The following is a 57,671-nucleotide window of genomic DNA, read 5'->3' on the forward strand; positions in this document are numbered from 1 at the left end:
ATGGCTTAACCTCATTCACTTGATTGGTATTGCCTAAAATAGAGGAGAATAAATTTTGACGTTCTTGATCATCTGATATACGACCTAAAAGATCATAGTCTAATTGATTATTGACATTTGGCTTATATGATGCACTTAACTTAGCAATAGCTTGGTTTGAAGCTTCTCTTCCTCTTGAGACTGTCGCTTCGTCTGGTGGTAAACTTTCAGATTCGTCAATTGGTGTTGTAGGGTCATCTTCGAGTTCGATGTAATCTATAAAACTATCTTCGCGTGTTCTTAATCGACTACTGTTATATATTACAAAGCCGCTTAAATCTAAAGCCTTGTTAGGTGAATAACTGAAGTTTGCCGTCGCTAATTTAGTGATAACTTCTTGCGAGTTTTGAATATTAGTAAGACCACCAAGCCCATTATCTCCAAGGTTTATATTGGTTCCGCTAGTACGGCTGGGTAATCTAAAGCCAAATCCACCACCAAAATTTCTTAAATCTCTATTGGTTAGAGCTACTTCACCTATATTATTCATGTCACCAATAATATTAACACTATATTTTGGACTGTAATAGAATAGCTTTGGCTGAACAAGGTACAATTCGTCATTTGGAGATGGTGCTGTACCAGCACCAGCAGTAACATCACCAAACCAAAAGTTTTCTTTACCTTCTTTTAATTTAATATTGATGGCAACATTATCTTGATTATTTTGCACACCTCTTAACTGTCCAACCTCTGCATAGTTTCTTAAAACTTGTACTTTGTCTACAGCATTGGAAGGAATATTTTTAGTCGCTAATTTAGTGTCACCATCAAAAAAATCTTTTCCATTTACCATCAATTTATTGACTGTTTTGCCTTCAACTTCAATTTGCCCGTCCTCATTAATTTCTACACCAGGCAGTTTCTCTAAGATGTCTTCTAGTTTTCGTTCTGAGCCATTTTTAAAAGAGTCAGCATTATAAATTAACGTATCACCTTTTATAGTAACTGGCATTTCGTAAGTTAACTCTACAGTATCTAATGAATTATCTGGTAGTAATTTAAAGTCTCTTGTAATATCTACTTCTTCAGTAGTAATTAGTGCTTCAGAAGTTTTTAAACCAATGTAACTTACTTGTAGTTTGTATTTTCCATTTTTGCCAAGAGATAATATGTATTTACCTTTATTATCTGTGATAGCATAAGACTCTAATGCATTTGTTTCTTGATTGATTGCGATTACATTAGCTAATTCTAACGGTTTACCAATACTATCTTTTACAACACCTTGCATTTTAATTTGAGCAAAAGAGTTGCCTGTTACTACTAAACATAGTAGTATTAATAATTTTTTCATCTTTTGATTATTTCTTGTTTGATTGGTTAATGAAATACGCTTTGTAAGCTTACTTTCATCAAATTAAAATAGATTTAATTTTTAGTTTCTTCTACCTCCACCGCGTCCTCCGCGATTTCTACCACCATACATTTCGCGCATTTCATTCATTTTTTTGGTGATAATCTCGTTGTATTCTGCCTGAGTAACGACATCTCCTTTTTCTGGCTTTTCAATAGCTTCCTTCTCTTCAGGATTCATTACAATTTTTGTGCACAAAATTGTAGTTCGGTCAGCATTTATTTCTAAGATTAATCCTGGTAATCCCCAATAATCATCTGGACCTTGATTAACAGGTATCTGCACTGTATACCAAGCAACAACTTCTATGGTTTTAGGCACTTCTACTTCACTCATAGGATCGACATCTTTACTAGCTTGGTCATCAGTTTTTGTGGAATCTTTAGCCTTCTTTCCTTCTTCTTTGTCAGAGTTGTCTCTATCTCTACCACGTCTTGGTCTCATACTTCTCCAATCGAATTCATCTACAGTTTTTGTTGCTGTTGCCTTAAAACAAGTGTATTGTCCAATCTGCTTGGTTTCAGTTCCCATTTTCCACTCTAAAGATTTCAATTCATCTTTGATTAAAAATTGCTTCCCAAAAAACTCTTGATCTTGGATGAGCTCTTTGCTTTGTACATTCTTATATTGAGGTCCACCTGTTAAACTAGACCCAAAACCACCAAAACCTCTTCCACTTCCTGGTGCTTCAAGTTTTTCATCTTCTTTATAAATAGATTCTGTTTTATTAAAAGTAAGTATGTACTCTTTTTCTAAGAAGCTTTTCATACGCGCTTCTATTTGTTTCTTTCTTTCTGGACTCATTTCGCGACCGCCAAAATCGTCTAAGTTCATAGTTGTCTTAGACATATAGTAGGCTTTGCCTTGAAAATCTTGCTGAGCAAATGAAATTGAACAAAGGCAAAATAATAGTAATGATGTTAGTTTTAAAAGTGGCTTTTTCATCTTAAATGGTTAATGTTGTTAGGCAAATGTAAGTTTATAATTTTAAGAGTTTCTTAAAAAAAAGTTACATAAATTGGTTAACAACAATATTAATATAAGCTTAGACTTATTTAGATGCTAAAGGTTAAATTTGCTTGCGTTAAACTTGTGTTAATTAATTAACCTCTTCTACGCCCACCACGATTATTTCTAAACTCTTTCATTTTCTCAATAATAGTTTTTTGATATTCCGCTTTGGTAACAACTTTCCCCTTTTCTGGAGCTTCAATTTCAATCGTTTCTTCAGGGTTTAATACTATTTTTGAACATAGCATAGTGGTATTATCCGCACTCACTTCTAATATCAATCCTGGAAGTCCCCAATATTCTAATGGTCCATGGCCTACTGGTATTTGAGGTGAATACCAAGCTTCAACCTCTGTCATTTTAATTTCAGAAGCTGTCGAATCGGTTTCTGTATTATTTCTTAATCTATCCCAAGAGAAATTATACCAAGTAAGTTCGTTTGTCGGTATAGAAGCTGTAGCTTTAAAACAGGTATAGTTTCCGATTTCTTTAGTTTCAGTTTCCATTTTCCATTGTATGTCTTGCAAATTATCTTTAACCAAGAATTGTTTACCGTAAAATTCTTGTTCTTGTATTTGAGAATTTGATTTTACATTTTTGTATTGTTCACCTGGAGTAAAATTCTTTCCCCAAGAGTCAGTTGCACCAGACATTGCGTCTAATTTCTCATCTTCATAGAATACAGACTCTTCTTTGTTAAAAGTTAAAACATATGTTTTTTCTAGTCTATTTTTTAGTCGTGCAGCAACTTGCTTTTTTTGTTCCTCACTTAATCTTGCTCCCCAATTACCAAGCTCCATTGTAGATTTAGAAAAATAATATGCTTTGCCCTGAAATTCTTGGACATTAGAATCTACAGTTTTACCTTCATATGTGATAAATGAAAGTAATATTGAGAAAGTCAATACGCTGGTTTTTAATAGGATGGATTTCATGATAATTAAGGTTTAAAATTTACTATGTTTAACAATATTATTAAATTATTAAACAAAAGTATTTTAGTTTATCAAAAAATTAACACTATCAATTTGCAACAAGGCAGCATAAAATAAAGTCTTACAGCCTTTAACCACCAATAGTTATTGAGATACCTTCTCCCTCTCTACCTTTTCTTGGTTTGAAACGCTCCATCATTTCTTTAGCCTTCTTATCCATGATTTCATCGTACTTTTCTTGATTGACTTCTTTACCTTTTGTTGGTTTTTCAATCACTACCTTATCCTCAGGATTTAATACAATCTTGCTACAAATCACAGTAAGTTTACCATCATGTACTTCTAAGATTAGACCTGGTAAACCATGATACATTGCAGGACCATTGTTTACTGGGATTTGAGGTGTGTACCAAGCCGTTACTACACGTGTTTCCATCTCTGGCTCTTTTTCTTCCTCTTTTTCATCCTCAGCATCACTAGAAAATCCTGAATCATCAAAAACTTCTACTTGTTTTGTATATGTAGCTTTGTAACATTGATACTCACCTATATACTTAGTGTCTGCTTCAAGTTTCCAATCAATTTTTTCAATATCATCTTTGACTAAGAAAATTTTTCCCATAGTGTCTTTTTGATCTACGTAGCGTTGATCTTTAGTATTTTTATATAACACATCAGATCCACCTCCACCTCCTACCATGACTACTTGAAATTCTCCGCCCATGGCTGCTTGTGGTTTATCTAAAGCAACATCTTCTTTATATAAAGATGCTTCTTTACTAAAAGTTAATTGAAAGGTTTTTTGAAACTGTTTTTTCATCATCTCCATCATTCTGGCATGCATTTCAGAATTCATCTGTGTGCTATCCATTTTAATATCAACACTTCTTTGTGTCTTGTAAGTCGCTACACCTTGAAAATCTTGTGCATTAACAGTTGTTAAGGTAACTGTTAATGCTAAGATTACTACTCTAATAATTGTTGTCATTTGATTGAATTTTAAATTAAAATATTTTCTTTTAATAGCCATATTTAGCTTTTGTTAAACTGTCCTTTTTTTCTTGTAACCATATGGGAGGTAAACCTATTGATATTCTATTTTCATTAACTTTTTCTAGATTGGTAATCATATTAGAATAACTACCATCTGGTTTAGTATAAGTTCCATTAACTTGTGGCTCGCCATTATATAAATAATACTGATCAATTACAGGTCCCAAAACACTTGGTGAACATTCTCCTTTTTTTATATACTCTTTCAATTTAGGTATAAAATAATTTACTCTAATAGAGTCTGATGTATGCAATAAAATGCCATCTATAGATACTGGTGTCTTGTCGATGTTAAAACCACCAATAACTTTTTCATTAGGATACCCGAAGTCATCAAAAATTTCAATGAGTCGTTTAGTATTGTAATCATCAATTTCTTCTTGTTTTGCTTTCATTTCATCACTTTTCATAAAGCCAGCTTGTGCTCTGTATTTTTGATCATTAGCTTTCATTTCTGCAATTTCTTGCCTTAAGTCTAAATTTAAACTAGATAGATACTCTTTTCTTAAAGTGTCATAGTTAGCAATTAACTCTTTACCTCCTTCGGAAGCAAATACGTTATCGAAATTTGAATTCCTTTGCATACTCTCTAATGTAGAACCATTAGCAATTTTCTTTTTCATAAAAACTAATGCCAAATCGTCTTTTTTCAAAATAGCACATGTTTCAGCAAAATTAGAAATCTCATAATACATTTGGGTGTTAATGGGCACACAAGAGTAAAAAGCAGACTGATACAATTCAAAAGCTTTTTCATAATTCTCGGTCATATATTCCAAATCCGCTTTGTAAATGTTTTGATAATAATCATCTATATAATTCTGCTCGTTAACTTTTTCCTTTTGTAGAAAAGAGTTTAAAATAACTAAAAGTATAATTGTAAAATGCTTCATAAGTTTAATATTTTTATTGATTGATTTCACAAATATCAAACATCATTTTCAATTCTAAAGTTAACCAACGTTAACGTGTGTTAAGCGATTAGTTTTAATACAATTTTACATCTACATTTGAAACATGAATGATAAATTATACAGATATATATTATACATTATTATCTCTGTTATTCTTATAACAATAGGAATTCAAGTTTATTGGAACTATAAAAATTACCAAACCAATAAGCAGCAATTAATTAGAGATGTGCAGATAAGTCTTGATAAAGCTGTAGATGATTATTATGCCAGTTTAGCTAAAGAAACTTCTTTTGCCTTTACAACTAGTGATTCTGTACCACAGCATTTGTTTAAAAACGATTCTAGCACATCGTCTTATATAAAATCTTTTGAGAGGAGCTTTGATTCCTTAGATTTTGTTGATATTAAAAATATTGAAGGAGTGCGAGTAGTTAAAGGTTTATCATCTGATTCTTTGCGAATTAATTTAACTCAAGATTCATTAAACTTTCATAATATTGAATTGTTAACCACAAAGGTTTTTATTTCATTAAGAAACGATTCTTTAGATGTTAGAAAAGTGAACAAACTACTTTATGACGATTTAAAAAGAAAGGGTCTAGACCTTGACCATCATTTAGCCTATTACCATTCTATGCCAGATGAAAATTCGAAACTTTACAAGATGAGGAGTAATCCTAGATTTAGTAAAATTTTTAAAGAGAAGAAATTTAACATTTATGTAAAGTCAAAATCAACGTTTCTTCCAACAGGAAGCCTCCTCAAATTAGGGTTCTCCAATGAAACTCAAAATATACTAAAACGCAGTATTGTTGGTATTCTAACCTCGATACTATTAGTACTAGCTGTTATAAGTTGTTTATTCTATTTACTAAAAATTATTAAACATCAGAAGCAATTAGCCGAAGTAAAAAACGATCTTATCAGCAACATTACACACGAGTTTAAAACACCAATTGCAACAATAGGTGTTGCCTTAGAAAGTATTAATAGCTTTAACGCAATAGAAGATAAAGAGAAGACAAAAAAGTATATTAATATGTCTTCAGAACAGTTGGGTAAACTTAACATTATGGTTGAGAAATTACTAGAAACAGCAACTTTAGATAGTGATAATTTAGAGTTGAATAAAGAGTCGGTTGATGTTGTAGAATTATTAAATTCTTTAGTTAATCGTTATAAAATTCAGTTTCCAGAAAAGGAATTCAACACGAGTTTTAAGGTTGAAAGTTTATTAGCTAATATTGATGTATTTCATTTTGAGAATGCAATAAATAACATTTTAGATAATGCGGTTAAGTATGGAGGGCAAATAATCTCTATTGATTTAATTCCTAAAGCTTATATGTTTGATACATTAATTTCTGATAATGGCAATTCATTATCCAAAGCGAATAAAGAACGAATTTTCGAAAAATTTTATCGCGTACCAAAAGGTAATACACACGATGTAAAAGGTTTTGGTATAGGGTTATATTATACTAAAACTATTGTAGAAAAACACCATGGTTCTATAACTTTAGATTTAAATAAAAATCTTACGACATTTAAAATTACACTTCCAAATGGCAGATAGTATAAAATTATTATTAGCTGAAGATGAAGCGGCTTTAGGACAAATTATAAAAGAAAGTCTCGAAACTCGAGATTTTGAGGTTGTACTTTGCGATAATGGTGAAAAAGCCTTTGAAGCTTACAAATCTGAGTCTCCAGAAATTTTAGTGCTAGACGTAATGATGCCAAAAAAAGATGGCTTCACTTTGGCAAAAGAGATCAGAACTATTGATGATGCTGTTCCTATAATATTTTTAACTGCAAAATCACAAACGGCTGATGTGGTTGAGGGATTCTCAATAGGAGGAAATGACTATCTTAAAAAGCCTTTTAGTATGGAAGAGCTTATTGTTAGAATTCATAATCTTATAAGCAGAACCAAAGTTCAGAAAACATCTAAAGTTTTAGAATTGGGTAATTATACATTCAATTTTCCTAAGCAACAATTACAATTTAAAAATGAAGAGCCTTCACAATTAACACATCGTGAGGCACACTTACTATTTCATCTTATAAAAAATAGAAATGAAGTTTTAGATCGTTCTCTTATACTAAATAAACTATGGGGAACAGATGACTTTTTCTCAGCCAGAAGTATGGATGTGTTTATTACTAAGCTACGCAAAAGGCTAAAAAAGGATGAGAATATTCAGATTATTAATGTTCGTGGATTTGGGTATAAGTTGACGGTTTAGACAAGTTAATTTTTTAAAATCAAAAATTACTTTTTACATAAACTGGATCAATTTTTGTACTTTTCTGAATCCTATGCAAAAGCTATTTTATATAATTTTCTTTTTAAGCTTTACATGCCTTGCCCAAGAACAAATAAAAGCAAGTATTGTAGATTCAACAAAGTTAAAAGCTGAAAGTGTTTTTGGTATTGATACTTTTGGAACACTCTATTATACAACTGAAGACAACTCTTTTCATAAAAGAACAAAAGATACCACAATTACTTATACTAATTTTCAACTAGGTGAAATCACTTCAGCAAATACCTTTAATCCGTTAAAAATAAATCTCTTTTATCAAGATTTTAATACGGTTGTAATTTTAGATAATCGATTGGCAGAAATCTATAAAATTGACTTTAACATTATTCAGCCATATAAAAACGTCTCTCATGTTTCAACGGGTTTTGATAATACGATATGGGTTTTTAATCAAGATTTGCAACAGCTAGAATTATATGACTACAAAACTAATAAAGTAAGATTGAAAACAGTACCAGTGCAGTCTAGCGTTATTGACTTAAAGAGTGATTACAACAATTGCTATATGCTAACAGAAAACTATTTATACATTTATAGTTATTTCGGAAGCCTAATTGCAAAATATAAAAACAAAGGTTATGATAAATTGGCTTTTAGTAAAGGTCATTTGGTATTGAAAATGGAAAATCAACTCTATATATTACCAAAAAATGCTTCTGATATTGAACTCGTAGAACATCCAAAAATGTTAATAAATCAGTTTTTGGTAACCAATGAAACCTTGTATATTTACGACGATGAAACTCTACGTCAATACCAATTAAAAATAGAATAAATTATGCATGTTGCTGTTGCAGGAAATATAGGGGCTGGTAAGACTACGCTCACAAAATTACTAGCTAAACATTTTAAATGGGAAGCGCAATTAGAAGACGTAGTTGACAATCCTTATTTAGATGATTTTTATAATCAGATGGAACGTTGGAGCTTCAATTTGCAGGTTTATTTTTTAAACAGTAGATTTCGTCAGGTCAATCAGATACATAGTAGCGGAAAAGATATTATTCAAGATAGAACCATATATGAAGATGCACATATTTTTGCTCCCAACCTTCATGCTATGGGTTTAATGACTAATCGTGATTTTGAGAATTATTCTTCGCTTTTTGAGCTTATGGAATCTTTTGTAAAAGGTCCAGACTTATTAATTTACTTACGAAGCTCTATTCCGAACCTAGTCGCGCAGATTCACAAACGTGGGCGTGATTATGAGAACACAATCAGTATTGATTATCTTAGTAGATTGAACGAGCGCTATGAAGCATGGATTACTAAATATGATAAAGGAAATCTATTAATTATCGATGTAGATAATTTAGATTTTGTTGCCAACCCTGAAGATCTAGGTGGTATTATCAATAGAATTGATGCTCAGATTAATGGGTTGTTTTAATTATTGAATAAAACCATGTTCTCGGGCATGATCAATAGCTTGTGAACTACTCTCTACCATTAAAACTTCTGTGGTTTTATAGTTTTCAATAAGTCCTCTAACCCGTAACATTTTCTTTTTGTGTTTTACACTACGTAGATAAATTGCCAAAATACGATCAGGAAATTCTTCAGCTATTTCCATGTAAATATCTGGATCGTGTTCGCCGCTGTCTCCAATTAAAATAAAATGTAAATCTGGATATGTTTTTAAAAGATTTAGAATTTCTTTTTGTTTTTGTGGCTTATCGTTTTGAGATTTTTTCTTCAAAAAATTACTCATACTTCTTAATAGAATGGGACCTTTAGGAAACTTGTTTTGTTTTAGAAACAATTCTAAATAACGATATAAATTCCATGGACTGTGGCTTACATAAAAAATAGGATTAGCATTCTTACCAGATTTACCTCTGTGAAGCATATGATAAAATTCGGCAGCACCTTCTAAAGGGCTTCTGTTTTTAGCATGCTTAAAGATGGAATTATAAATCACTTTCCATTTTAATGTAGACACTACTCCTGTATGTAAAATAGTATCATCTATATCGCTTGCTACGCCAAACTGTGCATTAGTTGATGGGATTAATATTTCACCTGGAAAACGATTTTCATTCTGTATAGTCCTCTTTATGTTTACATCATTATAGGACAACTCAAAGGAGAGCCAGCCTTCTTCATTAGTTAATGCTTCTAAATTTTTTAGATTGCCTTCAACTTTATAATAGCCATTATTATCTGTAACACCCTTTAAAATTTTGTTGTTAGGTAACTTAATATTAATACCAACGTTTTTAATTTCATCGGTTTCAAAACGTTTCCATGTGTTTATAATAAGATGCCATATGTTTTGAGATTCTAAGTCTATAGATTCATCTTCTAAGGCTCTTCCACGAGCATAAAAATGAGAATCTGTGCCATAACCTTGAAAAGCAATAATCTGTAAAGGATCTTTTTTAAACCAGCTCAAACTTAGATTTTAATTAGAATTTTCAAGATACTAAAATCTATAGTTATCAATAGTATTTTGAAAGATCAAATATTCCAAAATTGTTAAATATTTCATTAAATTTTAGATGTATGACAATTTCAAGGAAATACCGATTAAAGATTTATTATTTTAGTACCAATATCTAAATATTATCCTAATTCAAACCAACCGTATTATGAATTCGAAGATTCACAACCGCTTAAGTTTTAAATACACTTTAATTAAAAAAGTATTATATACACTAATTATCGTATTCGTTTTTAATTTTAGTGGAGCTCAAAATGAAGAAAGCAATGCAACTCCATCACCCAATTATAGAGCTGCAGCGAAATATTCTCCAACTAATTTGGGCAAACTAATACATTCAACTTCTGTAAGACCACATTGGTTAAAAAATGGAAATCGATTTTGGTATCAATATAAAACCACTGAAGGTTCTAAGTATTATATTGTTGATGCAGATAATCGAAGTAAAAAAGAACTTTTTGATAACGAAAAAATGGCACGTTGGTTAACAGAAATGACCAAAGATCCTTATGATGCAAAGCATTTACCTCGTTTCGATTTTAAATTTGTAAAAAACGAAACTGCTATTCAATTTTATGTCACTTCAACGGAAAAAGTAGAAGAGGAAAAGGATGAAGAGAGTGAAGAAGATACTAAAGAAATAGATTCAACAGAGACTAAGAAAAAGAAAAAAGCTAAGCCAAAGATGGTAAATAAGGTTTATCATTTTGAGTATCGTTTGGGTAGTAACACGCTCACACTTTTAGATAATAAAAAGAAAGACAAAGAGGATTGGAAAAAATGGGCCAATATTGCCCCAGACAGCTCTATAGTTCTATTTTCTAAGCACTACAATTTGTATTGGATGGATAAGGAAAATTTTCTTAAAGCAGTAAAAAATGAAAAGGATACAACTATAGTTGAAAATAAATGGACTAAAGATGGTGAACTCTATTATTCATACGGTGGAGGTAGTGGAAGAGGCGAAACCAATGAATCCATGAAAGAGGATAAAGACAAACGCAAACGTGTGTTTGGAATTTGGTCGCATGATTCTAAAAAGTTTGTATTTCAAAGAACAGATTCGAGACATATTGGTGACCTTTGGGTAATAAATACTACTGCAAGTAAGCGTCCTACTTTAGAAACTTATAAATATCATATGCCGGGTGAAGACGAGTATTATAAAACAGAACTTCATGTTTTTGATATCCCTTCCAAGAGCAGTATTCAGGTAAAGCTCGATTCGATAAAGCAGCAGAGTGTCTGGGTATATAGAGAACCGTTAAAAAAATCGAGTTATGATGATGACTTTAAACCTTCATTGCTGCTATCTAAAAAGGGTAAAATCTACTATAGCACTATAAGTAGAGATCGCAAAAAAATGGATATCTGCGTAGCTGATATTGATACAGGAGAAACTAAAGTTTTAATTGAAGAGCGTTTTAATACATACATAGAGTCACGTCCTTTAGTGCTCTTGAATAATGAAACCGAAATGCTACACTGGGCAGAACGTTCTGGTTGGGCACATTATTATTTGTATGATACCGAGGGTAAGTTGAAAAACCAGATAACAAAAGGTTCTTACCACGTGGAAACTGCTATTGGTGTCGATGAAAAATCGAGAACGCTATATTTTTCAGCTCATGGAATTCCGAAAGATCAAGATCCATATTATGAGCATGTCTATAAAATTAACCTTAATGGTGCTGGTCTTAAAGCCCTTAATCCAAGTGAGTTTAATACAAGAACAGACATGGCAGATTCTAATGGTTTTTTTGTGAATAATTATTCAAGAGTAAATACTGTACCAAAATCTGAATTAAGAAACAGTTCTGGTAATGTTGTAATGCAATTGGAAGAAGCAGACCTATCGCAACTCTTTGCTACTGGTTATAAATTTCCTGAACCATTTAAGATGAAAGCAGATGATGGTATTACGGATATTTACGGAGTAATGTACAAGCCATTTCAAATGGATTCTACAAAAAGATATCCATTATTAGAATATGTATATCCAGGTCCTCAGACGGAAGCTGTCAACAAATCCTTTTCTGTACGTATGGATCGCTTAGATAGAATGGCACAAGTTGGTTTTATTGTCGTTACAATGGGAAATCGTGGTGGACATCCAGACCGATCAAAATGGTATCATAATTATGGTTATGGAAATCTTAGAGATTATGGTTTAGCTGATAAAAGACATGTTGCAGAACAATTAGCCGATAAATATGATTTTATTGATATTGATAAAGTGGGTATTTATGGCCATTCAGGTGGAGGTTTTATGTCAACAGCTGCAATGTTGGTTTATCCGGATTTTTTTAAAGTTGCGGTTTCTTCAGCTGGTAATCATGACAATAACATCTATAATAGCTGGTGGAGCGAAACGCACCATGGTGTACAAGAAGAGATTGACGATGATGGAAACGTAAAATATAAATACATGATTGACAACAATCAATCTTTGGCTAAAAACCTAAAAGGAAAACTGATGCTTATTACAGGAGATGTAGATAATAATGTACATCCAGGTGGTACTATTAGAATGGCAAATGAATTGATTAAAGCTAACAAACGTTTTGATTTTATGCTAATGCCAGGTCAGCGCCATGGTTTTGGCAATATGACTGAATACTCATTTTGGCTTAGAGCAGATCACTTTAGTAAACATTTTTTAGGTGTTGAAGCTTCTAGTGTAGATATTATTGAAATGAATAGAGACAAGCCAAAAGCGAAATCTTAATTACAAATTAAATGTATAAAAAAACCACGCTTATTAGCGTGGTTTTTGTTTTTATTTTGACCATTATTTATATTCCAAAGGCAGTTTTCACCTTATCAACATAATCTAATTTTTCCCATGTAAATAATTCTACATCAACTGATATCGGTTCTCCATTTAGTTGATTAAAATTTTTGGTAACAACTTCATTATCTCTTCCCATATGTCCATAAGCAGCAGTTTCACTATACATTGGTTGACGTAATTTTAAACGCTCTTCGATAGCAGCTGGTCGCATATCAAAAAGTGTTTCTACTTTTTTTGCGATTTCACCATCGGTTAGATTAAATGGACAAGTGCCATAAGTATCAACAAATATGCCCATAGGTTCTACAACACCAATAGCATAAGACACTTGCACTAATACTTCTTCACACAATCCTGCTGCAACTAAATTTTTAGCTATATGTCTTGTAGCATAGGCTGCACTTCGATCTACTTTACTAGGATCTTTACCAGAAAATGCGCCACCACCATGTGCACCTTTTCCTCCGTAGGTATCAACAATAATTTTTCTTCCTGTTAAACCTGTATCTCCATGTGGTCCACCAATAACAAATTTCCCTGTTGGGTTAATATGATATGTAATAGAATCATTAAATAAGTGTTGTATTGCTTCTGGTAATTTAGCAACAACCCGTGGGATTAAAATTTCAACAATATCTTTTCTGATTTTGCTTAACATAGCATCGTCAGAATCGAATTCATCGTGCTGAGTAGAAACTACAATGGCATCAATACGTTGAGGTGTATTGTCATCACCATATTCAATAGTTACTTGGCTTTTAGAATCTGGACGCAAATAGGTAATCTCTTTATTTTCACGACGTAGATCAGCCAATTCTTTTAAAATCCTATGAGATAAGTCTAAAGCCAAAGGCATAAAATTTTCTGTTTCGCTTGTAGCATATCCAAACATCATTCCTTGGTCACCTGCCCCTTGTTCTTCTTTAGAAGCTCTATCAACTCCACGATTTATGTCTTCAGACTGCTCGTGGATTGCGGAAAAAACACCACAAGAATTACCATCAAACATATATTCGCTTTTAGTATAACCAATCTTGTTTATAGTATCTCTTGCAATTTTTTGTACATCTAGATAAGTAGTAGATTTTACTTCACCAGCAAGAACAACTTGTCCTGTAGTTACTAAAGTTTCACAAGCCACTTTAGACTCAGGGTCAAAGGCTAAAAAATTATCAATTAGAGCGTCACTAATCTGGTCCGCTACTTTGTCTGGATGACCTTCAGAAACACTTTCTGAAGTAAATAAATATGACATAATTCCTATTTTAGGTATAGTTAGTATGAAAAAATTTGAGATTGCTTGGTCGCTAGAGAAGTACAAAACTTACTGCTTTAGCATTTTTTATTGAGGTTGCAATCAGACAAATTTTTCCTCTTAAATCTGTGCAAAAGTACAGATTAAAATTAAAACTGAAAACCAAAATGTAATAAGAAAGTTTTTAAATTAAATATGGTGCTTTAATAGTCTTCCTATTTATTCTAAAAAGTCTTAGTTTTACGTTATGCTTTCAAAGAAAACAAAATACGGAATAAAAGCCTTAGTCTATTTGGCTAGGCAAGAAGATCGTGTTCCTGTTCAAATTTCTGTTATTTCTAAATCAGAAAATATATCTCGAAAATTTTTGGAAAGTATATTATTGACCTTAAGAAAAAATGGCATTTTAGGATCTAAAAAGGGAAAAGGAGGAGGTTATTACCTATTAAAAGACCCAAAAGATATTCCGATGACTACAATAATGCGGCTTCTTGAAGGTCCGATAGCAATGGTACCATGTGTAAGCCTCAATTTCTATGAAAAGTGTGATGATTGTCCAGATGAAAATGCTTGCGCTGTACATAATGTAATGCTGAAGGTACGTGATAATACTTTAGAGATATTCAGAAATACAACATTAGCGGATTTATCTGATTAACAGATTCGCAAAAATACCTTATTACTTTTATGAAATTAGTACTAAATAATTATAAAAGAAGTTTTATGTTTGCATTATCCTACTAAATCGATAGGAATAAAGGATTAATAAAATAATAATATATTATGGATAATGTCATTCAGACAGATTTAAGCTTAGCAAAAGAAGAACAGACCTTCACTGAGCCTCAAGAAAATATAAAAAGAAGTATTGTTAAGACAATAAGCTGGCGAGTCGTTGGGACTTTAGCGACAGTCACGATTTCGTATCTAATTACTGGTACAATGGCTTTAGCTTTCTCAATTGGAGGTATAGAATTAGTATCTAAAATGGCACTCTACTTTTTTCACGAACGCACTTGGAATAACATAAAATGGGGAAAATGATACATATAGACATCGACGATTGGAATAAAAAATTGAAATATAAAACGCCTATTGAAATTGCAGAATGGGCATTAAAATTGTCAGACAATTATATTGTAACCACAAGTTTTGGTATTTACTCTTCGGTTTTATTGAGTACAATGTCAAAACTAGATAATGATATACGAGTTGTTTGGTGTGATACTTTATACAATCAACCAAGTACTTACGAGCATGCGTCTCGTTTAATAAGAAAGTATAATCTTAATATTCTTAAATACCAATCTTTATATACTAAGGAGGAAATTGACGCAACAATTGGATTACCGAGTTTAGAGGACGATAATCATGCAATTTTTTCTGAAGCTGTAAAACTTGAGCCTTTTAGACGCGCTTTAAAGGAGCAAAATCCAGACGTTTGGTTTACTAATATTAGAGTAAGACAAACCGAATATCGTAACAAGAAAGATATTTTGAGCTTCAGTAAGGATGGAATACTTAAGGTTAGCCCTTTTTATTATTGGAGTGATACAGATTTAGATGCTTATATAGCAGAAAATCAATTAATAAAAAACGGATACTATTTCGACCCTATTAAGGCTTTGCTTAATAGAGAATGTGGAATACACTTCCAATAATCAGAACAGATGCAAAGTTTTAGAACAGAATTAGAAAATCCTGTAGTCGAAAATGATATTTTGGAATTAGCAGACAAAATTGAGCTTTTTCATAATGGAAAAATAGACGGAGAAAAATTTCGAAGTCTGCGATTGGCCAGAGGTGTTTATGGACAACGTCAAGAGGGTGTTCAGATGATACGTATTAAGCTGCCTTATGGTAAAGTATTGAGTCATCAATTACGTCGAATTGCTGAGGTTTCAGATGAATATTCAAGAAGTCGATTGCATATTACTACGCGTCAAGATATTCAGATTCATTATGTGGATTTAAATAGAACACCAGAGCTTTGGGCAGAATTAGAGCGCGATAATGTGACACTTAGAGAAGCATGTGGAAACACAGTACGAAACGTTACTGCCAGTGAAACTGCTGGAATTGATATTAACGAACCTTTCGATGTTTCACCCTACGCAGATGCATTGTTCAAATACTTTTTGAGGAATGCCATTTGTCAAGAAATGGGTAGGAAATTTAAAGTCTCTTTTTCAGCCTCTGACGAAGATACGGGTTTGTCTTATATGCATGATTTAGGTTTTATTGCAAAGATTGAAAACGGAATAAAAGGCTTTAAAGTAATGTTAGGTGGTGGCTTAGGGTCGCAATCTAGACATGCAGATGTGTTTTACGATTTCTTACCATCTGATAAAATAATCCCTTTAATGGAAGGGGTTTTAAGAGTTTTTGATCGTTATGGAGAGCGAAAAAGCAGAGCCAAAGCAAGATTAAAATTCTTAATAAAAGATATCGGTTTAGAAGCTTTTAAAGATTTAGTTGAAGACGAACAAAATGCCATAGAACACAAAACCGTAATAATTGACGAAACTAATTATACGGCTTCAAAACCTGTTTCTATTGAAGCACCAAAAGTAAAAGTCAAAGATACTGAAGCTTATGATCTGTGGAAATCAACAAATGTAATTCCCCAAAAACAAGAGGGTTATTTCGCTATCGGAATTAAAGTTCTGCTCGGTGATTTCTATACAGATAAGGCACGTTTGTTAGCTGATTTAGTTGAGCAATATGCAGCAGGAGAAATTCGATTGAGTCTGCGTCAAAATATTTTAATCCCTTTTGTTAAGGAAGATTTGTTACCATTTTTCTACACTGAATTAGAAAAATTAGGTTTTGTTGAAGCGGGTTATAACAAAGCTGTCGATATCACAGCTTGTCCAGGAACAGATACATGTAATTTAGGAATTTCGAGTAGTACTGGTATTGCAGAAGAATTAGAACGCGTCATTAAAGCCGAGTATCCTCAATATTTAAAAAATGAAGATTTAGTTATAAAAATTAGCGGCTGTATGAATGCTTGTGGACAACATAATATGGCAAATATTGGTTTTCAAGGCATGTCCATACGCACTAAAGATAAATTGATTGCACCAGCATTACAAGTGCTTTTAGGTGGAGGAAATTTAGGAAACGGAAACGCCTATTTTGCAGATAAGGTGGTTAAAATACCTAGTCGACGAGGTCCGGAAGCCTTACGTAGAGTGTTAAATGATTACGAAGCGAATGCAAACGGAAAATTATTTGTAGACTACTACAAAGAAAAAGGCGAAAAGTATTTCTACCAATTACTTACAGATTTATCAAATATAGACAACCTCACTCAAGAAGATTTTATTGATTGGGGAACCGAAGAACAATACGTAAAAGCGATAGGAATTGGAGAATGCGCTGGAGTGGTAATTGATTTAATCGCAACGCTGTTCTTAGAAAGTGACGAAAAGATTTATGAAGCTAAAGACGCATTTCAAAATAAAGTGTATTCAGGAGCCATTTATGAAGCTTATCGTTCTATGGTAAATTCTGCCAAGGCTATTTTACTTTCAGAAAACATAAAAACAAATACCCAAGCAGGCATCATCAAACAATTTGATGAACTTTTTGTAGACACTAAAAGAATTGATTTAGGAACCTCTTTTTCTGATATTATTTATCAGATAAAAGTTTTTCCACCAACAGAAGATTTTGCAATTAATTATATAAAAGCAGCAGAGCAATTTTTAGGAAGTGTTAAGGCTTTTAGAGAAGAACAAGTAGTGGTAAAAAGTTAGAATTATGACACCAAGATTAACAGTAGTCGGAGCAGGCCCAGGAGATGCAGATTTAATTACATTAAAGGCGATTAAGGCCATAAAATCTGCGGATGTGATTTTATTTGATGCTCTCGTAAATGAAGAATTATTGCAATATGCCTCACGTAAAGCAGAAAAGATTTTTGTTGGTAAACGAAAAGGTTGTTATGCCTATCAGCAAAGTCAGATTAATGATTTAATTGTTGAGCGTGCCTTAAGATGTGGTCATGTGGTAAGACTAAAAGGAGGTGACCCGTTTATTTTTGGTCGTGGAGCAGAAGAACTTGAGTATGCTAAAGATTATGCCATTGAGGTGGCAGTTGTTCCTGGAATCTCATCTGCTGCTGCTGTACCAGCATATCAAGGTATACCATTAACCAAGCGTAATGCTTCAGAGAGTTTTTGGGTCATAACTGGAACAACAAAATCGCATAAAATATCTAGAGATATTGCCTTAGCTGCAAAATCTACAGCAACAGTTGTGATTTTAATGGGAATGAGCAAGCTGTCAGAAATTGTTCAAATTTTTGAAAACGAAGGAAAATCGGAAACTGCTGTAGCTGTCATTCAAAATGGCACTAGAATAAACGAAAAAGTAGGTGTCGGAACAATAAATACCATTGAAGAAATCGTTGAGAAAAAAGAATTGTCTAATCCAGCCATTATCATTATTGGAGAAGTTGTTAATCAGCGTGTAGATTTAACTGATATCTATACAAAAGCAGATTTAGCATTGTTAAATTCAAGAAAAGAAATCGCTTAATTATGGAAAGAAATAATCTATATCCAATCTTTCTAAAAGCAAAAAACCTTGATATTTTAATCTTAGGAGGTGGTTATGTTGCTGAAGAAAAATTGACCTTTCTTTTAAAATCGAGTCCAGATGCAAATGTGACTATGGTATCGCCTATGTTTAGAGAAGGTACCATTAAAATTGCAAATACTGGAAATGTAAAACGCATTGAAGATGTCTATAAAATTGACTATTTAAAAGACCATCATATAGTCATTGCAACAACAGATCAACCAGAAGTTAATATAAAAATATACGACGATTGTAGAGCGCAAAGCAAATTGGTAAATGTGGCAGATAATCCGCCATATTGCGATTTTTATATGGGAGGTATCGTCACAAAAGGCAATGTAAAAGTCGCCATTTCTACTAATGGAAAATCGCCAACAACGGCCAAGCGTTTGCGACAATATTTTGAAGATGTGATCCCAGAAAACATAGATGATTTGGTAAAGAATCTAAATATTTATAGAAAAACAATAAAAGGAGACTTTGAACAAAAAGTCGAAAAATTAAATGAATTCACTAAAGGTTTAGTGGAAAAAATATAAAACGATGATTAAGACAGATATACTTATTATAGGAGCAGGACCAACAGGGTTATTTACTGTTTTTGAAGCTGGATTGCTAAAATTAAAGTGTCATTTAATAGACGCATTGCCTCAACCCGGAGGTCAATGTTCGGAGTTGTATCCTAAAAAACCGATATACGATATTCCTGGTTTTCCTGAAATATTAGCTGGAGATTTAACATCGAATTTATTAGAACAAGGTAAGCAGTTTCAACCAGGATTTACTTTAGGAGAACGCGCAGAAACTATAGATAAACAAGATGATGGAAGCTTTGTTGTAACTACAAATAAAGGCACACAGCACCATGCGCCAATTATAGCTATTGCTGGTGGTTTAGGAAGTTTTGAACCAAGAAAACCTAAATTAGAAAACATTGAAAATTACGAAGATAAAGGCGTTGCCTATTTTATTAAAGATCCTGAAGTCTATCGCGATAAAAAGGTAGTAATTGCTGGTGGAGGAGATTCTGCATTAGATTGGAGTATTTTTCTCGCTGATGTGGCATCAGAAGTAACCTTAGTGCATAGACGAAATGAGTTTAGAGGTGCTTTAGATTCTGTAGAACAAGTTCAAGAACTGAAACTACTCAATAAAATTAATTTAATTACACCAGCGGAAATTATTGCCTTACATGGAGAGCATAAAATTGAAGGTGTTTCGGTTACTAAAGACGGAGAAACTCAAGTGATTGAGACAGATGCCTTTATTCCACTCTTTGGATTATCGCCAAAATTAGGACCAATCGGAGATTGGGGACTTGAGATAGAAAAGAATGCCATAAAAGTAGATACGCTAGACTACCAAACCAATATTCCAGGTATATATGCTATTGGAGATGTAAATACGTACGAAGGAAAATTAAAATTAATTCTTTGTGGTTTTCATGAGGCTACATTAATGTGTCAGTCTGCATATAAGCGATTAAATCCTGGCAAGAAGTTTGTTTTAAAATACACCACTGTTAGCGGTATAAATGGCTTTGATGGTACACGTAAAGAATCACCAAAAGCAGTTGTAAAAGCTATTGTATAATGCAAGATGTTATCATACATATCACAGACCGAGAAGGCGAAAAACACACTGTTTTAGCACCAACTGACATGGCAATGAACTTAATGGAGGTTGTACGTTCTTATGAGTTAGCACCAGAAGGTACAATAGGAGTCTGTGGTGGTATGGCAATGTGTGCCTCATGTCAATGCTATGTAAATTCTGAACATGAATTAAATACTATGGAAGATGAAGAAGATGCCATGTTAGCCGAAGCCTTTAATGTTAAATCTAATAGCAGATTAAGTTGTCAAATTCCAATTACTGAAATATTACACGAGCTGGAAATAGAATTAGCTCCTTAGGATTAATATTTCTTAATTATTATATTTTTGTCTACAACCATTTCTATAATGGAAAACTAGTATTTCTTAATATAAGTGTTGAGCATACCATCATACGGATGAGGTGATTTAATGAAGGAAAGTTTGCTAGTTTATTAACGACAATATAACTATGGAAGCAGCATTACAGATACCTCTTAGATTTAAAGAACAAGTCGAAGTCTTAGCACAACAATTATTTTATTGCGTTTTGGAGTCTCCTGAGAATCAAATAAAGCAATTGGAAGTAATAAAAGGTTCTTTTTTCAAAGTTTCTGAAGGTTTAGAGTGCGGACTATGTAATACCAAATGGAAAGCATTTAAAACCGAGATAAAAACCTTAAGATCGCTTTTATATTTAGATGCTAAGGCAGCTTATGACAATGATCCTGCTGCCAAGAGTATTAAAGAAGTGTACCTGGCTTATCCAGGATTTTATGCAATTACGATGTATCGATTAAGTCACATTTTATGGAAGCTCAATATTCCTGTTTTACCAAGAATGATAAGTGAATATGCACATAGCGTGACTGGCACAGATATACATCCTGGAGCAAAAATAGGAGAATCCTTTTTTATAGATCATGCTACAGGAGTTGTTATTGGTGAGACATCAATTATTGGTAATAATGTTATTATATATCAAGGTGTAACACTAGGAGGAATTAAGGTGGAAAAAGTATTGAAAGATGTAAAAAGGCATCCAACGATTTTAGATAATGTAACCATCTATGCTAATGCAACTATTCTTGGTGGCGACGTTATTATCGGTGAGAATAGTATAATAGGTGCTAATGTTTGGATTACACAATCCATTCCAAAAAATTCTATTGTAACTTATAAATCTGATATTAAAATATCCAACTTGTAAAGGCATGAGCATATTAAACCAAATAGGGAATACACCTCTTGTAGAGGTTGTGAATTTAGTAAACAAACCTCACGTGCAACTTTTTCTAAAACTAGAAGGAAACAATCCTGGTGGAAGTGTTAAGGACAGACCTGCTTATAATATGATTTCTGAAGCCGTTAAGCGAGGAGATATAAAAAAAGGGGATTGTTTGGTAGAAGCAACAAGCGGTAATACAGGAATCGCTTTAGCATATGTAGCTCAGTTATTTGGTTTAAATATGACATTGGTAATGCCTGAAAATTCTACAGAAGAGCGTGTAAAAACAATGCGAGCATATGGAGCTGAAGTTATTTTAACCTCTGCAGATTCTGGTATTGAAGGTTCAAGAGATTTAGCATTTAAAATGAGAGATGAAGACGACTATACGTTATTAAACCAGTTTGAAAATAATGATAATTGGAAAGCGCATTACAAAACGACAGGTCCAGAGATATGGAGAGATACAGATGGTAAGATTACACATTTTGTCTCTGCAATGGGAACAACGGGCACTATAATGGGAACATCGTCATTTTTAAAAGAAAAGAATCAAAAGATTCAAATTATAGGAGCTCAACCTGAGGATGGTTCACGAATTCCTGGAATTAGAAAATGGTCACCAGATTATGTGCCAGGCATTTTTAATCGTTCCAAAGTAGATCAAATTATAGAAGTGAGCGAATTAGAAGCCACTCAGATGACGCGACGATTAGCAAAAGAGGAAGGCGTTTTTGCAGGTATGAGCAGTGGTGGTTCTGTTTCAACTGCTCTAAAACTCATAGAAACTATTGATAAAGGTGTAGTTGTTGCTATAGTTTGTGACAGAGGTGACCGCTATTTATCCTCTTCATTATATGATGTTTTATAAGTTATATTGTAAAGCAAATACACTTTATTATTTTACTTTTGCGAGTAACCATCTATCAATGAAGTACTGGCTTACTTTTTTAGTTTCCTTAATTGGATTGTTGTCTTTTTCGCAAGAAGAGCAACTATCCAACACTTATTTGGACCTGAATTATTTCTCTGGGAATATTGCACTTCACAATAACGATATTCTTCATCTTATTACTGGTCATCCAGAAGGTTTAATTTTTAGTTGGAATAAAAAAACGTTTGGAAACGACCCTTGGGAACAACGTTTTAATTATCCAGATTACGGCGCGTCTTTTGTATATCAAAATTTAAAAAATGATGTGCTTGGTAATAATTATGGTTTGTACGCACATTATAATTTTTACTTTTTTAAGCGTAACCTAATGCTGAGAATTGCTCAAGGTTTAGCATACAACACGAACCCTTACGATAAAATTGAAAACCCAAAGAATGTGGCTTTTGGTTCTCATTTGTTAAGTTCAACTTATCTAATGTTGAATTATAAAAAGGAGCAACTATTTAATCGTTTTGGTTTACAGGTTGGTTTATCTTTAATTCATTATTCTAATGCCAATGTAAAAGCACCAAATACAAGTGTAAATACGATTGCTTTGAATGCAGGATTGACTTATAATCTCGATAATGAAAACCCTGAGTTTATTGATAATTTGAATGATGAAAAATTTACTGAACCTATAAAATATAATTTTGCATTTAGAACAGGGATTAACCAAAGTGATGTCATTGGAAGTGGTCAATTTCCATTTTATATTCTTTCAACTTATGCTGATAAACGATTAAGTCATATAAGTGCTGTACAATTTGGAGCAGAAATCTTTTTCTCAAACTTTTTAAAAGAATTGATTTATTATCAGTCCGTCTCATTTCCTGAAGAAAATGTAAGTGGAAATGAAGATTATAAGCGTGTTGGATTATTTGTAGGCCATGAGTTATTTATTAATAAAATGTCTATTGAAACACAGTTAGGCTATTATGTTTATTATCCTTTTGATTTTGAAGGCAAAACTTATATTAGAATTGGCTTAAAACGGTATTTTGGGAACACATTTTTTGGTGCTATGACCTTAAAATCACATGGAGCTAAAGCAGAAGCTGTTGAATTTGGAATTGGAGTAAGATTATGAAAAAACTAGTTTACATATTCGTAGTACTACTTTTTGCTTGTAATAGCGAAGACGCAAACGATTGTTTTCAAACCTCAGGTGAGATTATTCAACAAGAAATGGATGTTTCGAGTTTCGAACGCATTTTTGTTAATAGAGATATAGAGCTAATAATTAAAGAGGCGCCTAACTACAAGGTCACTATTGAAACCGGAGAAAATTTGATTAATGACGTTAAAGTTGAGGTTATTGGTGATAGATTAATATTAACTGATAACAACACTTGTAATTATGTTAGAGACTATGGAATCACTAAAATATATGTTGATACTCCAAATCTTACAGAAATAAAGACATCATCTCAATATGAAGTATCATCTGATGGAATTTTGAGTTTTGAAAGCTTAGATTTGATCTCTGAAGATTTTAACGAAGATGTTGAGTTTACAGTAGGTGATTTTAGATTAACTGTTGCTTGTGAAAATATAAACATAGCGTCAAATAATATTTCATTTTTTTATTTAGAGGGAACAGTTACTAATTTATTTATCGGTTTCTATGCAGGTTCTGGTCGTTTTGAAGGTGAAAACTTAGTGGCTCAGAATGTAAATATCTATCATCGCGGTAGTAATGATATGGTTGTGAATCCACAACAATCTTTGTCAGGAGAACTAAGAGGAACAGGGAATTTAATTTCAGTTAATCAGCCACCACTTGTAGATGTTGAGCAGATTTATATTGGTCAATTAATTTTTGAGTAGGTTAAAAGCTTGTTTCGCAATTTCTAATTCTTCATTAGTTGGTATTACCAATATTTTTACTTTAGAATCTTTGCTGTTAATGGCTCTAATCGTTTTCAGGCTTTTGTTGTTTTTTTCTGTGTCTAATTTTATTCCTAAAAAGTCTAAATCTTTACAAACAGATTCTCTCATATAGTTTGAGTTTTCACCAATACCTGCTGTAAAAACAATAGCGTCTAAACCATTTAAAATAGCAGCATAGCTTCCTATATATTTTTTAATACGATACGTATTCATAGTAAGGGCTAATTGGCATGCTTTATCTCCTGCATTCGCTTTGGCTTGTATATCTCTTAAATCACTATAACCAGTTAATCCAAGCATTCCACTTTTCTTTTGTAATATGGTGTTTATCTCTCTTAAGCTTAATTTAAATTTTTCAGCTAAATGGAAAATTATAGTTGGATCAATATCACCTGAGCGCGTTCCCATTATTAATCCTGTAATCGGAGAAAATCCTAAAGAATGATCAATACTTTTGCCGTTTTTTATAGCAGACATACTACAACCATTGCCTAAGTGAATTGTAATTATTTTAGACTCTTTTTTACCTAAAAACTCAATGGTTTTTTCACTTACATATTTATGGCTTGTACCATGAAAACCATAGAGACGTATATCGTGCTCATCTGAGTATTCTTTTGGTATAGCATATTTATAGGCATATTCTGGTATAGTTTGATGAAAAGCTGTATCAAAAACAGCAACTTGTTTTGCATTTTTAAAAATAGATTCTGCAACTTTAATTCCTTCTAAATTAGCAGGATTATGCAATGGAGCTAAAGATGATAATACTTTTATTTTAGCTTTAACATCTGGGGTTATTTCGGTTGTATCGTTAAAGTAATTTCCACCATGCACTACTCTGTGACCAACAATATCAATTTCTTCAGCAGATTTTAAGATTCCAGTCTTTTTATTTAATAATTGTTTTACTAATAATTGTAACCCATCGTTATGATTAGCGATAGGAGTAATCACTTCAATTGAAGTCTCTTCTGTTTTGAATATAAATTTAGCATCATCAGAACCTAAGCGTTCGATTAAACCAGAACACAAAACAGTTTCATTAGGCATTAAGAATAATTGAAATTTTAAAGAAGAACTTCCCGTATTAAGGACTAATATTTGTTGCATGGTCTAAAAATCTTGGGCTTGTATCGCAGTTATGATTACTGTGCTATAGATATCATCTGTGGTACAGCCTCTACTCAAATCATTTACAGGTTTATTCAATCCTTGTAGCATTGGACCAATTGCTAAAGCACCAGTTTCTCTTTGTACAGCTTTATAAGTGTTATTGCCTGTGTTTAAGTCTGGGAAGATCAGAACACTTGCTTGTCCTGCAACTTCAGAATTTGGCAATTTACTTTTTCCGATGCGCATATCTACGGCAGCATCGTATTGTATAGGACCTTCAATTTTAATATGTGGAGCCTTTTTCATTACTATTTCGGTAGCTTCCCTTACTCTATCTACATCTTCGCCTTTTCCTGAGGCACCAGATGAATAGGATAACATTGCTACTTTAGGTTCTATACCGAAATCTTGAGCGGTTTTGGCAGACGATATCGCTATTTCTGCTAATTCTTCAGCATTAGGATTAGGATTTATAGCACAATCTCCAAATATGGATATTCTATCGTCTAAGCACATAAAAAATACAGAGGACACTATTTTTACTCCGGGTTTTGTTTTTATAAATTGTAATGCAGGACGCAATGTATGTGCTGTAGTATGAATAGCTCCAGAGACCATACCATCTGCATGACCTTTATAAATCATCATTGTAGCAAAGTAAGAGACATCGGACATCATATCCTTTGCCATATCTAAATTTACATTTTTATGCTTTCGTAATTCATAGAATGTGTCTACATAATCTTCAAAATGCTCAGATTTTTGTGGTGATACAATGTTAACCTTCGAGGTGTCTAATGGAATATCAAACTTTTTAATCCTTTCTAATATTTTGTCTTCATCTCCGATTAAAGTTAAATCCACGACATGGGCATCAATTAATCTTGCTGAAGCTCTTAGAATACGCTCATCATAACCTTCTGGGAGTACAATATGTTTCTTGTCTTTCAAAGCTTTTTGCAATAAATTATATTGAAACATTCTTGGTGTAAACCCTTCAGACTCAAAGGTGATTAAGTCATTAGATAGTTTGTCAGTATCTACAAATTTTTCGAATGTCGCTATAGAAGTTTCTATTTTTTCAGTGTTTTCGGCATAAATTTTAGATTTAATTTTACCAATAGCGTTTGCTACACCAAAAGTACCTTCTTTAACACTAATTATTGGTGCTATGCTAGAGAGCCCTTCAATAAGTTTTAATATTGATTTTTCTGGTATTAATCCACCTGTAAGTACTATGCCTGAGATTTTCGGGTAGTTTTTTGAAATATTAGCTTGTAGCGCACCCAATATAATGTCTGCTCGATCACCTGGTGTTATTACCAAGGTATTATCTTTGAGGTGAGTTAAATAATTTCGTAATTGCATAGCGCCAACACCAAAGTGCTCAGATTCGTTATTTAGCATGTCTTCTCCAAAAAGAATTGTTCCATCTAATGCTTTAGAAATTTCCTTAATGGTAGGAGACGATAAACTCTTTATTGTTGGTATAACAGCTACGTTGGTATTTTCTTTAATACGTCCTATTAAAAGTGCTTTTAATGTTTTGACGTCATCGGGATTATTTTTATTGACAATTATTGAGAGCACTTTAACTTCTTCTTTAAAAGTATTGTAAGCTAATTGAGTATTATCTACAATAATATCAAGTGGTTTTTTATAGCCGTTGGCCACTATAATTACAGGAAGGCCAAGGTTTTTGGAAATAAGGATATTAATATCTAATTCTAAATTGGTGTTTTCATTAGAAAAGTCTGTACCTTCTACAAGGATAATATCAAAGCGATCTTCTAAATACTTGTATTTCTTTATGATCTCATCTATTACTTTTCCAGCCTTACCGTTGTTGTATAAATCCAGTACCTCGCTTCTGGTAAAAGCAAATGTTTTTTTATAATTTATGTCTAATTCAAAATAAGATAGAACAGTATTGATATGGTTATCTAAATCACCATTTTTATCATCTTCTATAATTGGTCTGAAATAACCAACCTTTGCTGTTTTACCTAAAAGCATGCGCATCAGCCCTAAAACCACAACAGATTTACCACTGTTTGGTTCCATGGTAGCTACATAAATTCCTTTGCTCATTTTACCTGTAATTTTGTTATAAAGATATGCTATTGCTTATTATTAGATAGTATATCTACCGTCATTTGATTTACTAAAATATGGTGTAAATTTAATATAGCTATGCTTTTTTAAAGGTGATATTTGTCATGGTTTAAGCGAAATAACAAAACTGGTTAACCAATTACTTGTGCTATTTACTTGTTAGGTCTCTAAACAAACTCTCTAAACTCGCATTTTTCTGATTTAATTGAAGAATTTTTAATTCATTATCATGTGCAAAATCAAATACATGAGATCTCATATCTTCTTTTGTAGAGAATGTAATTTCATAGATAAAATCGTGCGTATTTTTTACTGAAGTTACTTTTGGTAGTTTTAATAAAAAAGTGTCTTCAACTCGGTAATCAAATTCTACAACAACTATTTGTTCTTGCCCTTCTCTCAGGTCCTTTAAATATTTGTCAGCAACGATTTCACCTTTATTAATAATAATAACACGATCGCACATAGCTTCTACTTCTTGCATAATGTGAGTAGATAGAAAAACTGTTTTTTCTTTGCCTATATTTTTAATGAGATTCCTAATATCTACCAATTGGTTTGGGTCGAGACCTGTTGTAGGTTCGTCTAAAATCAATACTTCAGGATTATGTAATAACGCATTTGCTAAACCAACACGTTGTCTGTAGCCTTTAGATAATTGACTTATTTTTTTATGTGCTTCTGGTGTTAAGCCAGTTAATTCAATAACCTCTGCAATTCTAGATTTAGAAGTGCTATAGACATTCGCATTAAAATTTAAATATTCCTTAACGTACAAATCTGTATAAAGCGGATTGTGTTCTGGTAAGTAGCCAACACTACTTTGCACACTTTTTTTATCAGAAGTTACATTAAAGCCATTTACGTTTGCAGAACCCTCAGAAGCTTCAATGTATGTAGTAAGGATTTTCATCATAGTCGATTTTCCAGCACCATTTGGGCCAAGAAATCCAACAATTTCTGCATCATTTACTTTAAAAGAAACATCGTTAAGTGCTTTCTGGTCTTTATATAGTTTCGTAATGTTCTGGACTTCAATAGACATAAAGAAATAAATTTATTCAAAAATACTAGTTTGCCTAAAAACAATTGACAATTTTTTAATCAATCTCTATAATAATCAGAATTTTGTATCATAATTATTGCTAATTCTCTAAAACTTCATAGATATCAATAAAAAAAGCGATGTTCACATTTTGATTTGTAAAAATTATAATTACATTAGCCACATATTAATAACAATGAACATATCTAAAACATATTATAACTGGTTTTACTTCTTTTTTAGCTAAAGGAACGAGACTAAGTATGTTTTATTTAAAATATAATTTATAAAGTCTCGATTTAATCGAGACTTTTTTCATTTTTATCTATCTAGTAGTTCTGAACTTGTTTCAGGATTTAAAAAAATAAAATTTGAATAAACCAATAGCAATACAAGGAATTAAAGGATCGTTTCATCACGAAGTCGCTCAGTTGTTTTTTAGTGCAAATACAGATGTGGTTGAATGCATGACTTTTGACGGTACTGTAGATAGTCTTCTAAAAGGGGATTCAGATTATATTGTAATGGCTTTAGAGAATTCTATTGCAGGTTCAATAATTCCTAATTATGCCTTAATAGATAGGCATAATCTGAGTATTGTTGGCGAGCACTATTTAGATATTCAGCATAACTTTTTGGCATTAAATGGGCAAACTATTGCAGATATAAAAGAAGTACACTCACACCCGATGGCTTTATTGCAATGTAAAGTCTTTTTTAAAGATTATCCTCATATAAAATTGGTAGAAGCTAAAGATACTGCAGATGTTGCTAAGCAAATTTCAGATAAAGGTATAAAAGGTATTGCGGCAATAGCTAGTAAAAATGCGGCAGAGTTATATGGGTTAGAAATATTAGCAGAAAGTATTCAAACTATAAAGCATAACGAAACACGCTTTGTGATTGTAAAGCTTCAGAATTTTGAAACTGATAAAAAAGGACTAAATAAGGCTTCTATAAAATTTGAATTAGATCATAAACGAGGTAGTTTAGCTACTATACTTAATGTTATGAGTGATTGTAAGCTCAACCTTACTAAGATACAGTCTTTGCCAAAAATTGAAACCCCTTGGAAGTATGCTTTTTTTGTAGATGTTACTTTCGAAGATTATAAATATTATGAAAAAGCCTCATCAATTATGGAAATAATGGCAGAGAATTTTAAAGTACTAGGCGAATATAAAAATGCAAGACTATGATTGAAGTTGCTAAGCGTTTAAAAAATGTTGAAGAATACTACTTTTCTAAAAAGTTGAGAGAAGTTGCGCTTTTAAAATCCCAAGGAAAGCCAATTATCAATTTAGGTATTGGAAGTCCGGATTTAGCTCCACCTTTTAAAGCCTCTGTTTCGCTTCAAGATAGTTTATTAGACGAAGGTGCTCATAAATATCAAAGCTATCAAGGTTTGCCAGAATTACGAGAGGAAATTTCAAACTTTTATAAGAAACAATATAGGGTAGATGTTAGCCCTCAAACTGAAGTGTTGCCTCTATTGGGAAGTAAAGAAGGAATTATGCACATTTCTATGGCATTTTTAAATAAAGGAGATAAAGTGTTAGTACCTAATCCTGGTTATCCTACATATTCTTCAGTAACTAAGTTACTAGAAGCAAAACCCATTTATTACGATTTAAAAGAAGACCATAATTGGTTGCCAAATTTTAGTGCTTTAGAACGATTAGATTTAAGTCGTGTAAAGATTATGTGGATTAATTATCCTCATATGCCAACAGGTAGCAATGCAGATAATAAGTTTTATGATAAGGTTATTGCATTTGGAAAACGACATAATATTTTAATTGTCAATGACAATCCTTACAGTTTTATTCTCAATGAAAAACCAATTAGTATTCTGAGATATAAAGATGCTAAAGAGGTGTGTTTAGAATTAAATTCTTTAAGCAAAACATTTAATATGGCTGGTTGGCGTGTTGGGATGCTAGTAGGTAATTATGATTTGGTAAATGCAGTATTGAGGGTGAAAAGTAATATGGATTCAGGCATGTTTTATGGTATACAAAAAGGAGCTATTGAAGCTCTGAGATGCTCAGATATGTGGTTTCAAAGTTTAAATAGTGTGTACCAAACACGACGACAATTAGTTTGGAAATTAGCTGATAGTCTTAAATGTGTATATGACAAATATGCAACAGGATTATTTGTTTGGGCAAAATTACCGCCAAATATTAAATCAGAAGAATTCACGGATTTAGTATTGAAAGAACATTCAATTTTTATAACACCAGGAACCGTCTTTGGAAGCAATGGAGAAGGTTATGTCCGCTTTTCATTGTGTGCTTCTGAAGACATTATAAAAGAAGCAATAGCAAGAGTATAGTTAGTATGAATAATATTTTTATCATAGGAGTAGGATTAATTGGCGGAAGCTTCGCTTTAGATATTAAGAAATTATATCCACAAAGTAATGTCTTTGGTATTGATAAGAACGAAACGCATTTAGATGAAGCTATAAACCTTAAAGTTATTGACAAAAAAGCAAATTTTGAAGATTTGAAACTTGCAGATATTGTCATAGTTGCCATTCCTGTGGATGCTACATTAACTGTTTTGCCAAAAGTCTTAGATTATGTTTCTGATAATGCCATTGTTTTTGATGCTGGTTCTACCAAAGAGGATATTTGTCTTAAAGTGAAAAATCATCCCAAACGCAGAAATTATTTGGCTGCTCATCCTATAGCTGGTACAGAATATTCGGGTCCAAAAGCTGCGATTCATAATTTGTACAAAAACAAAACGAACATTATTTGCGAGGTAGAAGAAACGGCATTCAAGCTTCAAGAAAAAGCATTAAAATTATTTGCAGAATTAGGAATGCGAATTCGATATATGAATCCTAAGGCGCACGATAAGCATATTGCTTACGTTTCGCACTTATCACACATTAGTTCATTTATGTTGGGTAAAACGGTAATCGAAAAAGAGAAAAACGAACGCGATATTTTTGATATGGCAGGTAGTGGATTTGAGAGTACTGTGCGTTTGGCAAAAAGTTCGCCTGCTATGTGGACACCAATTTTTGAGCAGAATAAGACCAATGTTATAGAGACTTTAGATGAGTATATCAATAATCTAAAACATTTCAAAAAGCTCATGGAAGATGGAGATTTTGAAGCGGTTTATAACGAAATGGAAACAACAAATCATATAAAAGATATATTAAACGGAATACAATAGATAATAAGATTAATAAGCAAAAATGGAGAATAACAAAGAAATGAGAACATGGTTGGATGATATGAAACTAGATCATCCTTTAGTAATCGCAGGACCATGTAGCGCAGAAACTGAGGAACAAGTATTAAAAATAGCCCACCAGCTAAAAGATACAGATGTTAATTATTACCGAGCAGGTATTTGGAAGCCAAGAACGCGACCAGGAAACTTTGAAGGTGTTGGTGCATTAGGTTTAAAATGGTTACAAAAAGTAAAAGAAGAAACGGGTTTAAAAACGGCTACAGAAGTTGCAAATAGAAACCATGTAGAATTGGCTTTAGAGCACGATATAGATTTATTATGGATTGGAGCGCGTTCTACTGTTAGCCCTTTTATAATGCAAGATTTAGCTGATGCTTTAGAAGGAACCGATAAAATAGTGCTGGTTAAAAATCCAGTAAATCCAGATTTAGCTTTGTGGTTAGGTGGTATTGAAAGATTACATACTGCAGGAATTAAAAAGTTAGGTGCTATACATAGAGGGTTTTCTACTTATGAGAAATCTAAATATAGAAATATACCAGAATGGCAACTAGCAATTGAATTTCAAAATAAATTTCCGGACTTACCATTAATTAACGACCCATCTCATATTACAGGTAGAAGAGACATGATTTTAGATGTGTCTCAAACAGCTCTAGATCTAAATTTTGATGGTTTAATGATAGAAACGCATCACGATCCTGATAACGCTTGGAGTGATGCAGCACAGCAAGTTACACCAAACACATTGGTTAGAATTATGGAAGATCTAAGAATAAGAAAAGAAACAGATCCTGAAGCAGCATACAATACTGAACTTAACAACTTAAGAGCTCAAATAGATGTTGTAGACAACCAAGTTATCGATTTACTTGGAAAACGTATGAAGGTTGCAGATGGTATCGGTAAACTTAAGAAACAAAAAAATGTTCAAGTCTTGCAAAGCAAGCGTTGGAACGAGATTTTAGGTAAAATGGTTTTAGAAGGCGAAGAAAGAGGATTGAGTGAAGAATTTATTTTACGCATGTTTAAAGCGATTCACCAAGAATCGATTAATCATCAGGAAAAGATTATTAATCATTAAAAATTAGTAATAAAAAAAAAAGGCTCGCAATTGCGAGCCTTTTTTAATTTTTAAAAATTCATAATGAGTTTAGATATTTTTAAAGTATATTTCAGTCACATATCGAATTCCTTGAGACTAATTAAATAAAAATGCTATTTTTGGATTGAAGTGCTATTAATCTCTATATGCTAAAAAATTACGTTGCCCCTATTTTATTCTTGTTATGCTTTTGTTTTTCTCATTCACAAAAAACTTCAGACAATCAATATTTACCAAAGGATATTGAAGCTTTAGAGGATTACTTAGAACAAATTAATTCAGACTATATAAAAAGAATAGATGGCTCTCATGCTTCTAAGATTAGAAAGATCTTCAAGAATAGAGATGAAAAAGTCCTAGAATCAATAAATGATAGTGTTTATATTTTCAATGATGACATAAATATTTATATAGATAGTATACTTTCGAATATATATAAGGCTAATCCACAAATTGATAATACAAATTATAAGTTTTTTGTAAATACATCTTTCATTCCAAATGCATCATGTTATGGAGATGGTATGTTTGAGATTTATTTGGGTTTGTTTTCAACTTTGAGTTCAGATGACGAGGTAGCTTTTGTCATTTGTCATGAAATAGCACACAAATTATTAGATCACCCTTTAGATAACGTCACAAATGTTATTTCAACAATAAATTCTAAAGAAACGAAGAAGAAAGTCAGGGAAATAAAAAGGCAAAAGTATGGACAGACAAGAGCAGCACTTTCTGTAATTGATGAGCTTAGCATAGATATTTTAGACCATTCTAAAGAAACTGAAGCACAAGCTGATTCACTCGGATTTGTCTTATTTTCAAAGACCATATACAATAAATATAAAGCACTTAGTGCTCTGTCTAAACTTCAAAGAGATGATGATATGCTACTAAGTCATAATATAAGAGTTGATAGTATTTTTAATTTTGAAACTTACCCATTTAAACCATTTTGGTTGAAAGAAACCGTTTCTATTTTTGATACAGATGAGAAAATTAATGAATTTAGTCTAGATTCAGATACCCTAAAAACGCATCCAGAAATTGAATTTAGAATAGAAAAACTAAAATCAGATTTTAGTATTATTAGTACAGATAGTTCAGGGCAAGAAAATAATATGAGACTACTTATAAATTTGGCAAATTTAAAAATGATTGAAAGTGCCATTGACAAAAAGAATTTAGATATTGCAATTTATCAGTTGGTAGAATTATTTCACAATAAACGGATAGGTTCAGAGTACTATCATATTACAATGGCTAGTGTTTTGAAGCAAATTTATAATGCCAAAAAAAATCACGAATTAGGTAAGTATATACCTCCTAAAAGTAAATTTTCAGACGAAAAGCAGCTTAATAAAATACGTCTTTTTCTACATAATCTAGAATTAGGAGAAACGAAGAAAATGGGATTAGCATTTTGCAAGGCCAATAAAGATGATTTAATGGCTGAAGATAATGGTACAGAAATTTTCAAATTTTTTAAATCAATTAATCAATAATACATTAACATGAAGAAACTATCGGTAATACTACTTACAACTATTTTTTGTTTAAGTGCTTTTGCACAGCAAAAATCACTTGACGAAATCACATCATTTAGAATAAAGAATTCAGGATCCTTTATGGATAAGAATAATGACGTAGACGGTTATTATTTTTATTATGAAGTTGATAAATTGAAGAAAGGGAAGCGTGAGTATGCAATTAAAATGCTAGATAATAATCTTAATGATATTGCAACAAAATCTTATATAGATGATAAGAATACCATATTAGCTCAGAGTAAATTTAATAATCAAGCATTGATGTTTGCTATGATTAATATTAAAGAAAAGTTCTATAAACTCGTCACTTTTGATAAATCTGGAAATCAAGGTAAGGATATAAAAATTGACGTCTCTAAGAAAGATGTACGTTGGTTAAGTATGATGATGAAAAGCGGTAATTTTAATTTGCTTTTTCCGGTAGATGATAATGGATTTTTGTTCAATTATACTAAGAACAACAAAAAAATGGGTTACGGTTTAAAATATGTATCTACAAATGGAGGTGAATCTTGGGATTACAACTCTCCAGAAGATGCAAATCAGCTTATGTTTCTTAACCCTATTGAGGCTAACGAAAAAGTTGTCGTGGCAATAGAAAGCTCAAAGAAATCTGCACTTAGCAATACAGTAAATATGAAGATTGTAGTTTTAGATATTAACACAGGCAAGAAGCTATTTGAGAAAGATTACAATAGAGATGATAATCCCAGATTGATTACTAATGCTTTTCTTACAGAAGAGAAAAATCTTGTCTTATTGGGTGAATATTTTAAGAAAGGAAAAAATATTGTTAAAGATAAAAGTGAAGGTTTATTCGCTCAAGTAGTTGATATGTCAGGTAATTTAATTTCAGATGTAAAAGCAGATTGGGAAAATACAATTAACAAATTGATGCCAGCAGATTCTAACGGAAAAAAGAAAAAAAGTACTTATGTATATTTTCATGATGTGATTCGTACACAAAATGGATCTTATTATGCCATAGGTGAAAAATATAGAAAAACTGTGAGTTTAAAAGGTACTTTACTTACGGGTCGCATAGGTAGTGGTATGACACAATTAACAATTACGGATGCTGTATTTTTTGAGTTTGATAAAAGTTTCAACCTCAAAGAGATTCATAAAATTGAGAAAGGTAAATCTAGAGCACCAAATTTAGCTGATTTTGGTAGTCCTCAACTTAATGCACATGCGTTGAAGACTTTTGGAGCTTTTGACTATGAATACACTCAAATTGATAAAGATAGAGATCGCTTTTACGCTATGTTTATAGATTATGAAAGACTGAAAGGTGAGAAGAATAAACTAGCATTTAAGGCAGTCATGTATAATGATGGAGAACTATCTCAGGATAAAATTTATTTAGAACAGTCAAAAGGTAGAGTTAGTTTTAGAGTGCTTCCTGCAAAATTAGGTCATGTTATGATTGTAGAATATAATAAGAAGGAAAAAACCTTAGATATACATTTAGAGAAATTAAATATCTAATCGAAATTATTAAATTCAATTAAAGACTGTCTAATGGCAGTCTTTTTTTGTTCCATTAAACAATAATAGTCATCTTTGTAATAATGACAGGAACAGTATATAAATCTACAGGTAGTTGGTACACCGTTAAAACTCTGAACGGTAAGTTCTATGAGTGCAGAATTAAAGGTCGTTTTAGATTAGAAGGTATAAAAAGCACCAATCCTATTGCAGTAGGTGATAAAGTGGAGTTTGAATTAGAAACAAAAAATAATACAGAAACAGGTGTTATTAACCGTATTGAAGAACGTAAAAATTATATCGTTAGAAAATCGGTTAACCTTTCCAAGCAAACACATATTATCGCTTCTAATATTGATCAACTTTTTTTATTGATTACCATTAATAATCCACCAACACTTACCAGTTTTATAGATCGTTTTTTAGTGACCGCAGAAGCGTATTCTATAAAAACAATTTTGTTGTTCAATAAGATTGATACTTATGATGAAGAAACCTTGCTAGAGGTAAAATACTTGGCAAGTATTTATAGAGCTATTGGATACGAATGTATTAACATATCAGCCACTACAGGCGAAAACATAGACAAAGTAAAAGCCTTAATGGTTGGTAAAGTAAGTATGTTTGCAGGTCATTCTGGAGTAGGAAAATCTACTTTAGTAAATGCTATTGAACCTTCTTTAGATTTAAAGACAAAAGCTATTTCAGAACAACACATGCAAGGGCAACATACAACGACCTTCGCAGAAATGTTTGATTTAAGTTTCGATGCTAAAATTATTGATACGCCAGGTATAAAAGGATTTGGAGTTGTCGATATGGAGCGAGAAGAGGTTGGTGATTATTTCCCAGAGTTTTTTGCTCTAAAACAAGATTGTAAATTCAATAATTGTTTGCATTTAAAAGAGCCAAAATGTGCTGTAAAAGAAGCGCTAGAAAAAGATGAGGTGTCTTATTCTAGATATCGAAGTTATATGCAAATTTTAGAAGGTGAAGATGAACATTATAGAACTGATAATTGGGATAGTGAATGAAAAGAATAATTCCATATATTTTAGGAATGTTTTTAGTTTCATGTGGTATGGATGAGCCTTATTTTATGTCAGTAGATATTACAAATTGTGATATACACATAATAAATGAAAGTTTCATGGAGCTATCTCCAGAAGCATTACAGTTAGAGATTTATCTAAAAACAAAAGACTTAGATTCTTTACAACGGTCTAAATTTTTTGTAAAATTGAGTATAGCTCCTAAGGCTAGAATGGAAGATGTATCTCTTGTTCAAAGAGAATTTCAAAAAGCAAATATTTTGAAAATTAAATATTATGAGATTGGAAATGTAACTTGTGGAGGATTCTAAAACATGAAAATAGTTATTCAAAGAGTTGCTGAATCAAGTGTTACAATTGAAGACCATAGAGTTGCAGAAATTGGTAAAGGCCTTCTTGTTTTACTTGGTATTGTAAATGAAGATACTCAAGAAGACATCGATTGGTTATGTAATAAAATTGCCAATCTTCGTATTTTTCCTGATGAACATGGTGTGATGAATAAGTCCATAATAGATTCTGAAGGTGATATAATTTTGGTAAGCCAATTCACGCTTCACGCCAGTACCAAAAAAGGAAATCGTCCAAGTTATATCAAAGCGTCAAAACCAGATGTTGCGATTCCTTTATATGAAAACTTCAAGAAAACACTTCAAAATACCCTTGGCAAGACTATACAAACAGGCGAATTTGGAGCTGATATGAAAGTGCAATTGATTAATGATGGGCCAGTGACCATTATTATAGATTCAAAAAGTAGAGATTAATGGCATCACTATTTGGACATGGATTGGTAGCTTTTACAACTTCAAAAGTTATAGATTCAAAGTCCAATAAATTGCTTTTATTTTTAGCTATAGGTTCAGCAATATTGCCAGATTTAGATGTTTTGACTTTTAAGTTTGGCATTTCATATTCTCACCCTTTCGGTCACAGAGGCTTTACACATTCAATTTTATTTGCTGTACTCTGGAGTATGCTTCTAACATTCATTTTTGGTAAGACCAGAAAATTGATTTTTGCAATTATATTGTTTTTATCAACCCTTTCTCATGGAATTTTAGATGCGATGACCTCTGGCGGTAAAGGTGTTGGCTTTTTTATTCCTTTTGATAATTCTAGATATTTCTTTCCATTTCGGGAAATCAAAGTCTCACCAATTGGCGTTGAAGCATTCTTTTCAGAATGGGGACTTAATGTTATTCTGAGTGAGCTAAAATATATTGCAATGCCTTGTTTTATAATTTTAGCAGTTTTGTTATTGGTCAGAAAATCAAATTATAAGCATTGAAAATCTAATAAAATCGCCGATAATCGAAAAAATATCAAGTGTAAGAAATTTATGATATAAATCATATAAAGAATTTAATTAAGTTTTTATATTGTACGTCCTAACTTTATAATAACGCTTAATGCTTAAATTAAAATCAACAGTTTCCCTTTTTTTATTGTTCATTTCTTTAATCAACTACTCACAGACAGAAGATGCTTACACTGCTTTGCTTGTGCCATTAGAACTCAAGACTAAAGCTAATGCCGTTGTACGATATGAGAAAAAAACGGTAGAAATACTAAGTAGTGACGAGATAAAAGTGACTAAGAAACGCATTACAACTGTATTCAATGAATACGGAAATAGGCATATCAACGCCGTTGAATTTTATGATGATAATAGTACTATAGAAGAAATAGAAGCACACATATATAATGACTTTGGTGAAGAAATAAAAAAGATTAAAGAGAGAGATTTTGTAGATGCTAGTGCAGTTAGCGATTTCTCTATATATGACGATAATCGTATAAAGTACCTAAACTATATTCCACTTAAATATCCTTATACAGTTGAGTATACTTCTGAAGTTGTGTATGAAAACACTGCTTTTTTTCCGAATTGGCAACCTATTGATGATTATTATGTGAGTGTTCAGCATGCAGAATATGAAATTTTGAATACGGCTGAAGTTGAATTGAAGTTAAAAAAAGAAAATTTCGATAATTATAACATCCAAGAGATTTCCGAAAATCATTTCATTGCAGAAAATATTCACGGTGTCAAGTATGAAGCCTATACACCAGAGTTAAAAACATTTGTACCACGTTACAAAGTTGCTCTAAAGGCCTTCAAAATGATCGATGTACAAGGTGTTAATAATAATTGGAGTGATTTCGGTAAATGGATGTATGATAAATTATTAACTGGTACGGACGAAATTCCGGAATCTACCAAAAATCATGTAAGACAACTTACCGCTGGTGTTGATGACAAAATAGAGCGTGCTAAATTGATTTACAAGTATATGCAAGATAAGACCAGATATATCAGTATACAGGTTGGTATAGGAGGTTGGAAACCAATGTTGGCAAACGATGTTGATAAATTGGGTTATGCAGATTGTAAAGGACTAACTAACTATACAAAAGCATTACTAGAAGCAGTAGATGTTCCATCGTATTATACGGTTGTATATGGAGGTCGAGGTTTAAGAGATATAGATAGTGAGTTTTCTTCAATAGAAGGAAATCATGTGATTCTTTGTGTTCCTAATGCAGATGAAAATATATTTTTAGAGTGTACGAGCCAAACAAATCCTTTTGGCTTTACTGCAGGTTTTACAGACGATAGAGATGTGTTATTGGTAAAACCAGAAGGTGGTGAAATAGTGCACACAAAAATTTATGAAGCTGATGACAGCGTACAAAAGACTTTAGCATATATAGCAATGGATAATTCTGGTAGTATAATAGCTGATGTTGATATTACTACTACAGGTTATCAATATAGTATTCATGAAGGAATTGAAAACGATACGGAAAGAGATCAGCAGTTACACTACAAAGACTATTGGGATTATATCAACAATATTACTATAGATAATATCAGTATTGAAAATGATAAAGATAATATAGTTTACAAAGAAAAGGTAAAACTCTCTTCTACTAATTACGCTTCTAAAAGTGGTACTAGGCTTATATTTCAACCTAATATGTTCAATAAGGTGACCAATATTCCGCCACGTTATACAGAACGGAAATTAGAGTTTACAATTAATCGCTCCTTTAAAGATGAAGATGAATTTATAATTCAACTACCAGAAGGTTTTGAAGTGGAGGCAATGACGGAAACTAAAGAACTTAAAACTAAATTCGGGATTTATAGATTTCAAATGGAAAAACTTGAAGGGAACAAATTAAAATACGTTAGAACTTACATCCTCAATAAAGGAAACTACGAAAAAGAGGACTATAAGGCTTTTAGAAGCTTTAGAAAACAAATTGTAAAGCACGACAAAAGTAAAATTGTTTTAACCAAGTCGTTGTAAGCCTTTATTATACAAATCAAATATTATCAATAACCAATAAATTATGAAACACCTATTATTAATCATTACTCTTTTTCTGAGTTGTAAAACCATTAACAGTCAAAATTATGAATTCGGAAAAGTATCTAAAGCAGAACTTGAAGAAAAATACCACCCAATAGATTCATCATCATCAGCAGCAATATTATATAGAAATGAAAGAGTAAGTTTCTATTATTCTTCAAGTGAAGGTTTTATGCAACAGCGCGAAATCCATGAGCGAATTAAGATATACAATAAAGATGGTTTTGATTGGGCAACTAAGAAAGAATATTTATATCAAGGTAGATCAAACAAAGAATCTCTTTCTGGATTAAAAGGGGTTTCATACAACCTTGTGGATGGTAAAATTGAAAAGGTTAAATTAAAAAGTGACGGTAAATTTGTAGAAGATTATAGTGAATTTACAAAAGTAAACTCTTTCACACTACCAAACGTAAAGGAAGGTACTGTCATCGAATATAAGTACAAAATTACGTCGTCTAGATATAGTATAGACGATATTATTTTTCAATATAGTATTCCAGTTAATAAGTTAGATGTCAAAATAGCCACACCAGAATATTATATTTATAGTAAGCAGCCTAATCTTGCGGCTAGTTATATGCCTAAAGTAAATGAGACTATAAAAAATATATCCAATCCTTTTGATTATAAAGTTAATATTATCAATGTTAATGAAGAAAATATACCTGCACTAAGAGCTGAAGCTTATTCCGGAAATATAAATAACTACAGGAGTAAAATGGCTTTAGAACTTTCAGCAGTTTTGAATGGCAATAAAATAATAGAGAAATCATTTTCAAACACTTGGGAAGAAGTCTCTAAAACAATCTACGAAAGTTCTAATTTTGGTGGGCAATTAGATAAATTTAGTTTTTATAAGGATGATTTAGAAACACTATTAGCAGGAGTTGAAGACGATTTTGAAAAGGCATCCTTAGTAGAAAATTTAGTAAAGTCTAAAGTAAAGTGGAATGGTCGTTATGGGAAGTATGCTCAAAATGGTATACGTAATGCATATAAAGTAGGTGAGGGTAATGTCGCTGACATTAATTTAATGGTTGTTTCTATGTTACGTTCTCAGGGTGTTAATGCTAGCCCGATTTTAGTGAGTACAAGAAACAATGGTATTCCACTTTTTCCAACACATGACGGGTTTAATTATGTAGTATGTAGTGTCCAAAAAGGTAATGAGTATTTACTTATAGACGCTACAGAAAAGTATAGCGCTAATAATGTACTACCTCAACGTGTACTGAACTGGCAAGGAAGGTTGATTGAAGACAAAAATGTATCGCGATGGTTTAGTATGATGCCTAACAAAAAATCTGTTGAAAAATCAATGCTCAATGTAAAAATTAATAATGATTTTACAGCATCAGGTAAAGTTTCAAAACAACTTACAGATTACATCGCCTATTTTTACCGTGATAAGTACGCAAGTATGACGCCAGAAGATCATATTAAGTCATTGGAAAAAGACAAAGGTGATATAGAAATAAGCGAATTGAATTTCGAGAATGGAAAAGAAATTACTAAACCTATTAAAATTAGTTATCAGTACGAACTATCTGATGGAGTTGATGAAATCGGTGATAAATTGTATTTCTCTCCACTTTTATTTTTGGCAACGAAAGAAAATCCGTTTAAACTAGAAGAACGTCAATACCCAATCGATTTCGTTATTCCTTATGTAGATTCGTACCTCGTAAACATTATGTTACCAGATGGATATAACATTGAGTCTCTACCAACATCTGAAGCATTAGTATTTATGGATGCTAGCATAAAGTTTTCGTATATTATTAAACAAAACGGAAAGTATTTACAATTAAAAGTAGATTTGGATATAAATAATCCTATGATCCAAGCAAAGGATTATAAGGCTTTTAAATCTTTTTTTAGTAAAATTGTAGAGAAACAAGGTGAACAAGTAATACTTACTAAAGCACAACCATGAAGATAAAAAACGCGCAAAAAGAAGTTGACGATTGGATTAAGGAGCATGGAGTGCGTTATTTCAACGAGCTCACTAATATGGCGCAACTTACAGAAGAAGTCGGCGAAGTTGCTCGTATTATTGCAAGACGTTATGGTGAACAGAGCGAAAAAGAAAGTGATAAGGATAAAGATTTAGGCGAAGAATTAGCAGATGTTATGTTTGTTGTTTTATGCTTAGCCAACCAAACAGGAATAGATTTACAAGACGCTTTTGATAAAAAAATGGATAAAAAAGCAAAACGAGATCACGATAGGCATCATAATAATAAGAAATTAAAGTAGCTTTGTAGCTTCATTATATTTCAGAGTTCCCTTATGGAAATCAGTATCCAAAAATCAACGCTTAGCAATCACCAAACAATTCAGATAACAGGTTCAAAAAGCGAATCGAATCGTTTACTGTTACTACAGGCGCTTTATCCTAAAATTAGTATAGAAAATCTATCTAATTCAGACGATTCTGTATTGATGCAAAAAGCATTAGCATCTAATGAATCTGTCATAGATATTCATCATGCAGGTACTGCAATGCGATTTCTTACAGCATATTTATCTGTTCAAGATGGAAAAGAAGTAGTGATAACAGGTTCTTCTCGTATGAAAGAACGACCAATAAAAATATTAGTCGATGCTTTAAAAACACTTGGAGCTGATATTTCATATTTAGAGAATGATGGTTTTCCACCTTTGAAAATAATTGGTAAAAAACTAACTAAGAATAAAGTTACCTTAGATGCAAATGTAAGTAGTCAATATATTTCGGCTTTGTTGCTCATTGCTTCAAAATTAGATGATGGTTTAGAATTAACACTGAATGGAAAAATAACATCGGTTCCATATATTAAAATGACATTGAGCTTGTTAAACGAAATTGGTATGGAAACTAGTTTTGTGGAAAACACCATTTCAGTAAAGCCTAAACTTTCAGATATTGAACCTCAAACCTTAACCGTTGAATCCGATTGGTCTTCGGCATCTTACTTTTATAGTGTCATAGCTTTAAGTACTATTGGAACAGAAATTACAATAGGATCATATAAAAAAGAAAGCTTACAAGGCGATTCGGTTCTAGCCAAAATCTATAAAAGTTTTGGGGTGACTACATTTTATGATGAAAATAGTATTCGATTGGTGAAAACTGAAGAATCAAAAACATCTCATCTAGAATTTCATCTTAGTGATGCGCCAGATATAGCTCAAACTATTGCTGTTACAGCTTTTGGTTTAGGAGTAGAATGTTACATGACAGGTTTGCATACTTTGAAGATTAAAGAAACAGATCGTTTGGTTGCGCTTAAAACCGAATTGGATAAATTAGGTGCAGAAATAGATATTACGGAAGACTCATTAAGAGTAAATGTTTCAAATGATATTAAAAGTAATATTTCAATTGCTACATACAACGATCATAGAATGGCAATGGCATTTGCTCCATTGGGTTTAAAGACTTCTATTATCATTGAAAATGCTGATGTTGTGAGTAAATCATATCCTCAATTTTGGGAAGATTTTAGTAGTATTGGTTTCAACTTAAAATAAACACGCTTTTACTTGACAAGGCCTATGTTGAGATTGTATATTTGCGACTTGTAAAAAAATAAAAAAACATACATGAAATTATCACACTTTAGTTTTGACCTTCCAGACGAATTATTAGCCGAACATCCTGCAGAGCACAGAGACGAAGCAAGATTGATGGTACTTAATAGAGAAAAGCAAACTATTGAGCACAAACAATTCAAGGATATTATTGATTATTTTGATGAAGGTGATGTGATGATTCTAAATAACACTAAAGTTTTTCCTGCACGCTTATACGGTAATAAAGAAAAAACTGGTGCGCGTATCGAAGTATTTTTACTACGTGAATTAAATCAAGATCAACGTCTTTGGGATGTATTAGTTGATCCTGCACGTAAAATAAGAATTGGTAACAAACTTTATTTTGGTGAAGATGAAACATTAGTAGCTGAGGTAATTGATAATACAACATCTAGAGGGCGTACACTGCGTTTCCTTTACGATGGTTCATATACAGACTTTAGAAGAAAATTAACTGAATTAGGGGAAACACCATTGCCAAAATATATTAAAAGAGAAGTAGAGCCAGAAGATGAAGAGCGCTACCAAACTATTTTTGCAAAAAATGAAGGAGCAGTTGCAGCACCAACTGCAGGTTTACATTTCTCAAAGCACTTGCTAAAGCGTTTAGAAATTAAAGGTGTAGAAACAGCAGAAGTAACTCTGCATGTTGGTTTAGGTACATTTAACCCAGTTGAGGTAGAAGATTTATCTAAGCACAAAATGGATAGCGAAGAGATTGTTATTACCCAGAGAGCAGCAGATATTGTAAATAGAGGTATTGAGAATAAGAAACGTGTTTGTGCAGTTGGCACAACATCGATGCGTACCATAGAAAGTTCAGTATCATCAAATGGTAGATTAAATGAATTTGATGGGTGGACCAACAAATTTATCTTTCCACCTTATGATTTTAGCATTGCCAATTGTATGATTACAAACTTCCATACACCAAAGTCAACGTTGTTAATGATGACTTCTGCATTTGCTGGTCATGATTTCATTAAGAAAGCTTATGAAGAAGCTGTAAAAGAAAAATATAAATTCTATTCGTATGGTGATGCTATGCTTATCATCTAATTATGATTTAAAATAATATAGAAAGCCTCTTAGTTGAGGCTTTTTTATTTTAAGAGAAAACCGAATTCATTTAAGTACTTTTGCATCAAATGGAACTGAAAAAGAAAGATATAAGAGCGTTAACCAAAGAGCAACTAAGAGATTTTTTTGTTGAACAAGGAGATAAAGCGTTTCGAGGCAACCAGGTGTATGAATGGTTGTGGCAAAAATCTGCTCATAGTTTTGAAGATATGACTAACGTATCATTAGAAACTAGGCAAATGCTTAAAGATAATTTTGTAATCAATCATATCAAAGTAGATCAGATGCAACGAAGCTCTGATGGTACCATTAAAAATGCCGTAAGACTTCATGATGATTTAATTGTGGAATCGGTTTTAATTCCAACAGCAACAAGAACTACAGCTTGTGTGTCCTCTCAGGTTGGATGTAGTTTAGATTGCAAATTTTGCGCTACAGCACGATTAAAACGTATGCGAAATCTCAATCCAGATGAAATTTATGATCAAGTAGTTGCTATTGATAATGAGAGTCGTTTATATCACAACAGACCATTAAGCAACATCGTATTTATGGGTATGGGAGAACCACTCATGAATTACAACAATGTACTTAAAGCTATAGATAAAATTACATCACCAGAAGGTTTAGGGATGTCACCAAAGCGAATAGTAGTTTCGACTTCTGGCGTACCAAAGATGATTAAAAAAATGGCTGATGACGAGGTGAAGTTTAAGTTAGCGGTTTCGCTTCACTCAGCAATTGATGATGTAAGAACTTCAATAATGCCTTTTAATGCTACTTTTCCATTAAATGATTTGCGTGAAGCACTGCAATATTGGTATGCCAAAACAAAGAACAGAATTACCTACGAATATGTGGTTTGGGATGGCATTAATGATAAACGTAAAGATGTAGATGCTTTAGTTGAATTCTGCAAATTCGCACCAAGTAAAGTAAATCTTATAGAGTACAATCCAATTGATGATGGAGAGTTTCAACAAGCCAATTCAAAAGCGATAGATATGTATGTAAATGTTTTGGAAGCGAATAACATCACTGTTACTGTGCGAAGAAGTAGAGGCAAGGATATTGATGCTGCTTGTGGACAGTTGGCGAATAAAAGTTAAGAAATAAAAAAAGCGGCAATCTGCCGCTTTTTTATACAATAATTATCAGGTTAATTCTTTACAAATCTAATTGTCTTAGAATAACCATCAATATTTACCTTAGCTAAATAGACTCCATCATTTAAAGATGAAACATTAATAGACTCAGATGTACTTGATAATGGTTTAGAAATAACAGCCTGACCTAAAATAGAATATATTTCAATATTTGTCATAGCCATATCAGACGAATCTAAGTTAAGTGTTTTAGAGATTTTATTATAGTTATGTGTGAAAACATTAGATTCAAAATCTGCAACGCTTAATGACACATCTATATTAGAATCAAACATAAGTACAAATCCAGAATCTCCTGCACCAAATGAACGATAAGCAATATGATAATCACCTGAATTACTCACTGAAAATGTATTAACTTCTTCATATGCCATAGTTTCTAAAGTAGCAAAATCACCTTGAGTTACAATACCAGTATTAGAAAATAAAGTAGCGAGTTGTGTAGCAGTAGAAGAAGTTGCATCTACGATGAAAGCTTCAAGACTTGCATTTGGAGTTCCACTAAATACGTTATATCTTGTTGTAACTTCATAAGTAGTACCACCAACTAAAGCCAAAGGAGGACTAAACATCCAATCATCTTTCATTACAGTAGCCGGATCTCCATTAGCATTTGTAGCAAATGTTTCAGGAATCATGTCACCATCTAAATCTAAATCTTGTTGAGTAATCCAAGAAAGTCCGTCACCATCAGCATCTTCCGTTGCGTAACAATTAACAAAAGCATTATTGTTATCAAATACCTCCGTAGATGGTATTGTATAATTTGTACAATCAAAAGCTGTTAAAAATCCTACTGGACCAACTTGTGCACTATCTCCGTTGCCACCACTACAATTTGCTGTAATGTAAAGTTCATAATTTGTGTCTGGCATTAGGCCTGTAATATCGTAGTTTGTAGCTGCAATGTCATTTACTATTGTCCCAGTACCTAAGGTGAATCCTAATTCACCGTACTCAATATCAAAAACAGTACCAGCACCATTTGGATCAGTCCAGGCAACGTCTACGCTTGTGAGAGTAATCCCGTTTGGTCCAATAGCAAAGCTAGTGGGATCAGCACATGAAGGTATTTCTACAAAATCAACATTATCAAGTCCCCAGGCATCACCATCATTGTTCTCCATAACAAACGCAACATATATAGAGCTTCCGACGTATGCTGATAAATCTACTGACCATGGCTGAAAAGCACCACCATTTGTGTCTAACTCGTCTATTGTAAATACAATATCCGTAAATCCAGCAATATTAGTTTGTGTTGGATCAGTTGATACTCTAACTTTAACTTCCGAGCCAAAGTCTGGAGCGTTAAAATCAGTCATATCAAAAGTTAAAAGATTGTTCATAGTTGTAATGGCAATTTGAGGAGTAACAATCCAGTCTTCTGCTATCTGACCAGCTGGAAGAACCTCTGACCATCTTACAGAAACATAATCGTCTGTATCGTTTACAGTCCATGACCAAGTTGTTCCAATACCATTATCAAATACTGCCCATCCTGCGGGAATATTAGGCCCTCCATCAAAACTTTCAGGGAATTGGGCATAGCTTACAAGGCTTATACAAAGTGTTAATAATAACAAAGTAATTTTTTTCATGCGTTTTCGTTTTTTTGGATTAATAGCTTTAAATCTACGAATAATTGCTCAAAAAAAATGTTAAATCCCTAATATTCAATTTTTGTCGATATAAACTACCTTTATTCGTAATTTTGCAATGGTTTAGATGCATTTATGAAAATAACCGAACAAATAAAACAACCCATAGCTTATGAAATGGAACTTTTTGAACAAAAGTTTCAACTCTCTATGGCGAGTAAGGTGGCACTCCTTAATCGTATAACGCACTACATTGTTAATCGTAAGGGTAAACAGATGCGACCAATGTTTGTGTTCTTGGTTGCTAAAATGATGAACAATGGTGAGGTAAGTGAGCGTACCTACAGAGGGGCATCAGTTATTGAGTTAATACATACAGCAACATTAGTACACGATGATGTTGTAGATGATAGTAATAGAAGACGTGGCTTCTTCTCTATTAATGCGCTTTGGAAAAATAAAATTGCTGTACTTATAGGTGACTATTTGTTATCAAAGGGCTTATTGCTTTCAATTGATAATAATGATTTTGACTTATTGAAAATCATCTCCGTTGCAGTACGCGAAATGAGTGAAGGTGAACTGCTTCAAATTGAAAAAGCCAGACAATTAGATATTACTGAGGATATTTATTATGATATCATTCGTCAAAAAACAGCAACCTTAATAGCAGCTTGTTGTAGTTTGGGTGCTGCTTCGGTAAAACCAAATTCACCAGATGTAGAAGCCATGCGAAAATTTGGTGAGCTCATAGGTATGGCATTTCAGATCAAAGATGATTTGTTCGATTATGGAGAAGAAGCCATTGGGAAACCAACTGGTATTGATATTAAAGAACAAAAAATGACACTGCCTCTAATTCACGTTCTTAATAACTGCTCTAAAAAGGAAAAGGCTTGGTTGATTAATTCAGTAAAAAATCATAATAAGGACAAAAAGCGAGTTAAAGAGGTTATTGCTTTTGTAAAATCTAATGGTGGGTTAGAATATGCAGTTTCAAAAATGAAATCTTTTCAAAAAGAAGCCCTTGATTTACTGCATAGTTACCCAGAATCGCCATATAAATCTTCACTAATACTCATGGTGGATTATGTTATTGACAGAAAAAAATAAAATTTAAAATACTGAAATACAGTTTATTAAAAATAAATTTCAATTATTTTCACTCTCAAGACAACCCTTTGTAATAAAATTGCGTCTTTATAAATAGAAGCGCAATACAAATCAACTTAATGAAAGTTATTCAACTTCATAAAAACGAATCTAAACTCATACAGAGAGCTGCGAAACACAATCGCGAAGCACAACATGTATTGTATGAGTTACATGCGCCAAAAATGCTAAGTGTATGCAGATATTATATTAAAGATGTACACCAAGCAGAAGAAGCAATGTTAAATGGTTTTTTTAAGGTTTTTAAATACCTAAAAACATTTAAAAATAAAGGAAGTTTTGAAGGTTGGGTAAGGAGAATAATGGTAAGAGAAGCAATTTCGTATTTGAGGCAGAAAAAGAATATTGAATTTGCTACAGAAGATGAATATTTAGAGCACGATTATTCTAATAACATTAAAACAAATATTGAAGTTGCTGAAATACAGCAGCTCATTGATAGCCTTCCAGAAGGTTACCGAATGGTATTTGTAATGTATGCGATAGAAGGTTATAAGCACAATGAAATTGCAGAATTATTAAACATTTCTGAAGGCACATCAAAATCGCAATTATTTAAAGCACGACAAATGCTTCAAAAGAAAATTAAAGAATTAAATAACAATAGTTATGGCACCAATTAAATTCGAAGAAAATATAAAAGACAAGCTTGAGAAGCGAACCTTGTCACCATCGTCAGAAAGTTGGTCTAAGCTATCTGATCGATTAGATGCTGATGAAAAGAAGTCGAGAAATCCAATCTTTTGGTGGTTAAGTATTGCTGCAGGATTGATTATAATGATTGCTGTATCTGCACATTTTTTTAAATCGAGTAATACAGAAGACACGTTACCAAAAATGGTAAATGATGAACCTAAAGTAGAGCAATTAGAAGATAAAACACCAAAACTAAACGATACTAATTCTTTAGAGTTAGCAAGTGAAGAAGAAATTGTTGAAGATAAAAATGAAAGCTTGCAAAGTACTAAAGAGCCTCAAATTTTAGACTATAAAAAAGTAACAAATAAAAAAACGCAGTCTAAAATTCAACTTGCTGAGAATGAAACTCTAAATGGTGAAAATAATGAACCTAAGAAAACAGAAGAATTAAATATGAATCTGCAAAGCCTAACTAGCGACGCTATAATGAAGGAAGCAGTTGCAGAGGCATTAAATAATTTAAAATCAGAAAACACAACAGTTGCAGACAGAGAAATAGATTCTTTATTAAAATTAGCGAGTAAAGAACTGTTTAAAGAAAAATTACAAAAAGAACCCTCAAAAACTGTAGATGCAAATGCACTATTATTGAGTGTGGAGGATGAAATGGGACAATCTTTTAGAAGCAAAGTGTTTGAAGCACTAACGGAAAGTTACGAAACCGTAAAAACGGCAGTTGCAGATCGTAATAACTAACAAGTTCCTGCGAAAGCATGAATCTCATAAAAAAGAACCAAAAACGAGAATCAAATTAATAAACATCAATAAATCAAAAAACGAACAGTTATGAACACAATTACAAGATTAGTAGTATATGCAATTTTAGCATTAACATTTACTACAGCACAAGGACAAAACAAAAAATTAGATTCATTAAGGAAAGTTGACATGGATCAGAAAGTCCTTAACTTAGAAGAGGAAAGAGCCAAAATAGAAGATCAGGAAAAATCTATTTTAAAATTAAAAATATCTAAGATTAATAAGCGATTAGATAATAAAGAAATTACAGCTGCTGAAGCAGAAGACCTAAAAAAAGAAGCTGCAAAAACAGCAGCACTTAATATCGAAAACCGAAGAGCAATAATCGATCAGAAGATAGAGTTATTGAAAAGAAATGGTTACGAAGACTATCAATACAGAAAATATGATGATGGTGATGGAGTAATTATAAGAATAGGTGGAGATGAAAATACAAATGAAAGTTTTATTTATATTGGTGATAAGTCAAAAGACAAACCTAGAAAATACGACCGAAGGACGACTGAAGATGTTGTATTTGCAATAGGATTTAACAACACACTAATCGATGGACAAGATTTAGATGATTCACCTTACAAACTAGGAGGTTCTGGTTTTGTAGAATTAGGTTACGCTTGGAAAACCAGGATTTTTGACAACACTAACTTTTGGAGATTAAAATATGGTTTCTCGTTTCAGTGGAATAAGTTAGATATAAAGGATAACAATTTTTTAGTGAACACAGATGGTGATATTTCTTTACAAGAATTTCCAACGGATTTAAATAAAGGTAAATTCAGAACTACAAATTTGGTATTCCCATTACATTTAGAATTTGGACCATCTAAAAAAATTGAAAAAGAGAACTATTTTAGATATTCTACACATAAGAAACTAAAAGTTGGTTTAGGTGGATATGCAGGTCTAAATATTGGCAGCATGCAAAAACTAAAATACAAAGAAGATGGAGAACGTGTAAAAGATAAGCAACGTGGTGGGTTTGAAGTCAGTGAGTTTGTTTACGGTCTAAGTGGCTATGTAGCTTTGGGTGAAATAGCTTTATATGTTAAGTACGATCTCAATCCATTATTTAAAAACCAAACGATAGATCAAAATAATATTTCAGTAGGTCTCCGTTTTGATATGGACTAAACCAATCAATTTTTTGAGTGTTAAAAGCCTTAATCTGTTTTTGGATTAAGGTTTTTTTTATTGATATCGTTTAACGTTTTGGCTAAACTGCATTTTACATGCAGTTTAGGTATTGTTGTGCTTAGTATTTATTAATTCACCAATATTTGGAATCAATGGTCTGAAAAATGATTTTAGTTTTTCTAACCACTCAAAGTCGTCTTGAGCATAAGCTAATAATACATCAATCGGTCTTTCTCCATTGTCATCTTTTAATTCTATATCCGCACCGTTTTCTAAAAGAATTTTAAGCATTTTCAATGCTTCTGGGTAGGGTGAATCAAGATTGTTTTGAATCATTCCATCAATACAATAGTCAATTGTTTCAGAAAGAGGTGCTCCATAATCAATGTTGACATTAGCGCCTTGATCAATTACAAATTGTAAAGTTGAAGGGTTATCACTATTAATAGCAGAGGAAATTGGTGTTATTCCAATTCCATATTTAGCATTAATATCTGCACCCTCTTGTAACAGTTTATGGGCTCCCTCAATATCAGACTCAAATATGTAAGAATTAAGTTCTTTCATTCTATTAAGCGCAACTTACTGATATAAGTCCGTTTTAATGACTTATATCAGACGTTAAACGAAGTTCGGTGTTTCTAATGAGAAAGTCAAGTTAATTTGGGTCATAAATTTTTAAAACAAATAGTTTATCTTAAATTTACAAACTTGCTAAAATTCTAATTTTTGATTTCACAAAACACCATAGCTCAAGTATTTGAAACCTCTCGCGTAGAAGAGGTGATTGGTGATTTTGTACAACTCAAAAAATCGGGCAGTAACTTTAAAGGTTTAAGCCCTTTTAGCGATGAGCGCTCTCCAAGTTTTATGGTCTCACCTGTGAAACAAATCTGGAAAGATTTCTCTAGTGGTAAAGGTGGCAATGCTGTGACGTTTTTAATGGAACACGAGCATTTCACGTATCCTGAAGCGATTAAGTATTTAGCAAAAAAGTACAATATAGAGATAGAAGAAACCGAGCGGACTGACGAAGAAAAGGCACAGCAAAATGCAAGGGAAAGTCTGTATTTAGTGAGCGAATATGCTAATGAATATTTTCAAAAAGTATTACATAATACAGACCAAGGTAAAGCTATCGGTTTAAGTTATTTTAAAGAACGTGGTTTTACTGAAGATACGATTAAAAAGTTTCAATTAGGGTATTCCTTAGATGAATGGCAAGCGTTTACAGATGATGCTTTAGGTAAAGGTTATAATATAGATTTTCTTTCTGCTACGGGTCTTACTATTGTGAAAGATGAAAAACGCTTCGATAGATTTAAAGGTCGTGTTATGTTTCCTATTCACAGTATGAGTGGTCGTATTCTTGGCTTTGGAGGACGTATTCTAGTTAATGATAAAAAAGCGGCAAAATACCTTAATTCGCCAGAAAGCGAAATCTATCATAAGAGTAAGATTTTGTATGGTTTATATTTTGCCAAGCAGAGTATTGCTAAAGAGGATAATTGTTATTTGGTTGAAGGCTATACCGATGTTATTCAGTTTCATCAAACAGGAATTAAAAATGTGGTGTCTTCTTCTGGTACAGCCTTATCTGCGGATCAGATTCGCTTAATTAACAGACTAACAAATAATATCACAGTACTTTTTGATGGTGATGCAGCTGGTATTAGAGCTTCGATTCGTGGTATAGATTTAATCTTAGAGCAAGGAGTTAACGTTAAGGTCTGTACGTTTCCAGATGGTGAAGATCCCGACAGTTTTGCAAAGTCGAATACCTTAGAAGAACTTACAGCATATCTTAATGAAAACGCAAAAGATTTTATTCAATTTAAGGCCTCACTTCTTGTAAAGGAAGCCAATAACGATCCTATTAAAAAGGCTGAAACTATTAGAGAAATTGTAAATAGTATTGCTAAAATTCCAGATTCTATAAAGCGAGAAATTTATATTCAGGAATGTGCTAGGATTATGGACATTAGTGAAAATGTGCTGTTTAGTACATTAGCACAAATAAGTAAAAAAGATTTTCAAGAAGCCAATAAAAAATATAAGCAAGAGCAAAAGGCTTTTCAAGTTGTAAAGAACGAACCCAAACCAAAGCAAAAAGTCGATGTTCAATACGAACTTGAACGAAAAATTATTGAAATCTTAATGCTTTATGGTGATAGAACAGAACAGTTTGAAGATTTAATATTGAAAGAAGACGAGGTTACAGGAGATTTGATGCTAGAACCAACCACGCAAGAAGCTAGAGTATTCGAAAAAATATACTTAGACCTTCAGGAAGATGAAATGCAATTTACCAACGAAAAGTTTAAGGAATTATACTATTCTATAATTGATAGGTTAAACCAAGACGAAAACTTTTCTACCAAGGATTTTATTAATCAACTCGACCAAGAATCTGCAGGTACAGTAACTAGTATTTTAATGGAAGATGAAAAATACAATCTTCATGACTGGGAGCGCAATCAAATTATTCCAAAGGAAAAAGAACATTCTATTTCGCTATTGGTAAGCCAAACCATTTTGAGTTTACGTTGTTATTTAATTGACCAGAAAGTAGCAGAATACAAAAATGATACGCTCAGAGAAAACACAGACACTAGAGCGATTATAGAAGATGTAAAAGACTACTTAGGTCTAAAGATGCTACTCTCTCGCAAACTAGGCAAAGTGATTGGCGGTTAGGCGAGATTATGATGCTTAGCTTGGTGAATAAGGTCTACAATATTATTTACATTCAATTTCTTAAAAAGTCTTGCTTTATAAGTACTAACTGTTTTTTCGTTAATATCTAACTCTTGAGCAATTTCTTTGTTTTTTCTTCCTATAGATAAAAGTTTTAAAACTTCAACTTCTCTAGTAGAAAGCTTCTTGAACATACGGCTTCTACTTTTACGAGTATCTTCATAACGGAAATGTTTATCCATTTTTTCGCTAAGAGAAGTCTCTCCAGAATGAATTTTTCTTACGGCAGTTTCTATATCTTCAACACTTGCAGTTTTGTTGAGGTAGCCAGATGCACCAGCCTTTAGTGTACTAATGGCATAAATCTCTTCGGGTTGATGACTAAACATCAAAACATTAATAGATTTATACTCCTTTTTAATTGCTCTGAGTGCAGTAATACCATTAAGTTCTGGTAGATCTATTTCAGATATAATGACATCTACTTTGTTTCTTCTTACAAATTCAAAGATTTCAATACCACTACTTAAATTTCCTACTATTTTAAAATCTGGCTTACTACCTAGGTATAGTTCTAGGCCGGTTCTTACAATAGGATGACTGTCAACAATCAAAATATTTATCATGATAATTGATTTTTTTGGTTAGGGTTAATTATAAAAAAACTAAGTCAAGAAATTAGTGGAGATTCGTTAAACAAAAATAATGAAAATTTAACCATTTAACGCAATTTATTCGATAAAATGCAATGTTTATTTTAATTTATTAGGAATTTCGCAAATTGGTATAGGAATCATCTTGTGTTTGTTTGATTTGTTATATCGCATAAAAATCTCATAGGCTTCACGTTTTCTACCTTCAAAATCTTCAGCTGTTTTACCGTCATCTTTCATTTGCATTGCCCATTCTAATTCATCATATGATGCGCCAATTTGATCTTCGTCGCTACGAGCATCACCAAATAAACCATCACTAGGAGCAGCTTTCATAATGGACTCAGGTACTCGTAAGTAGTTTCCAAGTTCATAAACTTCAGATTTTAATAAATCAGCAATAGGGCTTAAATCTACTCCTCCATCACCATATTTAGTATAAAAGCCTACACCGAAATCTTCAACTTTGTTTCCAGTTCCTGCAACTAATAAGCCTAATAAACCAGCATGGTAGTACAATGTCGTCATGCGCAAGCGTGCTCTTGTATTGGCCAAAGCCATATCTACTGTAGCTTGTTTGCCGTCAAGGCTTACTTCAGTTTTGAATTCTTCAAAAACTGGTGTTAAGTCTACACGTGTATCTTTTACGTTCGGAAAACGCTTTTTTAATTGTGTAATGTGCTCTTGTGCTCTTGTGACATGGCTTGCAGCTTGATGTATAGGCATTTCAATACATAGTAGGTCTAAACCCGTTTTAGCACACAGTGTTGAAGTAACTGCAGAATCAATTCCTCCCGAAATTCCGATAACAAAGCCATTAACTTTAGCATTTGTCGCATAATCTTTAAGCCAATCTACAATGTGATTTACAACCTTTTCCGTTTGCATAATTTTTGAATTTTTAAAACAAAGAAGTGTACCTTTGCACAACAAAAATAACGGAAACCTTTTAGGATTAAAAATGTTTTACCATATGCAGATGAGATTTTATATAATTTTATTACTAGGATTAACTCTTGTGTCTTGTAATGACGAATCTAAACTCGAAGAAGAGATTGCAAAAATTGAAGTTGATTTCGTTGTAGAACGCTTTGATAAGACTTTTTTAGATGCTGAACCTAAAGATTTGCCTAAACTAAAAGAAGGGTATCCATTTTTATTTTCTAAGCATACACCAGATTCTATATGGATCAATAGACTAAGTGATACGCTACATAATGAGATTTTAGAAGAGGTTAATAAAACCTTTGATGATTTTAAAGACACCAAAGAAGAACTGATAGGTTTATTTCAGCATATTAAGTATTATGATAAGGTATTTTCAGTGCCTAGAGTAGTAACACTAACTAATTACGTTCAATACAGAGATAAAGTGATTGTTACAGATAGTATTGCCTTAATTGCATTAGACAATTACTTGGGCAGAGATCACAGATTTTATGTTGATGGTGGTATTCCAGATTATTTGGCTAAAAACTTTAATAAGGAGCAAATCGTGGTAGATTTGGCAGACGGTTTTGGGCAAAAATATGTGTATCAAAGCAATCGTAAGACTTTGCTCGATGAAATGATTTACTTTGGTAAACTACTATATTTTAAGGATGTAATGATTCCTTTTAAGACAGATGCAGAAAAAATAGGCTATTCCGAAGAGCAAATCAAATGGGCTGAGGTCAATGAAAGTCCGATTTGGAGTTATTTTATTGAAGAAGAACTATTGTATAGTTCTGATAGTAAATTATCGAGTCGTTTTATCGCAAATGCACCTTTTTCTAAGTTTTATAGAGCATTTGATAATGAGTCTCCTGGCAAATTAGGGCAATATATAGGTTGGCAAATTGTAAAAGCATATGCGGATATTACAGATGAAGATGTAATGGCAATTTTACAGAAAGAGCCTGGAGAAATTTTCAATAAATCAAAATTTAAACCCAAAAAATAATGTCTAATACTATACACTCTAAGATAGAATTAAATGTTGAACTCGATGAGAATCGTGTGCCAGAAAAGCTAAATTGGTCCGCACAAGATGGTGGAGTTACTAATGAAGAAGCTAAAGCTGTAATGCTATCTGTTTGGGATAGTAAAGCTCAAGAAACCTTGAAGATAGATTTATGGACTAAAGACATGCCTGTAGATGAGATGAAACTATTTTTTCATCAAACTTTGGTCACTATGAGTGATACCTTTTTAAGAGCAACTCAAGACGAAAAAATGACTGCTACCATGAAAGATTTTTGTGACTATTTTGCAGATAAGCTAGAGCTTAAAAAATAGCTAATTAAGGCTCTGGTGTGCTCGGGTTTTTTCCAGTTTTAAAGTATGGTACTTTATTAAAACATTCTGCCTCTTTACTATAATCATCAGGGTTTTTCATTTTGTATTTCAAAAATGCTGATACGTCATAGATTTCCCACACAGTTAACTCATTGTCTTTACCTGCTACTGTTCTCTTATCTAGGTTAATGTGCGAAATCATTTTGTCCACCAACGCATCGTCACCAAAGCGCATTTCTCTACCAGAGCTATGTCTGTTGTTTGTCTGATAGACAATCCAGTAAGCTTGCACTCTTTTGTTTGCTGAATTTGGTTGTAGGTTATGAGCAGATGATAAACGGTTATTATTAGCGGGTCTTTTTAAATCTATAACTGTAGATTCTAATTCTAAAAGAGATTCTCT

Annotated in this window: 55 protein-coding genes (2 of these 55 running past the window's edge); 40 read left to right on the forward strand and 15 right to left on the reverse strand. The window is 32.4% G+C overall.

Translation table 11 applies throughout. The features are described from left to right. The 5 genes from Q0822_RS14760 to Q0822_RS14780 all read right to left on the reverse strand — a co-directional run. Positions 1 to 1,336 carry the 5' end (the start) of a TonB-dependent receptor gene (locus Q0822_RS14760; RefSeq protein WP_299124997.1) on the reverse strand. Its footprint begins 1,436 nt before the window's first position, so 1,336 of the gene's 2,772 nt are visible here — the first part of the coding sequence; it begins with the start codon at positions 1,334 to 1,336; its stop codon lies beyond the left edge, outside the window. An 81-nt stretch (positions 1,337 to 1,417) separates the two neighbouring features. Beyond that, the gene (locus Q0822_RS14765) at positions 1,418 to 2,341 is read right to left on the reverse strand and encodes a GLPGLI family protein (protein WP_299124999.1); all 924 of its coding nucleotides are present in this window, start codon (positions 2,339 to 2,341) and stop codon (positions 1,418 to 1,420) included. A 158-nt stretch (positions 2,342 to 2,499) separates the two neighbouring features. Further along, positions 2,500 to 3,342, reverse strand: a complete 843-nt coding sequence (locus Q0822_RS14770) for a GLPGLI family protein (RefSeq protein WP_299125000.1) — start codon at positions 3,340 to 3,342, stop codon at positions 2,500 to 2,502. Positions 3,343 to 3,472: 130 nt separating this feature from the next. Further along, positions 3,473 to 4,330, reverse strand: coding sequence for a GLPGLI family protein (locus Q0822_RS14775; RefSeq protein ID WP_299125002.1), 858 nt, complete (start codon positions 4,328 to 4,330; stop codon positions 3,473 to 3,475). 31 nt (positions 4,331 to 4,361) lie between these two features. Then, positions 4,362 to 5,288, reverse strand: a complete 927-nt coding sequence (locus tag Q0822_RS14780) for a hypothetical protein (protein ID WP_299125003.1) — start codon at positions 5,286 to 5,288, stop codon at positions 4,362 to 4,364. A 124-nt stretch (positions 5,289 to 5,412) separates the two neighbouring features. Between Q0822_RS14780 and Q0822_RS14785 the strand changes: the two genes are divergently transcribed. The 4 genes from Q0822_RS14785 to Q0822_RS14800 all read left to right on the forward strand — a co-directional run bounded on the left by Q0822_RS14785 (position 5,413) and on the right by Q0822_RS14800 (position 9,035). Beyond that, on the forward strand, positions 5,413 to 6,888 hold the full coding sequence (locus Q0822_RS14785) for an ATP-binding protein (protein ID WP_299125005.1): 1,476 nt from the start codon (positions 5,413 to 5,415) through the stop codon (positions 6,886 to 6,888). Next, on the forward strand, positions 6,878 to 7,561 hold the full coding sequence (locus Q0822_RS14790) for a response regulator transcription factor (protein ID WP_299125010.1): 684 nt from the start codon (positions 6,878 to 6,880) through the stop codon (positions 7,559 to 7,561). The genes Q0822_RS14785 and Q0822_RS14790 overlap by 11 nt, the downstream gene beginning before the upstream one ends. A gap of 73 nt (positions 7,562 to 7,634) precedes the next feature. Continuing rightward, positions 7,635 to 8,417 (forward strand): hypothetical protein, encoded by a 783-nt coding sequence (locus Q0822_RS14795; RefSeq protein ID WP_299125012.1) that lies wholly within the window; start codon positions 7,635 to 7,637, stop codon positions 8,415 to 8,417. Positions 8,418 to 8,420: 3 nt separating this feature from the next. Then, positions 8,421 to 9,035: a deoxynucleoside kinase gene (locus tag Q0822_RS14800; protein WP_299125015.1), complete on the forward strand. Its 615-nt coding sequence runs from the start codon at positions 8,421 to 8,423 to the stop codon at positions 9,033 to 9,035. Here Q0822_RS14800 and Q0822_RS14805 read toward each other — a convergent pair whose 3' ends face one another. After that, positions 9,036 to 10,040, reverse strand: coding sequence for a phosphatase domain-containing protein (locus tag Q0822_RS14805; protein ID WP_299125018.1), 1,005 nt, complete (start codon positions 10,038 to 10,040; stop codon positions 9,036 to 9,038). It abuts the gene before it with no gap. A gap of 196 nt (positions 10,041 to 10,236) precedes the next feature. Between Q0822_RS14805 and Q0822_RS14810 the strand changes: the two genes are divergently transcribed. Continuing rightward, positions 10,237 to 12,816, forward strand: coding sequence for a DPP IV N-terminal domain-containing protein (locus tag Q0822_RS14810; RefSeq protein ID WP_299125020.1), 2,580 nt, complete (start codon positions 10,237 to 10,239; stop codon positions 12,814 to 12,816). Positions 12,817 to 12,883: 67 nt separating this feature from the next. Here the strand turns inward: Q0822_RS14810 and metK are convergent, their stop codons facing one another. Then, a complete protein-coding gene (metK, locus tag Q0822_RS14815; protein ID WP_299125022.1) occupies positions 12,884 to 14,137 on the reverse strand; it encodes a methionine adenosyltransferase in 1,254 nt (417 codons plus the stop codon). A 247-nt stretch (positions 14,138 to 14,384) separates the two neighbouring features. Here metK and Q0822_RS14820 point away from each other — a divergent pair, with 247 nt between their 5' ends. From Q0822_RS14820 to Q0822_RS14875, 12 genes are all read left to right on the forward strand, one after another. Further along, positions 14,385 to 14,795, forward strand: a complete 411-nt coding sequence (locus tag Q0822_RS14820) for an Rrf2 family transcriptional regulator (RefSeq protein WP_299125023.1) — start codon at positions 14,385 to 14,387, stop codon at positions 14,793 to 14,795. A 125-nt stretch (positions 14,796 to 14,920) separates the two neighbouring features. Then, a complete protein-coding gene (locus tag Q0822_RS14825) occupies positions 14,921 to 15,181 on the forward strand; it encodes a DUF2061 domain-containing protein (RefSeq protein ID WP_299125025.1) in 261 nt (86 codons plus the stop codon). Beyond that, positions 15,178 to 15,798: a phosphoadenosine phosphosulfate reductase family protein gene (locus tag Q0822_RS14830; protein WP_299125028.1), complete on the forward strand. Its 621-nt coding sequence runs from the start codon at positions 15,178 to 15,180 to the stop codon at positions 15,796 to 15,798. The genes Q0822_RS14825 and Q0822_RS14830 overlap by 4 nt, the downstream gene beginning before the upstream one ends. 9 nt (positions 15,799 to 15,807) lie before the next feature. Continuing rightward, positions 15,808 to 17,901, forward strand: coding sequence for a HEPN domain-containing protein (locus tag Q0822_RS14835; protein ID WP_299125031.1), 2,094 nt, complete (start codon positions 15,808 to 15,810; stop codon positions 17,899 to 17,901). Between the two features lie 4 nt (positions 17,902 to 17,905). Then, positions 17,906 to 18,685: a uroporphyrinogen-III C-methyltransferase gene (cobA, locus tag Q0822_RS14840; protein WP_299125033.1), complete on the forward strand. Its 780-nt coding sequence runs from the start codon at positions 17,906 to 17,908 to the stop codon at positions 18,683 to 18,685. 2 nt (positions 18,686 to 18,687) lie between these two features. Beyond that, positions 18,688 to 19,266 (forward strand): bifunctional precorrin-2 dehydrogenase/sirohydrochlorin ferrochelatase, encoded by a 579-nt coding sequence (locus Q0822_RS14845; protein ID WP_299125035.1) that lies wholly within the window; start codon positions 18,688 to 18,690, stop codon positions 19,264 to 19,266. 4 nt (positions 19,267 to 19,270) lie between these two features. Next, positions 19,271 to 20,320 (forward strand): NAD(P)/FAD-dependent oxidoreductase, encoded by a 1,050-nt coding sequence (locus Q0822_RS14850; RefSeq protein ID WP_299125037.1) that lies wholly within the window; start codon positions 19,271 to 19,273, stop codon positions 20,318 to 20,320. Then, positions 20,320 to 20,643 (forward strand): 2Fe-2S iron-sulfur cluster-binding protein, encoded by a 324-nt coding sequence (locus tag Q0822_RS14855; RefSeq protein WP_299125038.1) that lies wholly within the window; start codon positions 20,320 to 20,322, stop codon positions 20,641 to 20,643. Before Q0822_RS14850 ends, Q0822_RS14855 begins: the two co-directional genes overlap by 1 nt. 151 nt (positions 20,644 to 20,794) lie before the next feature. Then, on the forward strand, positions 20,795 to 21,532 hold the full coding sequence (gene epsC, locus Q0822_RS14860) for a serine O-acetyltransferase EpsC (RefSeq protein WP_299125040.1): 738 nt from the start codon (positions 20,795 to 20,797) through the stop codon (positions 21,530 to 21,532). Between the two features lie 4 nt (positions 21,533 to 21,536). Then, entirely contained in the window at positions 21,537 to 22,421 is an 885-nt protein-coding gene (gene cysM / locus Q0822_RS14865) for a cysteine synthase CysM (RefSeq protein WP_299125043.1), read from the forward strand. A 58-nt stretch (positions 22,422 to 22,479) separates the two neighbouring features. Further along, a complete protein-coding gene (locus Q0822_RS14870; RefSeq protein WP_299125045.1) occupies positions 22,480 to 23,574 on the forward strand; it encodes an acyloxyacyl hydrolase in 1,095 nt (364 codons plus the stop codon). Next, a complete protein-coding gene (locus Q0822_RS14875) occupies positions 23,571 to 24,314 on the forward strand; it encodes a head GIN domain-containing protein (RefSeq protein ID WP_299125047.1) in 744 nt (247 codons plus the stop codon). Before Q0822_RS14870 ends, Q0822_RS14875 begins: the two co-directional genes overlap by 4 nt. Here Q0822_RS14875 and Q0822_RS14880 read toward each other — a convergent pair. The 3 genes from Q0822_RS14880 to gldA all read right to left on the reverse strand — a co-directional run bounded on the left by Q0822_RS14880 (position 24,300) and on the right by gldA (position 28,653). Continuing rightward, positions 24,300 to 25,490: an acetate kinase gene (locus Q0822_RS14880; protein WP_299125049.1), complete on the reverse strand. Its 1,191-nt coding sequence runs from the start codon at positions 25,488 to 25,490 to the stop codon at positions 24,300 to 24,302. The two genes, Q0822_RS14875 and Q0822_RS14880, sit on opposite strands and share 15 nt — an antisense overlap. Before the next feature lie 3 nt (positions 25,491 to 25,493). Next, positions 25,494 to 27,584 (reverse strand): phosphate acetyltransferase, encoded by a 2,091-nt coding sequence (gene pta, locus Q0822_RS14885; RefSeq protein WP_299125051.1) that lies wholly within the window; start codon positions 27,582 to 27,584, stop codon positions 25,494 to 25,496. Positions 27,585 to 27,756: 172 nt separating this feature from the next. Further along, a complete protein-coding gene (gldA, locus tag Q0822_RS14890; protein WP_299125053.1) occupies positions 27,757 to 28,653 on the reverse strand; it encodes a gliding motility-associated ABC transporter ATP-binding subunit GldA in 897 nt (298 codons plus the stop codon). Positions 28,654 to 29,024: 371 nt separating this feature from the next. On the opposite strand from gldA, the gene Q0822_RS14895 reads away from it, so the two are divergent. The 16 genes from Q0822_RS14895 (at position 29,025) to rlmN (ending at position 46,218) form a co-directional block, all read left to right on the forward strand. Next, positions 29,025 to 29,852 (forward strand): prephenate dehydratase, encoded by an 828-nt coding sequence (locus Q0822_RS14895; protein WP_299125055.1) that lies wholly within the window; start codon positions 29,025 to 29,027, stop codon positions 29,850 to 29,852. Beyond that, positions 29,849 to 30,991 carry an aminotransferase class I/II-fold pyridoxal phosphate-dependent enzyme gene (locus Q0822_RS14900; RefSeq protein WP_299125058.1) on the forward strand — a complete coding sequence of 381 codons (1,143 nt, stop codon included), beginning with the start codon at positions 29,849 to 29,851 and terminating at the stop codon, positions 30,989 to 30,991. Before Q0822_RS14895 ends, Q0822_RS14900 begins: the two co-directional genes overlap by 4 nt. A gap of 5 nt (positions 30,992 to 30,996) precedes the next feature. Next, positions 30,997 to 31,848: a prephenate dehydrogenase gene (locus Q0822_RS14905; protein ID WP_299125061.1), complete on the forward strand. Its 852-nt coding sequence runs from the start codon at positions 30,997 to 30,999 to the stop codon at positions 31,846 to 31,848. Positions 31,849 to 31,870: 22 nt separating this feature from the next. Beyond that, a complete protein-coding gene (locus Q0822_RS14910; protein ID WP_299125063.1) occupies positions 31,871 to 32,953 on the forward strand; it encodes a bifunctional 3-deoxy-7-phosphoheptulonate synthase/chorismate mutase type II in 1,083 nt (360 codons plus the stop codon). 167 nt (positions 32,954 to 33,120) lie between these two features. After that, the gene (locus Q0822_RS14915; protein WP_299125066.1) at positions 33,121 to 34,476 is read left to right on the forward strand and encodes a M48 family metalloprotease; all 1,356 of its coding nucleotides are present in this window, start codon (positions 33,121 to 33,123) and stop codon (positions 34,474 to 34,476) included. Between the two features lie 9 nt (positions 34,477 to 34,485). Beyond that, positions 34,486 to 36,012, forward strand: coding sequence for a DUF6770 family protein (locus Q0822_RS14920; protein WP_299125068.1), 1,527 nt, complete (start codon positions 34,486 to 34,488; stop codon positions 36,010 to 36,012). Between the two features lie 83 nt (positions 36,013 to 36,095). Beyond that, complete coding sequence (gene rsgA / locus Q0822_RS14925) at positions 36,096 to 37,046, forward strand: ribosome small subunit-dependent GTPase A (RefSeq protein ID WP_299125070.1); 951 nt, start codon at positions 36,096 to 36,098, stop codon at positions 37,044 to 37,046. A gap of 26 nt (positions 37,047 to 37,072) precedes the next feature. Further along, positions 37,073 to 37,375: a hypothetical protein gene (locus Q0822_RS14930; protein WP_299125072.1), complete on the forward strand. Its 303-nt coding sequence runs from the start codon at positions 37,073 to 37,075 to the stop codon at positions 37,373 to 37,375. 3 nt (positions 37,376 to 37,378) lie between these two features. Beyond that, on the forward strand, positions 37,379 to 37,831 hold the full coding sequence (dtd, locus tag Q0822_RS14935) for a D-aminoacyl-tRNA deacylase (RefSeq protein ID WP_299125074.1): 453 nt from the start codon (positions 37,379 to 37,381) through the stop codon (positions 37,829 to 37,831). Next, positions 37,831 to 38,355, forward strand: coding sequence for a metal-dependent hydrolase (locus tag Q0822_RS14940; protein ID WP_299125076.1), 525 nt, complete (start codon positions 37,831 to 37,833; stop codon positions 38,353 to 38,355). Before dtd ends, Q0822_RS14940 begins: the two co-directional genes overlap by 1 nt. 121 nt (positions 38,356 to 38,476) lie before the next feature. Continuing rightward, positions 38,477 to 40,384, forward strand: coding sequence for a DUF3857 domain-containing protein (locus Q0822_RS14945; RefSeq protein WP_299125078.1), 1,908 nt, complete (start codon positions 38,477 to 38,479; stop codon positions 40,382 to 40,384). Between the two features lie 43 nt (positions 40,385 to 40,427). Beyond that, on the forward strand, positions 40,428 to 42,386 hold the full coding sequence (locus Q0822_RS14950) for a hypothetical protein (RefSeq protein WP_299125080.1): 1,959 nt from the start codon (positions 40,428 to 40,430) through the stop codon (positions 42,384 to 42,386). Next, entirely contained in the window at positions 42,383 to 42,709 is a 327-nt protein-coding gene (locus Q0822_RS14955) for a nucleotide pyrophosphohydrolase (RefSeq protein WP_299125082.1), read from the forward strand. The genes Q0822_RS14950 and Q0822_RS14955 overlap by 4 nt, the downstream gene beginning before the upstream one ends. A gap of 33 nt (positions 42,710 to 42,742) precedes the next feature. Continuing rightward, positions 42,743 to 43,966, forward strand: coding sequence for a 3-phosphoshikimate 1-carboxyvinyltransferase (locus Q0822_RS14960; RefSeq protein ID WP_299125084.1), 1,224 nt, complete (start codon positions 42,743 to 42,745; stop codon positions 43,964 to 43,966). Positions 43,967 to 44,038: 72 nt separating this feature from the next. After that, positions 44,039 to 45,088 carry a tRNA preQ1(34) S-adenosylmethionine ribosyltransferase-isomerase QueA gene (gene queA / locus Q0822_RS14965; protein ID WP_299125087.1) on the forward strand — a complete coding sequence of 350 codons (1,050 nt, stop codon included), beginning with the start codon at positions 44,039 to 44,041 and terminating at the stop codon, positions 45,086 to 45,088. Between the two features lie 89 nt (positions 45,089 to 45,177). After that, positions 45,178 to 46,218 carry a 23S rRNA (adenine(2503)-C(2))-methyltransferase RlmN gene (gene rlmN, locus Q0822_RS14970; protein ID WP_299125090.1) on the forward strand — a complete coding sequence of 347 codons (1,041 nt, stop codon included), beginning with the start codon at positions 45,178 to 45,180 and terminating at the stop codon, positions 46,216 to 46,218. Between the two features lie 50 nt (positions 46,219 to 46,268). Here rlmN and Q0822_RS14975 read toward each other — a convergent pair whose 3' ends face one another. Then, positions 46,269 to 47,876 (reverse strand): choice-of-anchor J domain-containing protein, encoded by a 1,608-nt coding sequence (locus Q0822_RS14975; protein WP_299125092.1) that lies wholly within the window; start codon positions 47,874 to 47,876, stop codon positions 46,269 to 46,271. Positions 47,877 to 48,011: 135 nt separating this feature from the next. Here Q0822_RS14975 and Q0822_RS14980 point away from each other — a divergent pair, with 135 nt between their 5' ends. The 4 genes from Q0822_RS14980 to Q0822_RS14995 all read left to right on the forward strand — a co-directional run bounded on the left by Q0822_RS14980 (position 48,012) and on the right by Q0822_RS14995 (position 51,638). Further along, a complete protein-coding gene (locus tag Q0822_RS14980) occupies positions 48,012 to 48,989 on the forward strand; it encodes a polyprenyl synthetase family protein (protein ID WP_299125095.1) in 978 nt (325 codons plus the stop codon). A 119-nt stretch (positions 48,990 to 49,108) separates the two neighbouring features. Then, the gene (locus Q0822_RS14985; protein WP_299125099.1) at positions 49,109 to 49,672 is read left to right on the forward strand and encodes an RNA polymerase sigma factor; all 564 of its coding nucleotides are present in this window, start codon (positions 49,109 to 49,111) and stop codon (positions 49,670 to 49,672) included. Further along, positions 49,659 to 50,444, forward strand: coding sequence for a hypothetical protein (locus Q0822_RS14990; RefSeq protein ID WP_299125102.1), 786 nt, complete (start codon positions 49,659 to 49,661; stop codon positions 50,442 to 50,444). The genes Q0822_RS14985 and Q0822_RS14990 overlap by 14 nt, the downstream gene beginning before the upstream one ends. A 90-nt stretch (positions 50,445 to 50,534) precedes the next feature. Continuing rightward, a complete protein-coding gene (locus Q0822_RS14995) occupies positions 50,535 to 51,638 on the forward strand; it encodes a hypothetical protein (protein ID WP_299125103.1) in 1,104 nt (367 codons plus the stop codon). A gap of 105 nt (positions 51,639 to 51,743) precedes the next feature. Here the strand turns inward: Q0822_RS14995 and Q0822_RS15000 are convergent, their stop codons facing one another. After that, the gene (locus Q0822_RS15000) at positions 51,744 to 52,208 is read right to left on the reverse strand and encodes a hypothetical protein (protein WP_299125106.1); all 465 of its coding nucleotides are present in this window, start codon (positions 52,206 to 52,208) and stop codon (positions 51,744 to 51,746) included. Positions 52,209 to 52,370: 162 nt separating this feature from the next. On the opposite strand from Q0822_RS15000, the gene dnaG reads away from it, so the two are divergent. Then, positions 52,371 to 54,338 (forward strand): DNA primase, encoded by a 1,968-nt coding sequence (gene dnaG, locus Q0822_RS15005; protein ID WP_299125110.1) that lies wholly within the window; start codon positions 52,371 to 52,373, stop codon positions 54,336 to 54,338. On the opposite strand, the gene Q0822_RS15010 is transcribed toward dnaG, so the two are convergent. Then, entirely contained in the window at positions 54,335 to 54,964 is a 630-nt protein-coding gene (locus Q0822_RS15010) for a response regulator transcription factor (RefSeq protein WP_299125113.1), read from the reverse strand. The genes dnaG and Q0822_RS15010 overlap by 4 nt on opposite strands. Before the next feature lie 126 nt (positions 54,965 to 55,090). Continuing rightward, positions 55,091 to 55,879: an NAD(+) synthase gene (gene nadE, locus Q0822_RS15015; protein WP_299125115.1), complete on the reverse strand. Its 789-nt coding sequence runs from the start codon at positions 55,877 to 55,879 to the stop codon at positions 55,091 to 55,093. Positions 55,880 to 55,970: 91 nt separating this feature from the next. Here nadE and gldB point away from each other — a divergent pair, with 91 nt between their 5' ends. Both gldB and gldC read left to right on the forward strand, forming a co-directional pair. Beyond that, a complete protein-coding gene (gldB, locus tag Q0822_RS15020; RefSeq protein ID WP_299125117.1) occupies positions 55,971 to 56,933 on the forward strand; it encodes a gliding motility lipoprotein GldB in 963 nt (320 codons plus the stop codon). Further along, positions 56,933 to 57,268 (forward strand): gliding motility protein GldC, encoded by a 336-nt coding sequence (gene gldC, locus Q0822_RS15025; RefSeq protein WP_299125119.1) that lies wholly within the window; start codon positions 56,933 to 56,935, stop codon positions 57,266 to 57,268. Before gldB ends, gldC begins: the two co-directional genes overlap by 1 nt. Before the next feature lie 4 nt (positions 57,269 to 57,272). Here the strand turns inward: gldC and Q0822_RS15030 are convergent, their stop codons facing one another. Beyond that, on the reverse strand, positions 57,273 to 57,671 hold the end of the coding sequence (locus Q0822_RS15030) for a hypothetical protein (protein WP_299125121.1). Its footprint extends 564 nt past the window's final position; the window shows 399 of its 963 coding nt (coding positions 565–963); the start codon falls outside the window, past its right edge; its stop codon occupies positions 57,273 to 57,275.

This window comes from uncultured Winogradskyella sp. (assembly GCF_947496485.1).
GTDB lineage: Bacteria > Bacteroidota > Bacteroidia > Flavobacteriales > Flavobacteriaceae > Winogradskyella.

What these genes read in the sequence shown, in the direction of transcription:
- Q0822_RS14875 (WP_299125047.1), top strand. Translation starts at nt 23,571, where the DNA reads ATGAAAAAACTAGTTTACATATTCGTAGTACTACTTTTTGCTTGTAAT.
- Q0822_RS14960 (WP_299125084.1), top strand. Translation starts at nt 42,743, where the DNA reads ATGGAAATCAGTATCCAAAAATCAACGCTTAGCAATCACCAAACAATT.
- cysM (WP_299125043.1), top strand. Translation starts at nt 21,537, where the DNA reads ATGAGCATATTAAACCAAATAGGGAATACACCTCTTGTAGAGGTTGTG.
- queA (WP_299125087.1), top strand. Translation starts at nt 44,039, where the DNA reads ATGAAATTATCACACTTTAGTTTTGACCTTCCAGACGAATTATTAGCC.
- rsgA (WP_299125070.1), top strand. Translation starts at nt 36,096, where the DNA reads ATGACAGGAACAGTATATAAATCTACAGGTAGTTGGTACACCGTTAAA.
- Q0822_RS14930 (WP_299125072.1), top strand. Translation starts at nt 37,073, where the DNA reads ATGTTTTTAGTTTCATGTGGTATGGATGAGCCTTATTTTATGTCAGTA.
- cobA (WP_299125033.1), top strand. Translation starts at nt 17,906, where the DNA reads ATGACACCAAGATTAACAGTAGTCGGAGCAGGCCCAGGAGATGCAGAT.
- Q0822_RS14835 (WP_299125031.1), top strand. Translation starts at nt 15,808, where the DNA reads ATGCAAAGTTTTAGAACAGAATTAGAAAATCCTGTAGTCGAAAATGAT.
- Q0822_RS14790 (WP_299125010.1), top strand. Translation starts at nt 6,878, where the DNA reads ATGGCAGATAGTATAAAATTATTATTAGCTGAAGATGAAGCGGCTTTA.
- Q0822_RS14810 (WP_299125020.1), top strand. Translation starts at nt 10,237, where the DNA reads ATGAATTCGAAGATTCACAACCGCTTAAGTTTTAAATACACTTTAATT.
- Q0822_RS14785 (WP_299125005.1), top strand. Translation starts at nt 5,413, where the DNA reads ATGAATGATAAATTATACAGATATATATTATACATTATTATCTCTGTT.
- gldB (WP_299125117.1), top strand. Translation starts at nt 55,971, where the DNA reads ATGAGATTTTATATAATTTTATTACTAGGATTAACTCTTGTGTCTTGT.
- Q0822_RS14950 (WP_299125080.1), top strand. Translation starts at nt 40,428, where the DNA reads ATGAAACACCTATTATTAATCATTACTCTTTTTCTGAGTTGTAAAACC.
- Q0822_RS14820 (WP_299125023.1), top strand. Translation starts at nt 14,385, where the DNA reads ATGCTTTCAAAGAAAACAAAATACGGAATAAAAGCCTTAGTCTATTTG.
- rlmN (WP_299125090.1), top strand. Translation starts at nt 45,178, where the DNA reads ATGGAACTGAAAAAGAAAGATATAAGAGCGTTAACCAAAGAGCAACTA.
- Q0822_RS14990 (WP_299125102.1), top strand. Translation starts at nt 49,659, where the DNA reads ATGGCACCAATTAAATTCGAAGAAAATATAAAAGACAAGCTTGAGAAG.
- Q0822_RS14830 (WP_299125028.1), top strand. Translation starts at nt 15,178, where the DNA reads ATGATACATATAGACATCGACGATTGGAATAAAAAATTGAAATATAAA.
- Q0822_RS14845 (WP_299125035.1), top strand. Translation starts at nt 18,688, where the DNA reads ATGGAAAGAAATAATCTATATCCAATCTTTCTAAAAGCAAAAAACCTT.
- Q0822_RS14940 (WP_299125076.1), top strand. Translation starts at nt 37,831, where the DNA reads ATGGCATCACTATTTGGACATGGATTGGTAGCTTTTACAACTTCAAAA.
- pta (WP_299125051.1), bottom strand. Translation starts at nt 27,584, where the DNA reads ATGAGCAAAGGAATTTATGTAGCTACCATGGAACCAAACAGTGGTAAA.
- Q0822_RS14800 (WP_299125015.1), top strand. Translation starts at nt 8,421, where the DNA reads ATGCATGTTGCTGTTGCAGGAAATATAGGGGCTGGTAAGACTACGCTC.
- Q0822_RS14850 (WP_299125037.1), top strand. Translation starts at nt 19,271, where the DNA reads ATGATTAAGACAGATATACTTATTATAGGAGCAGGACCAACAGGGTTA.
- Q0822_RS14770 (WP_299125000.1), bottom strand. Translation starts at nt 3,342, where the DNA reads ATGAAATCCATCCTATTAAAAACCAGCGTATTGACTTTCTCAATATTA.
- gldC (WP_299125119.1), top strand. Translation starts at nt 56,933, where the DNA reads ATGTCTAATACTATACACTCTAAGATAGAATTAAATGTTGAACTCGAT.
- dtd (WP_299125074.1), top strand. Translation starts at nt 37,379, where the DNA reads ATGAAAATAGTTATTCAAAGAGTTGCTGAATCAAGTGTTACAATTGAA.
- Q0822_RS14975 (WP_299125092.1), bottom strand. Translation starts at nt 47,876, where the DNA reads ATGAAAAAAATTACTTTGTTATTATTAACACTTTGTATAAGCCTTGTA.
- Q0822_RS14905 (WP_299125061.1), top strand. Translation starts at nt 30,997, where the DNA reads ATGAATAATATTTTTATCATAGGAGTAGGATTAATTGGCGGAAGCTTC.
- Q0822_RS14880 (WP_299125049.1), bottom strand. Translation starts at nt 25,490, where the DNA reads ATGCAACAAATATTAGTCCTTAATACGGGAAGTTCTTCTTTAAAATTT.
- Q0822_RS14995 (WP_299125103.1), top strand. Translation starts at nt 50,535, where the DNA reads ATGAACACAATTACAAGATTAGTAGTATATGCAATTTTAGCATTAACA.
- epsC (WP_299125040.1), top strand. Translation starts at nt 20,795, where the DNA reads ATGGAAGCAGCATTACAGATACCTCTTAGATTTAAAGAACAAGTCGAA.
- Q0822_RS14915 (WP_299125066.1), top strand. Translation starts at nt 33,121, where the DNA reads ATGCTAAAAAATTACGTTGCCCCTATTTTATTCTTGTTATGCTTTTGT.
- Q0822_RS14910 (WP_299125063.1), top strand. Translation starts at nt 31,871, where the DNA reads ATGGAGAATAACAAAGAAATGAGAACATGGTTGGATGATATGAAACTA.
- Q0822_RS14780 (WP_299125003.1), bottom strand. Translation starts at nt 5,288, where the DNA reads ATGAAGCATTTTACAATTATACTTTTAGTTATTTTAAACTCTTTTCTA.
- nadE (WP_299125115.1), bottom strand. Translation starts at nt 55,879, where the DNA reads ATGCAAACGGAAAAGGTTGTAAATCACATTGTAGATTGGCTTAAAGAT.
- Q0822_RS14980 (WP_299125095.1), top strand. Translation starts at nt 48,012, where the DNA reads ATGAAAATAACCGAACAAATAAAACAACCCATAGCTTATGAAATGGAA.
- Q0822_RS14945 (WP_299125078.1), top strand. Translation starts at nt 38,477, where the DNA reads ATGCTTAAATTAAAATCAACAGTTTCCCTTTTTTTATTGTTCATTTCT.
- Q0822_RS14870 (WP_299125045.1), top strand. Translation starts at nt 22,480, where the DNA reads ATGAAGTACTGGCTTACTTTTTTAGTTTCCTTAATTGGATTGTTGTCT.
- Q0822_RS14920 (WP_299125068.1), top strand. Translation starts at nt 34,486, where the DNA reads ATGAAGAAACTATCGGTAATACTACTTACAACTATTTTTTGTTTAAGT.
- Q0822_RS14795 (WP_299125012.1), top strand. Translation starts at nt 7,635, where the DNA reads ATGCAAAAGCTATTTTATATAATTTTCTTTTTAAGCTTTACATGCCTT.
- Q0822_RS14855 (WP_299125038.1), top strand. Translation starts at nt 20,320, where the DNA reads ATGCAAGATGTTATCATACATATCACAGACCGAGAAGGCGAAAAACAC.
- Q0822_RS14985 (WP_299125099.1), top strand. Translation starts at nt 49,109, where the DNA reads ATGAAAGTTATTCAACTTCATAAAAACGAATCTAAACTCATACAGAGA.
- Q0822_RS14765 (WP_299124999.1), bottom strand. Translation starts at nt 2,341, where the DNA reads ATGAAAAAGCCACTTTTAAAACTAACATCATTACTATTATTTTGCCTT.
- gldA (WP_299125053.1), bottom strand. Translation starts at nt 28,653, where the DNA reads ATGTCTATTGAAGTCCAGAACATTACGAAACTATATAAAGACCAGAAA.
- Q0822_RS15000 (WP_299125106.1), bottom strand. Translation starts at nt 52,208, where the DNA reads ATGAAAGAACTTAATTCTTACATATTTGAGTCTGATATTGAGGGAGCC.
- Q0822_RS14900 (WP_299125058.1), top strand. Translation starts at nt 29,849, where the DNA reads ATGATTGAAGTTGCTAAGCGTTTAAAAAATGTTGAAGAATACTACTTT.
- Q0822_RS14775 (WP_299125002.1), bottom strand. Translation starts at nt 4,330, where the DNA reads ATGACAACAATTATTAGAGTAGTAATCTTAGCATTAACAGTTACCTTA.
- Q0822_RS14955 (WP_299125082.1), top strand. Translation starts at nt 42,383, where the DNA reads ATGAAGATAAAAAACGCGCAAAAAGAAGTTGACGATTGGATTAAGGAG.
- Q0822_RS14825 (WP_299125025.1), top strand. Translation starts at nt 14,921, where the DNA reads ATGGATAATGTCATTCAGACAGATTTAAGCTTAGCAAAAGAAGAACAG.
- metK (WP_299125022.1), bottom strand. Translation starts at nt 14,137, where the DNA reads ATGTCATATTTATTTACTTCAGAAAGTGTTTCTGAAGGTCATCCAGAC.
- Q0822_RS15010 (WP_299125113.1), bottom strand. Translation starts at nt 54,964, where the DNA reads ATGATAAATATTTTGATTGTTGACAGTCATCCTATTGTAAGAACCGGC.